Raw genomic sequence first — 57,671 nt, forward strand, 5'->3', positions numbered from 1 at the left:
GCCCCCACGCGGGGCGCCGCACCCGCCCACGCCTGGCCGCCTGATGGGCGGCCTTGGCGGCGCTCCCCGTGCCGGCCCACCGCCCCGCCGCGGTCCCCTTCCGATCGGCCAAGCGCTCCGCCGGCCAACGCCCCTTCAGTCTCAACCCGGCTGGTGCCGATCGTGTAAGCGCTGGAGGACCGCTGGTCCCCAGCCCACGTGAGCCAGGAATCGGGGTCTGAGGAACATCCATGTCAGATCGTGCGCTAAGCCTCCGTCGGCCCTGGTTGGCGGCCGGAGGGTTGTCAGCGACGGGACCGGTCTGAAGTCGTCCCCCAGATAACACCCCAATATCTGCGGTAGCTTGATCCGTCACCTGCAGTGACGTTCTCCGGCGGCTGCGCGAAGCGGCCCTGTTATCTGCGGCAAGGGGAAAACGGTGCCCACGCTCGTTCAGTTGCCGACCGGGAAGACGGTGACCGTCCGGACGGCGGCCGACCTGTTCCTCGACTCGCTCGGCAACCCGAACACCGTCCGGAACTACGGCATCGCCGTCGGGAAGACCTAAGAGCGCCTCGGCGAGGGCCGGCCGCTCGCCTCGGTTGAGGACGCCGAGACCGGTGAGGCGCTGGAGCTGCTGTGGGGCCGCTCGGCGGTGAACACGTGGAATGCCCGCCGCGGCGCCGTGCTGTCCTGGATGGGCTGGTGCTCCGAGCGCGGGTACGAGGGCCCGAAGGTCCCAGCCTGGACGAAGCGGCTGGCGGTGCCGGACTCCGAGACCCCGGCCCGCTCGAAGATGGCCGTCGACCGGCTGATCGCCCGGCGCGAGGTGCACCTCCGGGAGAACACCCTGTGGCGGATGCTCTACGAGACCTCGGGCCGGGCGGAGGAGATCCTCGGCGTGAACATCGAGGACCTGGACTTCGCCGGGCGCCGCTGCCCGGTCAAGGCAAAGGGCGCCCGGACCAAGGCCCGTCGCCGCGGGCAGGCTCGTGAGGATGACGTGCTGGAGACCGTGTACTGGGACGCTGGCACCGCCCGACTCCTGCCCCGCCTGCTGAAGGGCCGCACCCGCGGACCGGCGTTCGTCACCCACCGCCGCCCTGGTCCCGGCAAGGTCGTCAGCCCACGCGACGTCTGCCCGGACACCGGGTTCGCCCGTCTCTCGTACGGGCAAGCCTGCACCCTGCTGGACGAGCACACCGCGGTACGCGGACCTGGGACAGGCTGGGATCTGCACGAGTACCGCCACTCCTCCCTGACTCACCTCGGCGAGCAGGGCGCGTCGCTGCTGATGCTGATGGCGAAGTCTCGGCACAAAAAGCCGGAAAACGTCCGACGCTACTTCAAGCCGTCCCCGGACGCGATCGCCGAGCTCACCAGCCTGCTCGCCCCGGGCGACAGCCGCCGCTGAGTGCGCAGCGGTTGGCCGGGGCGACGACTGGCCTGCTGGTGCTACACGATGCGGCCGTGGGTTCGGACGGGAACGCCCAGCCGGTCGCCGACCTTGGTGAGGACGTTGGGGCAGAAGTAGTTCCAGCGCAGGCGCGTGATCCCACCGTCGGCCGTCTCGACGCGAAGGACGTCCTTGACCGCCTCCGTTAGAGGAGTGAAAGGCCTGGCTTTGCAGGCCTATGCGAGGGGTCCGAGGTTTCCTTCCAGGACGGTCTGAATGATCTGGGGCCGGTCCCAGAGAGCCAGAATTTCGTTGGCGATGGCCACGACGGGCAGGGGGTCTTGGTCGCCGTACGCCTTGATGGACGCAGCCGACAGGCTCCGGGGGACGGCGCCGGCATCCAGAAGGACACGCCAATCCTGCGGGCCGAGTTCCAGAAATTCCAGACTGGTGAGCTCGGCGATCTCCAGCGGGTCGGCGAGCGTACCGGCGTACGCGGCGAGGGTGCGCAGGCGGGGCAACCCGATGACCGGGGCGAGGCTGAACGGCGCGCCGTCCCACACCCCGATCGAGAGGACTTCCAGGCCGGGGTGGGCGGCTTCCCGGACGCTCTTGATGCTCGCGTGGTTGACGTGGGCCACGAGCGGTGGCTCCTCCCTGCGGTGCCGGCGCTCGTGCGTCTCTCGGTCCAGGACCCAGTCGGTGAGCGAGTCGGCCAGCAACACGGCGCCAACGCTCTCCTCGTGGCTGATCAGGATGATCTGCCCGGTGTGTCCGCGCGGGCCGGGCGTCAGGTCGACCGCCAGCTGGTCTCCTCCGCCGTTCTCGCCGAATACGATCCACCCGGGTGACCCGACGACGCCCTGTACCGCGGCGTCGGGGCTCGTGACAACCGCCTCCATGGCAGCGTGCTCCCAGCGGCAGTGGCGGGTCGAGGCTTCGGCGGTGTACAGGTCGTCCACGGAGGAGAGTTCGCAGCGCACCGCTTCGAAGACACCGTCCGCCGTCTCGTAGTCGTCGCCCCAGTCCTCCCAGCGTGCCCGGGTCACCCGGTAGAGCACCTTGAGTTCCTCGGGCAGGCAGACGCCCAGGCGTGTTTCGGCGGCGGCGATCTCCTCCTCCGTCGCGCCGATCGCGTCGGGTAGCCGGTCCCTCAGCGTCCGCTCCAGCAACTCCGGGTCCGCTGAGGAGGCCAGCCTCGCTTCGTGCGTCGGATCGGGGAGGCGGCGCCAGGGCTCGGGAAGGGAGTCTTCGATCAGGATGAGTGCACCGGGATGAGGGTTTCCGATCCCGGGTTCCACCGCTGGGCTGGGGCCGAGCAGACGAAGCACGGTCGTCCCGGTCGGTTCGATCTTCGCCGAGAACGAGACGTCGTCGACACCAACCTCCGTCATCGCGGTCTGCACCCGCTCCACCGCGTCGAGCTCGTCTTGTATGTCCTCGGTCTGGAGGGCTCGACCGGACGGTGGCACCGGGTGCGGGAGGGCCAGACTCCAACCGCTCCGTCCGATGCGACCCGCCACGCGCATGGGCTCGGCACCGGCCTTGTCCGCCTTGGCGGCCCGCAAGAGCCTCAGCACAGGCTGCCAGGTCGCGAAGTCACGTATCGATTGCCCGGGGAGTTTCTGAGTAGCCATGCGCAGACCGTACGCGGGGCGGCTGACACCCGGTGTCACATGACGCAGGGCTGCTCGCAAAGGCAACAGTCGGACTCGCAATCCATGGATCGGAGTCACCGCGTACGGCCCGGTCCGACTTTCCGCCCGATCGCCTCGCGTCGGCGCCTACTCCTCGTCGGAGGCAGCGTTCTTGTCCCGCAGGGGCCGCAGGCCGCCGGGCAGGTTTGGGAGCTGGAAGGAGTACCGGCCCAGCATGTTGACGTGGTGCCGCACGAACGGGGAGAGGCGGGCGACGTCCTCGTCCCGAACGTCGAAGCCGTCGGCGCTGAGCTGGGTGACGGCGGCGTCCATGTACCGGGTGTTGAAGAGGACCAGGGCGTTGAGGACGAGTCCGGGCGCGCCGATCTGGTCTTCCATGCCGTCCTGGTAGCGCTGGTAGAGCTGTCCGGCGCGACCGTGGAAGATCTTCCGGGCGAGTGCGTGCTGGCCTTCCTGGAGGTTGGCCTGAACCTTGATCTGACGCCGGTAGCCGGGCTCGTCGGCCAGGCGCAGGATGTGCAGGGTCTTCGCGATCCGCCTGTAGTGCGCGATCGCGTCGCCGAGCGGGGTCGGGCGCCCGTCGCGGGAGAGCATCCGGATGACGTCGTAGGCGCGGACGGCGCCGGTGTGGATGGAGCCGATGATCCGCAGGATGTCCTCCCAGTGCCGCTCGATGCGGGTGAGGTCGACCCGGCCGCGGGCCGCGTCCTGGAAGGCGCCGTAGTCGGCGGCGCGGTCGATGCGCCACATCTTCTGGTCCGGCAGGTCCGCGAGCTGCGGGGCGTACGCGAACCCGGCGAGCGTGAGCAGGCCGAAGACGATGTCGGAGTAGCTTGCGGTGTCGGTGACGATCATCTCCGGGCGGCGGCCGCCATCGCGGTCGTAGAGCACGTCGAGCACGTACAGGGAGTCGCGCGGGGTGCCGGCCACGACCTTCCCGCCGAGCCCTGCGGCTTGGTCGTTGATCATGTTGAGCCAGGTGGCGCCGCCCCGGCGGCCCAAGTACTTCGGGTTCGGCCGCGCGTACACCGAGGGGGCCGGGACGACGAACCGCATCCCGTCGACGGAGGCCACGAGCCCGCCGCCCCACGCCTGCGCGAGGCCGATGGACGCCTGGTGCTCGATCAGAGTGGCGTTCGCCGCCCGGTACGTCGCGAGGCGCAGGTAGGTCTGGTCGACGTGGGACAGCCGCCCGTACTTCAGCGCGTCGGCCCCGCCGATGACCGGGGTGTAGCCGACGTTGCAGCCGTGGGCGACCAGGAGCGCGGCGATCGTGACGTGCAGGTCCTTCAGACGGGGTCCGGCGCCGGTGACCGAGGTGAACGCCTGGTCGGCGCCGGTCCAGGAGAACACCTCCAGCAGCACCTCGGGCAGGTCCACCCGGGGCAGCATCGCGTTCACCGCCGCCCGCAGGTCCAGCAGGGAGGCCGGTTCGGGCTCCGGCTCCAGGGCGGCGAAGTGCAGTCGGCCGTCGTCGTCGAAGACGATCTGCGCGCTGTCCGGCAGCCGCCCGGCGACCTCCCGGTACGTGCCGTCCAGCAGCTTCGCCCGCGGGTCGCCCCACTTCGAGGAGTTCTTCGCGAACACCTGCTTGCTCCGCAGCATCCGGTGCAGCTGCTCCAGCACGCAGAAGGTGTACGCCTTCCAGTCCACTGTGCCCGGCTCCAGGTGCGGGGCCGAGAGCACCAGGCGCCGCCACGAGCCGGCCAGCAGGCCGTTGTCGATCTCGGCCGGACCGACCTTCTTGCGGCCCATCAGGTCCGGCAGGGACTTGAGCGCGTCCAGAACGGCCTCGCCCTCGGGGGTGGCGCCGAAGTCGACGACCTTGACCAAGAGCTTCAGGAACGGCCGGACGGTGCCGAACCGGCTGACCAGCATGGACCGCCACGCCTCGTCCGCATCGGAGTCGAGCGGCGGCGTCAGCTCGAACAGCGCGGCGATCGCGGCAGCCAGCTCGTGCCGGGGCACGACCGCCTCGATCCGCTCCCACATCGCCTCGAAGCTCTCGACCTGCGGGCCGGTCACCTCGCCGGTGTCGGTGTCGACCAGCTCGCTCGTGGTGTCGAAGACGACCTGGAACGCGGTCGCGAGCTTCGCCGAGGCCCGCTCGACCCGCGGCAGCGTCTTCATCTTCTCCTTGACCGTCTCGCGCTCCGCCTTGGCCAGCAGCTTCGTCGCGATCAGCACCTCCAGTAGGTCGAGCGCGTCGTCGACGGCCCGGGTCGTCAGATAGGCGGTGGTGGCAAGCAGCGTTGCCAGACGGCGGGAATCGCCGTGACGACGCAGCAGCGACGCCTTGCCGTCCACGCCGTACCTCGACAGCTCCGCCAGCCGCCGCGGCGGGATCGCCGAGACATCGAGGTCGCCCATGCCGAGGCCGGCGATCTCCTCGGCGCGCTGAAGCGCCCACTTCATCTGCGGCCCGGACACGCGCACCGGGCCGCGCCGCAGCCGGTCCAGTTCCGAGACCCGCTCGCCCGGCGACACCGTCAGCAGCGAGTCCAGCACCGCCCGCTGCCCGGTGTTCAGCAGCCCGTACAGCGTGTCCCACAGCCGCTGGTTCGCCGCCTCCCGCACCGTGCCCACCAGCCGGGCCAGACGGCTCACCCCCGGCAGCAGCACCCGCCCCTCGCGCAGCCAGCCCGCCGCCGCGTCGAACAACGCCTTCGGCCCGTCTCCGGTCGTCCACGCCCGCGCGTCCAGCCAGACCACCAGCTCCTCGCGGACCTCGGCGAAGTCCCGCCAGCCCCCGGACTCCTGGATCTCCCCGGCATGCGTGCGGGCCGTACCGTCCCGCTCGCCGTACAGCTTCAGGCACGAGGCGTCCGCGATCTCCAGCTGCTCGGCCAGGTACTCGGCCACCTCCGCTGGCACCTGCCGCGGGTCCGGCATGAACCGGCCCAGGAACCGCACGCTCGTGAGTTGGACCGCGAACCCGAGCCGGTTGTGAGCCCGCCGCTTGGCCTGCACCGCCTCCCGGTCCGCGTCGTCCAGGAAGAAGTACCGCTCCAGCTCCGCCCGCGAGGGCACCTCGTAAAACGTCCCGTACCGGGCCGCCTGCTCATCCGTCAGGAACTCGACCGCCACAACAGCTCTCCGAAGATCGATAACAACGACCCACGAAGGCTCCGACGCCCAGTCACCCCAGGTCAAAGGACCAATCAGCCCTGAGACGGCTTAGCGCACGATCTGACACGGATGTTCCTCAGCCCCCGAATCCCCGCCCTTCAGGACGGGGAGGATGTCAATCCCCCGGTTCGGCCAGGTGCTCACGCCGCCACTTCGGGTGCCGCTCGTAGATCTCGACCCACTGGGACCAGGCAGGGTCGGTCAGCATGATGGCGAGGGCGTCCTCGGGGCTGCACCGCCCGGGGCCGAGCACCTGGCGGGTGATGACGACGGCGACCGGCGGACCCACCTCGGCGGCCAGCCGCTTCTGCAGACCCGCCATGCCCTCGCGGTCGTGGACGCCGCGGTACTCGGCGAGCCAGGGCGCCATCCACCAGGCCCGCAGGGCGGCGCCCTGCGGGGCGGCGTCGAACGTCGGGGCCAGGGCCGTGGTCAGGCGGCGGCCGTACGCGGTCGCGTCGCCGCCGAGCCGGGGGTACTCCGCCGCGAAGTGCCGCCACTCCACCTCCGGCACCAGGTCCCCGAGCGCGTCCGCGGTGACGGGGTGCAGCGCGTACCAGCCCTCGGCGTCGAGGAAGACGTCACGCAGCACCTCCGGCCGCAGCCGGCAGGACTCGGCGAGCAGCACCGCGTCGTACAGGTCCTTGCCCTGCGGATGCCTGTCGCTGACCAGCCACATCAGCTTCCACGCCAGCGACAGTTCCGGGGAGACCCCGAGCACCGCGGCCTGCGGGCCGTCCGCCGACAGGGCGGGGAGCGGGAAGCGCTCCGGCGGCGTGGGCAGCCGCTCGTTGAAGACGACGTCGAGCTGGACGATCCCGCCGGGCAGCCCGTCCGCCGTCCAGGGCAGGACGAGCCGGCGCCCGGGCACGCGGTCGTACGTCCAGATGTCCTCCGCGACCGCGTCCGCGGCGGAGATCCGTACCGGCCCGGACGCGGAGACGTGCCCGGCCGCGCGGGCGATGCCCTCGAACAGCCCGGTCGTGCGCGGCTCCTCGATCCGCCACTCCCGCGGAACGACGACGAAGTCCAGGTCGCCGGGCTCCCGCGCGGCGTCCCCGAACCAGGCGCGCAGCAGCCTGCTGCCGCGCAGCACCAGATGCTCCGCCCACGGCGAGTCCGCGACGGCCGCGAGCACGAGGTCCGTCGCCCGGCGGCGGGCCTCAAGCCAGCGCGCCTCCACCCCGGCGTCCGGGAAGTGCGGGTCGGCCGCACGGTACGCGTTGGGGTACTGCTGCAACGCCGGGTCGAACACCGGCCGCTGCACGGCCCGCGCGTCCTGGACGGCCCGCAGTGTCAACGGCACGCCCGCCCGCAACCGTTGCCGGTGGTCGAGCGGCGCCTGCGGCACCTCCGTGGCCGTCCAGTCGAAGCGCTTCCACGAACGGTCCATGGCGCGGCCCCCTCTTCTCCGGATTCCCGTCGCCGGGTCCAAGCCTCACGAACCGCCGCGTCCCCCCGCAACTCCGTTCCGCTCCGCGGCGCCGCCGTCCGGTTGCGCGGCGCAATGATCGGTGACGTCGCGCCGCGAGCCGAGTACCGTACGCGCAATGCGGATCCTGCATCTCTCCGACACCCATCTCGATCGCTTCGGTGCGCCGAGGGCGGGTGGTGTCAACGCGAGGGAGTCGCTGCGCGGTCTGCTGAACGACCTGGAGCCGGTCGCGGACATCGACGTCATCGTCATCAGCGGCGACATCGCCGACGACGGGTCGCTGGACGCGTACATCTCCGTGCGCGACATCGTCCGGGACTTCGCCCTGCGGCGGCGGGCGCCGGTGTTCTACAGCACCGGCAACCACGACGAGCGCCGCGCCTTCGCGCGGGCGCTGGGCAGCGGGCACCTGCGCCCCGAGGGCGGCAACCACGCCCGGGCGATGCTCACCTCGCCCGCCGGGGAGCGGGCGGCCGTGAGCCTGGTCGACGGCTTCCGCTTCATCACCCTGGACTCGCTCGTGCCGGGCATGGGGTACGGCCTGCTCGGCGGGGCCCAGCTCGACTGGCTGCGCGAGGTCCTGGCCACCCCGGCCCCCATGGGCAGTGTGCTGGTGCTGCACCATCCGCCGATCGCGCTCGACGTCGAGGTGCAGCACGCGCTGGGACTGCGGAACGCCGGCGAGCTGGCCGACGCGATCCGCGGTACGGACGTGCGGCTGATCCTGTGCGGCCACTTCCACCTCCAGCTGTCCGGGCACCTGGAGTCGGTGCCGGTGTGGGTGACCCCGGGGGTCGTCGGGCGGGTCGACCTCACCGCGCCGCCCGGTACCGAGCGCGCCGTCCGGGGGGCCTCGGCCACCCTGGTCCAGATCGGCGCCCACGGGGGGCCGTTGTTCCACACCCTCCACGCACGCGACCCGAGGGCGGGCGAGACGATCTACGAGCTCGACCGGGAGCAGCTCCGTACGATCATCGACCGGCTCGGGCCGAACGCCTGGACCGCACCCGGGAACTGACTCCCGGAGGACTCGGCCTCACCGCACGTCACGGCGCGAACACCCGCCGCGGCGAACGAAAGGGAAATCCCCGGGGAATTCGGTCCTGTTCGAGGACCCGGATCACGCCAACTTTGTTCGCAACAGCAAACGCTGACCCTCGCACGCCCCAGGGCCCCGCGGCACCCCGTGCCGCCGTCCGCCCGGTGACCGCGACGGCGGACCCCCGGTGACGCCGGAGCCGGGCCGTGGCCGGAATCCACCCGCCCCGACCGGCCCGCCGATAGTTATTACCCACGGGTAGTAGCGTCGACTCCAGCGCGCAACACACAACTGGTCCGATCGACCGAACCTGCCCATGCACGGTGAAACGCCGGGAAGACCAACGGAGTTGTTGTCCGATGCCAGTCTTACAAGCACCCACGGACGAGCGCGCCACCCACCGCGGCGGCGACGCCGCGGTGACCTGGACCGCCCGCCTGCGGACGGTCGAACAGGACCCCTTCTTCTTCGACCACCCCCTCGACCACCTGCCCGCGGCCCTGCTGATCGACGGGGCCACCGAACTCGTCGAGCGCATCGCCGGGGCGGACGCGGACTCCCGTCCCGCCTGGCGGGTCCACGCACTGGAGCTGGAGTTCGGCCGCTTCACCGAGAAGCACCTCCCCGTGGAGATCACCGCACGTGCCCTGCCCGGGACGCCCGGCGGGTGGCGCGTCCACTGCCTGCAGCAGGACCGCGCGGTCTGCGACGGACGGATCCACGCGGTGGCCGTCCCGGCCCCGGGGAGCCCGGGCGCCGTGGGACTGCCCGGACCGCGGGCCGGCGAGGACCGGGGGCCGCGCCGGGACACCATGGTCGCCCCCGAACTGGTCCACCGCCACCGGCCCGAGAACGTCCTGCTCGCCGGCTACCGCAACCACGGCCCCGGCGGCTACAGCGCCGAGTTGCTCTCCCCGCCCCGCGGTCACCATCTGCGCGCCCGCTCCCGCGGAACCGGCGTGGAGCTGCGATCGCTGACCGAACTCACCGAGGCGGCACGGCAGTTCGTGACGCTGCTGGGCCACCAGTCACGCCGGGTGGACTTCGACCGCCGCTACGTCGTGGCCTCGCTGCGCGCCGCCACCGCCCGTCCCGTACGCCGCGCCGAGCGGGTCCGGCTGTGGACGGACTCCCTGCCCCCGGTCTGCGGCGGTGACGTCCGCGTCCGGTTCAGCGCGAGCGGCGGTCCGGTCGGCGAGGCCCGCTTCAGCGGGTACGCGATGTCCCCCGCCGCGTACCGCAGGCTGCGCGGCGCCTCCGCGGGAGGCACCCGATGACCCCGGATGCCGGGACGGGCACCCGCCCGGCACCCCCGCCGCGGCACGAGCGCCGCCCCCGCCTGGAGAGTCTCTTCCCGCCCGCCCTGTTCGCCGCCGGACTGGTGGCCCTGGGCTGGGCCCTGATCCGGGAGGGCGGCCACTGGTCCGAGCCCCGGCACCGCGCCCAGGCCGTGGTGATCGGCCTCTACCTGCTGTGGACCCTCCTCGAACTGCGCGTCACCTTCCGTGCCGCCCCGCGGGCCGGCGGCGGCGACGACCGCGGCACCATGCAGTGGTACGGGGCGGCCCGCGGCGCAGTGGTGGCCGCCGCCCTCTTCGTGGCGCCCTGGTGGCAGGGCTGGGGGCCCGGCCAGTGGTTCGCGACGGCCGTGTTCGTCTGCGGTGCCGCGCTGCGCCTGGCCGCGATCCGCCGGCTCGGCCGCTTCTACTCGCACAAGGTGCGCACCCTCGGCGACCACGAGGTCGTGACCGACGGCCCCTACCGGGTGGTGCGCCACCCCGCCTACAGCGGCATGGTGCTGGCGCACGCGGGCTTCGTCGGGGTCCTGGCCAACCCGCTGAGCGTGGCCGCGTTCCTCGCGCTGCTGCTGCCCGCCGTCGTGCTGCGCATCCGCGCCGAGGAGCGGGCCTTGGCCGACCTGCGCGGGTACGCCGCGTACGCCCGGCACCGCAAGCGGCTGATCCCGGCGGTGTGGTGACCGTGACCGTGACCGACGACAGGGGCCGGCGCGCCCGCCGGCGTCCCAACGCCCTCGTCCCGCTGCTGGACGGGAAACGGATGACCGCCGACGACTGCGGGCACAAGTTCGCGCGGCTCGCCCGGATGCGCGAGGCCGGACTGACCGTGCCCGCCTTCTTCGTCCTGCCCGCGGACTGGCACCGCGCCCTCACCCGGCCGCTGCGCCCGCGCATCGACGCCCTGCTGCGGTCGACGGACTTCGCCGACCCCGCCTCCGTCCGGGCCGCGGCCGCCGGGATCCGCGAGCTGTACGCCGGCGCGCCCCTGCCGCCGGAGGCCGAACGGCGGCTGCTCGCCGCCTTCGACGAGGTGATCGGCCCCGGCGCGCCGGCCGCCGTACGGGCCTGCACCGTGGGAGTCCACGGGGAGGACTCCGCCGAGGACCCCTTCGCGGGGCTCAGCGACAGCTTCCTGCAGGTGCGCCGCGCCGCGCTCGTCGACCGGGTCCGGGCCTGCTGGGCCTCCGGGCACAACGCGGAGGCCCTGCTCTACCGGCACGCCCGCGGCCTGCCGGTGGACTCCGGCGGCACCGGCGGCGTCGCGGTCGCCGTCGGCGTCCAGCGGATGGTGCCGGCGGAACGCTCCTTCGTGATGTTTACCTGCGATCCGGGGACGGGCGCCGCCGACACCCTGATCGCCGCGGGCCTGGGCCTGGGCGAAGGCGTGGTGCAGGAGAAGGTCGGCGTCGACCACTACTTCCTGCGCGGCCCGGAGCAGCGGCTGGAGCGCGTCGTCGCCACCAAGCCCGAACGCCTCGTCCCCGACCCGCGGCGCCCCGACGCCGGACCGGTGCCGCAGCCCGTGCCGCCGGAACTGCGCGACGCCCCCGTCCTCGACGACCCGCTCGTACGGGAACTGGCGGCCCTCGGCCGCACCGTGCAGAAGCTCTTCGGCGGGCGGCCGCAGGACGTCGAGGGCGCCGTCACCGCCGACGGACGGGTGCACCTCGTCCAGTCCCGCCCGGTCGCGGTCGACCTGCGGCTTCGCCGGCTGTGGAGCAGCGCCAACGTCACCGAGAGCTTCCCCGGACCCACCACCGCGCTGACCTACTCCTTCGCGCAGCGGTTCTACCGCACGATCTTCCACGACCTGTACCGCAGGCTGGGCGTGCCGGCCCGGACCCTCCACGACGACGAGCCGTACCTCGAGCGCATGATCGGCCTGCACCGCAACCGGATCCACTACGACCTGGAGTCCTGGTACCGGCTGCACGGCCGGCTCGCCGTCTTCCCGTGGTTCCGCGCCTCGTGGGAGTCGATGATGGGCCTGGCCGAGGGCAGCGGCCCCGCCCCGGCGCCCGCCCCCTCCCCCGTGCGGCTGGTCCGTCCAGTGGCCCGGGTCGTCCGGCTGATCGCCGGTCACCACCGGTCCATGACGGCCTTCGAGAAGTGGTGGGAGGCGCTGATCGCCGATCGCCGGGGCGCCGACTGGTCGGCCGTCGATCCGCTCGCCCGCATCCAGGACCACCGCGAGGTGTGGCGGCAGGCCGGCAACCACTGGGGCGTCACCCTCCTCAACGACTCCGTGCTCGGCGCCACCGCCGGCATCACCGGCCGGCTGCTCGCGCGCTGGGCGCCGCACGAGGGCCCCGGCCTCCTCAGCGACCTGCTCTGCGGCGACGAGTCCAACCGCAGCAGCGAGGCGGTGATGTCGCTGCTGCGGCTGGCCGGAGCCGTACGCCGGGACCCGCGGCTGTCCGCCGCCCTGCGCTCCGGCCCGGAGCCGGGCCCGGAGCTCTGGCGTGCCGTACGGGACGGCGCGTTCGGGCGGGAAACACGGGCGGCCGCCCTGGAGCACCTCGACCGCTACGGCGACCGCGGCCTGCACGAACTGAAGATGGAACGGCCCAACCTCCGCAGCACCCCCTGGACGCTGCTGCGGATGGCCGGGGAGCACGCCGCCGGCGGCCTCGACGGGCCCGCCCTGCGCGCGGCCGAACTACGGGTGCGCGCCGCGGCCGAGGAACGGCTGGCCGCCGCGCTCGGCGCCCGCTCGCCCCGGCTGCGGCTGGTGCGCGCGCTGCTGACGGCCCTGCGCCGGGCCATCACCCACCGGGAGAACTCCCGTTACTTCCGCAGCGAGCTCTTCGGCTACAGCAAGGCGGTCTTCGCCTCGCTGGGCGAGGACCTGCACGCGCGCGGGGTGCTGCGCGACCCCGGCGACGTCGTCCACCTCACCCAGGACGAACTGTTCGGCTGGTACGACGGCAGCGGGGTCAGCGGCAACCTCCAGGCGCTCGCCGACGTCCGCCGCGCCGAGTACGAGGCCCCCGGGCCGGACCTGCCGCCGGGCTTCACCACCCTTGGCCCGGTCCGCGACCGGCTCCCCGGCGGCCCGGCGGCGACGACCGCCTCCGCCTCCGGCGGGCACGGCGACGGCGACGGCGACGGCGAACTCTCGGGGCTGGGCTCCAGCGGCGGGGTCGTCCGCGGCACCGCCCGCGTCGTCCTCGACCCGTTGCGGCCCGTCGAACCGTGCCCGGACATGATCCTGGTGGCCCGGGAGACCGACCCCGGCTGGCTCTTCCTCATGCTGGGCGCGCGCGGGCTGGTCGTGGAACGCGGCACGCTGCTCTCGCACACCGCCATCACCGGCCGCAAGTTCGCCATCCCCACGGTCGTCGCCGTCTCCGGTGCCACCACCGTCATCCCCAATGGCGCGCTCATCGAGATGGACGGCTCCACGGGGCGCGTCAAGATCCTCGCGCCCCCGCCGGACCGGGAGGGGGACCGATGAGGACGGCGACCGCGCTCTTCCGTTTCACCGTCCAGGTCTTCACCCCGTACGTGTACGTCCCCTACGCCACGCTGTGGGTGCTGTCGCTGGAGGCCGCCGCCGCGGCGGCGACCCGCACGCCCTGGCACCCCGGCGCCGGCACGGCGGTGCGCTGCGCCTCGGCCGTCCTGGTGCTCTTCTGGCTGCGGGTGGTCGACGAGCAGAAGGACCTCGACTACGACCGTGCGCACAACCCGGACCGCCCCCTGGTGCGGGGCACGGTCACCGTCGCCCAACTGCGGTCCGCGATGGGCGCCGTGGCGCTGCTCCTCGTCACGCTGAACGCGGCGCTGTCCCCGGTGTCGCTGCTCCCGCTCACCGCCTGCCTCGCGTACTCCTGGCTGCTGGTGGTGCTGGAGCGGTGGTCCCCCCGGCTCCGGGACGGCGTCCTGCTCAACCTCGCCGTCACCCACCCGGTGCAACTGCTGCTCAGCGTGTACGTCTACGTCTCCCTGACCGCCTCCACGCCCGTGCCGGCCCGCTGGCACGCGCTGCCGCTGCTGCTCGTCCCCGCCTGCGTCTTCCTGCACTTCGAGTTCGCCCGCAAGACCCGCTGGCGGTCCGAGCCCGGCTCCCGGACGTACTCGGGCGTCATCGGCCCGGTGCCCAGCGCCCTGACGGCGCTGGGCTGGGCGGTGCTCGCCACCGTGCTGGCCGCGGCCCTGCTGCGCGACCCCCGGGCACTGCTCCCCTGCGCCCTGCTCGCCCTGCCGGTCATGGCGGCGCTGCGCTTCCTGCGCCACCGCACGGCGGCCTGGCCGGTGCCCGCGGCGATGGCCTTCGTCGTCGGCTTCCTGTCCGCCCTGCTCACCTCGGCGTTGCTCATCCAGTCCGCGGCGCCCGGAGGCCCCCGATGACGACCCTTGGCGACCGGCAACTCCGCCGCCACCGGGCGGAGTTGCCCTGCGTCCCGTCGGCCCTCCGGGGCTCGGCAGCGCCCGGCTGCCCCCGCCATCACACCGCCGCCCGGCCGGCGTGCTTCCCCGCCGCCCCCGGAGGCCCGCGATGACGACCGCCGCCAACCACCAACCCTGCGGCCCGCGACCGGACTTACGGCCACCGGGACACCGCCGCCCATCCACGGCCCCGCCCTGCGCCCTGCAGGTCATGGCGGCCCTGGGCTTCCCACGCCACCGCAACGCCGCCCAGCCGATGCCCGCGGCGAGGGCCTGCGCCGTCGGCTTCCCGTCCGCCCCCGGAGGCACCCGATGAGGACCGTCCTGCTCACCGGCGCCGCCGGCTTCACCGGCCGTGCCGTCCACCGCCTACTCCGCCGCCAGCCGGTGGAGTTGCGGCTGCTGACGCACCGCCGCCCGCCCGTCGCCGACCCCGCGGCCCGCCTCGTCCACGCCGACCTCGCCCGCCGCGGCACCCTGCACGGCGTCTGCGACGGCGTGGACACCCTGCTCCACCTGGCCTGCACCGTGGACGAGGAAGATCCCCGGGCCTGCGGCCTCGTCAACGACCGGGGCACCGCCGCCCTGGTCGCCGAGGCGCGGCGTGCGGGGGTGCGGCGGATCGTCCACCTCAGCACCGCCGCCGTCTACGGCGACGGACCGCACCGCGGCGCCGCCGAGGGCGACCTCGTCCCCGCGCCGGTCTCTGCCGTCAGCCGCTCGCGGCTCGCGGGGGAGCGCGCGGTCCGGGCCGCCGGGGGCGTCGTACTGCGGCCGATGTTCGTGTACGGGCCGGGCGACCGATGGCTGGTCCCACAGCTCGTGCGCACCCTCACCGCGCTCCCGGTCTCCGTCGACGGGGGCCGGGCCCTGCTCTCCCTGGTCGCCGTCGAGGACCTGGCGGCGGCGATCGCCGCGCTGGCCGTGGCCGACTGGGGTCCGGTGCCCGGCGGGGAGGTCCACCACGTCGGCCACCCGGAGCCGGTCGCCGTGCGCGACCTGACCGCGGCGCTCACCGAGCACCTGGGCGTGCCCGCCCCCGCGGCCGACCTCACGTACGACGAGGTCCGCGAGCTCCTCGCCGGGCGGCCCCGTGACCTGCGCCACCTCACGCTGTTCGGCCAGGACCACCACTACGACAGCGGCCGCGTCTGGCGGCGCACCGGACACACCCCGGGAGCCTTCGCCACCCGCTTCGCCGCCGCCGCGCCCTGGTACCGCGCCCACCTCGCCCCGCTCACCCATCTCACCCATCTCGCCCCTCTGGCCCCGCCGGCGGCAGCGACCGCCGGCCCGACGGAAGACGGGACGCCGTGACCCCCATCCCCACCACCGCGACCGCCGGCGCGCCCTCCACCGTGCGGCGCGCTCCCGAGGCCCCCGGTGCGCTGCCCCTGCTCGGCCACGGCCCGGCACTGCTGCGCCGGCCCCTGCAGTTCCTCGGCTCGCTCCCCGCCGTCGGCCCGGTGGTCCGCATCCGCCTGGGCGGCCTGCCCGCGTACGTCGTCAACGACGCCGAACTGGTCCGCGCCGTGCTGGTCGGCGAAGCGGGCCGGTTCGACCAGGGCGTGCTCATCGAGAAGGTGCGCCCTCTGCTCGGCTCCGGCGTCGGCACCGCCGACGGCGCCGAGCACCGCAGGCTGCGCCGGCTGATGCAGCCCGCCTTCCACCGGGCCCGCATCGCCCGTTACGCGGCCACCATGACCGCCGTCGCCGCCGAGCGCACCGCTGCTTGGCGGCCGGGCGGGATCCTGCGCGTGGACGAGGAGATGAACGCGCTCGCCCTCACCACCGTGGCCAGGGCGCTGTTCTCCTCGGACCTCGGCGCGGAGGCCGTCGCCGAGGTGCAGCGCTCGCTGCCCGTCGTCCTGGACGAGATCCCGCGCCGCTCCATGCTCCCCGACGCCCTGCTGCGGCTGCCCACCCCCGCCAACCGGCGCTTCGACCGGGCCGTACGGCGTCTGCGCTCGGCGACCCGGCACGTGGTGGAGGCCGCCCGCGCCGACGGCACCGACCACGGCGACCTGCTCTCCGTCCTGCTGCTCACCGCGGACGAGGGGACCGGGGAGCGGCTGACCGACGACCAGGTCCACGACCAGCTGGTCAACATGCTCGTCGCAGGCACCGAGACCACCGGCGCCACCCTGGCCTGGGTCTTCCACGAACTCGCCCGCGAGCCCACGGTGGAGCGCCGGCTCCACGAGGAGACGGACCGGGTCCTCGGCGGGCGCCCGGCCGTCTTCGAGGACCTGCCCCACCTCCCCCACACCCGGCGCGTCGTCCAGGAGGCCCTGCGCCGGTACGCGCCGTGGATCATCCTGCGGCTCTCCCCGGAGGAGGTGCTCCTCGGCGACGTCGCCGTCCCGGCGGGCGCGACGGTGCTGTTCAGCCCGTACGTCCTGCACCACCTGCCGCAACTCCACCCCGACCCCCTCTCCTTCGACCCCGACCGCTGGCTGCCCGAACGCGCCGCGCGCCTGCCCAGGGCCGCGTCCATCCCCTTCGGCGCGGGCGGCCGCCAGTGCCCGGGCAACGTCTTCGCCCTCACGCAGGCCGTCATCCAGGTCGCCACCGTCGCCGCCCGGTGGCGCCTGTGCCCGGCGGACGCCGGCCCGCACGTGCGCGAACTCGCCCGCGGCGCGGTCGTCCACCCCACCGCGATGCCGATGCGGTGCGTGCCCCGCGAGGACGCCCAGGTGGAGACCCTCCCGCTTCCGTAAAGACATCCCCATGCAATGGTCCGTTTTCCCGACGTACGGGAGATGGGTGAACCGGAGCGTGGGGCGAGCCGTACAGGCTTGTCGGTGGCCCAAGCTCCTCCAGCGGGGGTCGCCCCCATCACTGTGGCTCGCTTGGAAGGAACTTCGGGTTGTCGCTCTCCAGCGCTCATCAGCGACCGGTAACGGACCAGGCGGACACGACGGAGCAACCACCCCCGGGCGACGCTCCGGAGGAGGAGGCGGCGGCGGAGACCGAGCCCGAAGCGAAGCAGGAGCCCGAGCCCGAGCCCGAGCCCGAAACGGAGGCGGCTCCCGCCCCCGACCTCGGGGCGGACGACGAGCAGGCCCACGAGGAGGCCCCCGGCGAACCGGCTCCCGCCGCGGGCAGCGCCCTCGCCCGATGGCGGGAGCGGCACCCGGACGTCACCCGCGCCGTGTCGTGGAGCCTCACGATCCTCGCCGCCGCCCTGGTGCTCTTCGCCTTCCTGATGCCCGACCGGCTCCCCTACCTGACCGCCTCCCGCTTCGTCCGCGTCCCGGCGGAGCCGATCCTGCTGGCCGCCCTGCTGCTCGTGCTGCCGCCCAGGCCCCGGCGCGTGGTGGCGGTCCTCAGCGGGGTCCTGCTCGGCCTGCTGGTCGTCCTCAATTGCGTGGACATGGGCTTCTACCAGACGCTGCAACGCCCGTTCTACCTGCTGTTCGACTGGCCCCTGTTCTCCGACGGGCTGTCGTTCCTGAAGGACTCGGCCGGGGCGACGACCGCGTACGGCGCCCTGGCCGGGGCCCTGCTCGCCGTCCTCGCGCTCCTCGTGCTCATGCCGCTGGCGATCGTGCGGCTGTGCAAGGTGATGGTGCGGCACCCCTCGGTGGCACGCCGCGGCACCCTGGTGGCCGGCGTGGTCTGGATGACGTGCGCGACGCTCGGCCTCCAGGTCTCCGGGCTGAACTTCGCCGCCAAGGACGCCAGCCTGCGGGTGCGGGGCCAGGTGGACATGGTGCAGCAGGGCCTGGCCGACCAGAAGGTGTTCGCCAAGAAGGTGGCCAACGACCCGTTCGCGAAGATCCCGTCCGACCGGCTGCTGTCCGGGCTGCGCGGCAAGGACGTCATCTTCACGTTCATCGAGAGCTACGGCCGGGACGCGGTCGAGAACCCGGCGATGGCGCCGGACGTCGACGCGGTGCTGCGGGGCGGCACCAAGCAGCTCGCCGACGCGGGCTTCTCCGCCCGCAGCGGGTGGCTGACCTCCCCCGTCACCGGCGCGGGCAGCTGGCTCGCCCACACCACCTTCCTGTCCGGGCTGTGGGTCCCGGACCAGCAGCGCTACCGCTACGTCAGCTCCAGTGACCGGATGACCCTCACCAGTGCCTTCAAGCGCACCGGCGACTTCCGGACGGTCGGCATGATGCCCGGCGTCACCCGGGCCTGGCCGGAGGGCAAGTTCTTCGGCCTGGACCACATCCACGACTCGCGCACCATGGGGTACCAGGGGCCCAAGTTCAGCTGGTCGCCGGTGCCCGACCAGTACACCCTGTCGGCGTTCGAGCGCCTGGAGCACGGGAAGGCGTCGAACCAGCCGATGATGTCGGAGATCATCCTGGCCTCCAGTCACAACCCCTGGGCGCCGATCCCCCACATGATCGACTGGGACCAGGTAGGCGACGGCTCGGTCTACGACGCCATCAAGAAGGAGGGCAAGGACCCCAAGGAGGTCTGGAAGGACCCCAAGCAGGTGCGCCAGGAGTACAGCAAGGCCATCCAGTACTCGCTGACCAGCCTCATCGACTTCGTGACGAAGTACGGCAACAAGAACACCGTGCTGGTCTTCCTCGGCGACCACCAGCCGGTGTCGACGGTCGTCGGCGTCAACGCCAGCCGGGACGTGCCGGTCGCGATCGTCGCCCACGACCCCAAGGTGCTGGACCAGGTCTCCGACTGGGGCTGGAGCGACGGGCTGCAGCCCGAACACGACGCGCCGGTCTGGCGGATGGACGCCTTCCGCGACCGCTTCCTGACCGCGTTCACCTCCCGACAGCCTTAGCGCTTCTCCCCGTCGCCCCCCGTACCGCCGGGGGGCGACGGGACCGCCGGGAAGGGGCCGGGAAGGGGCCGGGAAAACCGGCTGCCCCACGATCACGGGCCTGATAGCGTCACCGTGCAGTGACGACCGAGGAGGTGAGACCCATCAACGCTGTAACAGGCCGGGTGCTCCCCTCCCGCACGGCTGCGCGGACCCTCTGACGCAGGTGTCCCCGGGAGTGCCCGAAGGCATCCCGAAAGGCATCGAGCCATGCGCTTCCTCTCGGAGACGACCGCGAACGGCGTCTCGGAACACCTCTTCGTCCTCGGCGACATCACCGGCGTGCTCTGGTCCCCCGCCGACGCCCCCGCCGACGCGGCGGGCGACCGCCCGCTGATCCTGCTGGCCCACGGCGGCGGCCGGGACAAAAAGGCCCCGGGCCTCCTGGCCCGCGCCCACCACCATGTGACGACCGGCGGCTTCGCGGTCGCCGCCATCGACGCACCCGGGCACGGCGACCGCCCGCGGACCGCCGCCGACGAGGCCGCCGCGGTACGCATCAGGGAGGCGGTGGCCTCGGGCGGGCCCGTCGCCCCGCTCATCGCGGCCCACAACGCGGCGCTGGCCACCCGCGCCGTCCCGGAGTGGCGGGCCACCCTGGACGCCCTGCAGGCCCACGGCCGTGTCGGCCCGGACGCCCCGGTCGGGTTCTGGGGCGTGTCGCTGGGCACCGCCGTCGGCGTACCGCTCGTGGCCGCCGAACCCCGGATCACCGCCGCCGTGTTCGGGCTGCTCGGTCACCAGTCCCTGGCCGGGACGGCGGCCCGGATCACCGTCCCGGTCCGCTTCCTCCTGCAGTGGGACGACGAGCTGGTGCCGCGGTCGTCGTCCCTCGCCCTCTTCGACGCCTTCGCCTCCCGCGACAAGACGCTCCGCGCCAACCCGGGCCGGCACATGGAGCTGCCCACGTCCGAGGTGGAGAGCGAACAGCGCTTCTTCGCCCGCCGTCTGGTCCGGGACCACCCCGGCGCGCGACAGGCACAGCACTGACCCTCCGGGCCCCCCGGTACCGCGCTTCCCCCAGCACCGCCGAAAGGAACTCCGCCATGCCCGTTTTCCCCTCGTACGACGGCACCGAGCTCGCCTACCACGTCCTCGGCTCGGGCCGCCCGCTGCTCTGCCTGCCCGGCGGGCCGCAGGACTCCGTGTACCTCGGTGACCTCGGCGGCCTGTCCGCGCACCAGCAGCTGATCAGGCTGGACCTCCGGGGCACCGGCCGGTCCGCGATGCCGCGGGACATCGCCTCCTGCCGCTGCGACCGGCTCGTCGACGACGTCGAGGCCCTGCGCGAGCACCTCGGCCTCGACCGGATGGACGTGCTCGCGCACAGCGCGGGGGCCAACCTCGCCGCGCAGTACGCGGGCCGCCATCCGCACCGGGTCGGCAGCCTCGTCCTCGTCACGCCGAGCGTCCGGGCCGTCGGCCTCCCCATCACGGGCGGCCTCCGGCGCGAGACGGCCCTGCTGCGCCGGGACGAACCGTGGTTCCCGGAGGCGTTCGCGGCCCTGGAGGCGATCGTGGCGGGCGAGGCCACCGCCGAGCGGTGGCAGGCCGTAGCGCCGTTCTCCTACGGCCGCTGGGACGAGGTGGCGCGGGCCCACCAGGCGGCGGAACGGGAGCAGATGAGCGACGAGGTCGTATCCGCCTTCGGTGCCGAGGGCGCCTTCGACCCGGACGGCACCCGTGCCGCGCTCGCCGGGCTGGCGTCACCGGTCCTCCTGCTCGCCGGGCAGGTCGACCTCGGGGCGCCCCCGGCCACGGTCGCCGAGTTCGCCGCGCTGTTCCCGGACGCCGGGCTCGTCGTCCAGCCCGGGGCCGGGCACTTCCCCTGGCTCGACGACGCCGGCCGCTTCGTGACGTCCGTCGCGGCGTTCCTGAAGGGTGAGGACGGGCTCAGCACCTCATGACGTCCGGCGCCGGCGGCACGCCGACCGCACGGCGCGGGCCAGGACCGGAGGGACGAGGTCCTTGGCCAGGCGGCGGGCGGCGGAGGCCCGTTCCCCGAACGGGGACGGGTACCCGTTGACCGGCTCGTGGCGGGAGACCGGCAGAGCCGGGGACTTCGCCTTCGTGCCCCTGATGCGGATCAGGGGCACTCCCGCCACCTGGTCCACGGCGTGCCACAGGTCCTGGCGCGTCCTCAGCCACCGCAGCAGCTCCTCGCGGACCTGCTCCGGATCCCCCCAGGTGCCGTAGAGCTTGGTGCTCGTGACCACGACGGGCTTGAGTCCGACCGTCGCCACCGCCGCCCACACGGCGGCGGCGACTCCCGGGCAGTGCTCGCTCCGGAAGTCGTCGAAGGCCGCGATGCCTTCCGGGACGAGCAGCTCGCGGGCGGCCGCGATGTCGCCGGAGACGTGCTCGTACAGATGCGACGCGTCGACGTGCACGAAGCGGCAGCTCCCGGCGCCGACGTGCGAGGTGATCACCGATGTGGGGGCCTGCACCATCGTGGGGAGCCGGTCGTGGAACGACAGGTAATTGGCCTCGAACGCGCGCCGGGTGAGCGTCGCGTACGCCGAATTCATCTCGGCGCTGTTGGGGTCGTCCACGGCCGGGGAATCCCACAGGTCGCACACCGTGAACCGCTCCCCCTGACGGAGGTAGCCGCCCATGAAGATGGCGCTCTTCCCCATGTAGGCACCGAGTTCCAGCAGGTCACCCTGGTGTTCGAGGTTGCTCTGCCGGCGCAGGAACCAGTCGAAGAGCAATTGGTCGACCGGCCAGAACCAGCCTTCGACGTCGGCGAACCGCTGCGGCCGGGGAATCGCGTCCGCGGTCTCTCCCGAATGTGGCATGAGCTTCTCCCTGGAGAAGGTGGTCCGCCGAACTGGACGCGAGGATATCGATCTCCGGCCGGAATCCCGGGGAGGCCGTGAGGCGAGGGCGGGCGCACTCGGACCGGAGGGCGGTGCGTCACCACCAGATGACGACGTATCCGTCGCCGCCCGCCGAACCCGGAGCGTCGGTGTCGCTGCCGCCGTCGCCGCCCTCGCCCGCACCGGGCGGAGCGGGCTGGACGACGCCGTCCACCGCGGGGCGGCCGCCCTGACCCGGGGCGCCGGGTGGCGGGTTGCCCATCCCGCCGTCCGCGCCCATGCGGACGGTGCCCTGCCCGGGACAGAAGCCCGTGCCACCGCTGCCGCCGAGGAGCAGCGACGCGCCCCCGCCCCCACCGGCCGACACGACGCCGCCCAGGTTGTTGTCCACTTCGGTCGGCGTCCCTGGAGCACCGTTGGCCGCGCCGGCGCCACCGGCGCCGCCGGCGCCGACGTCCACCGCGACCGGTGTGGTCACCGCGGCGGGGGGCACGAACACACCGTCGTCGTCGAAGTCCACCAGGCCGTGGGCGGCTGCGGTTCCGGGCGGCCCCTGAGGCCCGGCGGGCCCCTGGGGACCTCCCGGTCCGGCGGGCCCGGCGGGTCCCTGCGGACCGGTCCCGCCCTGCGGACCCTGAAGCCCGGCGGGGCCGGCGGGGCCGGCGGGTCCCTGCGGACCGGGAGGGCCGGAGGGACCGGAGGGTCCCGGCGGACCAGGGGGCCCCGGTGGACCGGGGCGGCCGGGCCGGCCCGGGCAGTGCCAGGGCAGGTACGGGAAGAATGAGCACGGCTGGGCCGCACGCTTCCCGGCTTGGGGTCCGCCGGCCTCGGGCGCGGGGCCACCGTCCGCGCCGACCGCGTAGGCCGCACCCGCCATCGAACCGGCCGCCAGGACCACGCTCGTGACCACCGCCCGCACCACGCGGGGCATGACTGTTCGAGACACCACGTCACCTCCAGGAACGGCCCACGACGGGCGGCAGGTACCGCCATTGGGGAGAGTGAGCGGTCGTGGACAGCGGCGGGCCCGCATCAAGCCTCGCCTCGGGCACCTCGTCATGCACATCCAGTAGCCGGACCGGGTGATCCCCGGGCCCCGGAACCTCTACATGAGGCGTTTTGTCATCTTGTCGACTTGGCGGAGTGGCCCGCATTCTCGTTGTCTGTCGACGGATCGGGGGATGCGGTGGCGGTGTTGCAGTGCAAGCGATGCGGGTCGACTCAGGTGCAGAGCCTGGAGCTGTACGTGGCGACGATGGATCCGGGCTCGGCGCTGAAGAAGGATTTCGCGCAACCGGCGGAGGAGAAGGCAGCGCTGATCGGGCCGCTGCTGGTGGCCGGGTTCGGGGTGGCGCTGCTGGTGTCGGGGGTGATCCTGCTGGGGCTGCTGGTGACGGTCGGCGGGGCGGTGTGGGGTACGCGGGAGCGAGGCAAGGAGCAGACCTCTCAGCGCAAGCGTGCGGAGTGGCTGAAGCAGATGATCTGCATGCACTGCAAGAAGCCGTTCCTGCCCGTGACGTAGCCCGGGACGACGAAGCGGCCCGCCCACGGTGCCGGGCGGGCCGCGTCGGCGCCCAGGGGAGGGCGGCGGCGTGGCGAAGCCGGGGGCCACGGCTGGGAGGAGCCCGCGGAGCCGGAGCCGACCGTCGAGCCCGTAGCCGCCCCTCGAGGCGAGCATCGCCTCGGGCACGTCGTCATGCACATCCAGTAACCGGACCGGGTGCGGGCACCCCGGATCCGGCGCATTCGCGGGGTCGCTTGACCTCAAGGTCGGTCGAGGTTCTACGGTCACTGCATGAGCATGGAGACCACGGCCTGGACCCAGCTGCACAGCGTCATGAACGCCACGCAGGACCGACGCCCCCTGGCCCGCGACACCCTGCGCCGCGTCGGCGCCTTCGCCCGGCCCCACCGGCGCCGCATCACCCAGTTCGTCCTGCTGAGCACCGTGACCGCGCTGCTCGCCGTGGCGACCCCGGTCCTCGCCGGCTGGATCGTCGACGCCATCGTCTCCGGCGGCGACCCAGGCCGGGTCACCACGCTGGCCGTGCTGATCGCCGTGATCGCCGTGGCCGAGGCGGGCCTCGGGCTGCTGAACCGCTGGCTGTCCGCGAACCTCGGCGAGGGCCTCATCCTCGACCTGCGCACCGCCGTGTTCGACCACGTCCAGCGCATGCCGGTCGCCTTCTTCACGCGGACCCGCACCGGCGCCCTCGTCAGCCGTCTCAACAACGACGTGATCGGCGCCCAGCGCGCGTTCAGCAACACGCTCTCCGGCGTCGTGGGCAACCTCGTCACCCTCCTGCTGACCCTGGGCGTCATGCTCACCCTGTCCTGGCAGATCACCCTGCTCGCCCTCGTCCTCCTCCCGGTCTTCGTCGTCCCGGCGCGCCGCATGGGCACCCGCATGGCCCGCCTCCAGCGCGAGGCCGCGGCCCACAACGCCGCCATGGGCACCCAGATGACCGAGCGCTTCTCGGCACCCGGCGCCACCCTGGTGAAGCTCTTCGGCCGGCCCGCCGACGAGTCGGCCCGCTTCGCCGAACGTGCCCGGCGGGTACGGGACATCGGCGTGCGGACCGCCATGGCACAGTCGGCGTTCATCACGGCCCTCACCCTCGTCTCCGCCCTCGCGCTGGCGCTGGTCTACGGACTGGGCGGCCACTTCGCGCTCACCGGCGCCCTCGACGCCGGCTCCGTGGTCACCCTCGCCCTCCTCCTGACCCGCCTCTACGCGCCGCTGACCGCACTTGCGGGCGCGCGCGTCGACATCATGAGCGCCCTGGTCAGCTTCGAGCGGGTCTTCGAGGTACTCGACCTGCGGCCCCTCATCGCCGACCGCCCCGACGCCCGCCCGGTGCCGGACGGGCCCGTCGCCGTCGAGTTCGAGGACGTCCGCTTCGGCTACCCGTCCGCCGACAAGGTGTCGCTGGCCTCACTGGAGGAGGTCGCGACGCTGGACACCCGCGCCGGCGGCGAGGTCCTCCACGGGATCTCCTTCCGGGCCGAACCCGGCCACACCGTCGCGCTCGTCGGCTCGTCCGGCGCGGGGAAGTCGACCATCGCGCAGTTGCTGCCCCGCCTCTACGACGCAGACGGGGGCGCCGTCCGCGTCGGCGGCACCGACGTCCGCGACCTGACGGCCGCCTCGCTGCGGGCCACGGTCGGCATGGTCACCCAGGACGGCCACCTCTTCCACGACACCATCCGCGCCAATCTCCTGCTCGCCCGGCCGGAGGCCACCGACGAGGAACTGCGCGACGTGCTGCGCCGCGCGCGTCTGGACCGTCTGGTCGCCGAACTCCCCGACGGCCTCGACACCGTCGTCGGCGAACGCGGCTACCGCCTCTCCGGCGGGGAGCGCCAGCGCATGACCATCGCCCGGCTGCTCCTGGCCGGCCAGCGCGTGGTCATCCTCGACGAGGCCACGGCCCACCTCGACAGCACCTCCGAGGCCGCCGTCCAGGAAGCCCTCGCCGAGGCCCTCGCCGACCGCACCGCCGTCGTCATCGCCCACCGCCTCTCCACGGTGCGCGCCGCCGACCTCATCCTCGTCGTCGAGGACGGCCGCATCGTGGAGCGCGGCACGCACCCGGAACTCCTGGCGGCGGACGGCCGGTACGCGGAGCTGTACCGCACGCAGTTCCGCGAGGAGGGCGTCCTACCAGGCACTCTGCGCCGACCTGCAGCGGTAGAACCCGCTTGATAGCGAACTATCGCTTCCTACCCCGTTCCCTCCCGCTCTCGTGTGGCCGCGGCCACACCGCCTTTGACCTCGACACTCGCGGCGCCACCTTGGCTTCGGCGAGCAGCAGGCCTCGACGTACCTTCGCAGACCTGCGGTCACTGCTCGACTTCGTGTTCATAGGGGTGTGCCGGGCCCGCGCCTCGGACGGGCCCGGCACGACTGGGGCGGGCAGGGATCAGACTGCGGGGCAGGTCAGGAGCTGCTGACCGCCGGTGGTGCCCGAGGGGCAGACCGAGACGGTGACGTACCGCGTGTCGACGGAGCGGTCGATGAGCGCGATGCACTCCTCCGCGAACAGCGCTGTGTAGTCGTTCGTGGAGAACTTCGTGCTGTCGTGGATGACGCCGAGGTTGACCTCTTCGCCGCGGCACAGCTGGAGCTGGCCGGCCGGGTAGATCAGGAACGAGACCTCGTCCGGCCAGGCCGTGGCGGGGGTGGCGCCGCCGATGTCGGTCGGCACGGCCGGGGTGAGGTTGCGGGCCCACTGGATGCGGACGCCGAGCGGGCTGAACACGTCCTGCACGTCGGCGTTGGAGACCTCGTCGATGCTGACGCCGTTACGGCGGGCGATGTCGGCGAGGAACAGGTTCCGCGACCACCACGGGAAGACCACTTCGCGGCTGATCGAGTCACAGAACCTGTGGCGCTCGATCATGTCGGCGGCCTGCAGTGCCACAGCGGCGAAGATCGCCGACACGGCGCCGAAGGTGGCGGGGATGGCGACCGGCGTGGCGAGGGCGACGGCCTGCGTCCACAGCTCGGAGCGGATACGGATCTCGTGGGCCACCATCGTGTTCCGCAGGTACCAGGAGACCAGCTCCGGGAAGTGACGCTGCGTCAAGATGCTGGCCTCGAGGCAGACACCGACCGCGTCACAGCGGACCTCGACCGGGTCCGGGCACGGCACCTTGAAGCAGGGCTTCGTGGCGCCGGAGATGTCGTCGACCTCGGTGTGGACCCAGGTCAGCGCGCCGACGTCCAGCGACGGGGTCTTGTAGTAGCGCAGGCCACCCCGGGCGACCTGCACCTCGGGCAGGTCCCACAGCATGTCCGGGCAGGAGACGTCGGTGATCTCGTACAGCGTCTCCGACGGGGCGCACCAGCCGCCGGACGCGACCAAGTTGCTCTGCGGCAGGCGCCGCTGGTCGGCCGCGCGCATCGCAACCTCGGTGCCCTCCGGGGCCGACGAGGAGTCGGTGACGATCAGCTCCTGCGGGTACGGGTGCCGGTAGGAGATGACCTGGCCGACCCCGCCGCCCGCGATCTTGAGGGCGTTCGCGCGGGAGATGATCCCGGCGGTGATCTGGCCGAACTCCAGGGCCGAGCCCGGGGTGTAGCCGGAGACGTCGACCGCCGCGGTGATGCTGGTGGTCGGCGTCGGGGGCTCCGGCAGGACGCGGGGCTGACGCTGCCGGACGTGCGACAGGTTCAGGGAGCGGCGGGCCATCGACGCGGTCTGCGCCTGCGGGGGCGACTCAGGCTCCACGGGCGCCGGGGGCTCCACGGCAGCGGCGGTGGCCGGCTCGACCACCGGCTCCGGCTCGACCTCGGGGGCCGCGTCGCCGCCCTCGTCGCCGCGGACCTGCGCGGCCAGGGCCTCGATCTCAGCGCGGCCTCTTCGGCGGCCGTGACCCGGGCGGCCTGCTCGGTGCGGATCGCTTCGACACCGGCCGCCGGCTCGCGCATGCGGACCAGGCCATCGGGGGTGACGTTGTCGGCGGCGGACAGCTGAGCGAAAGCGCCGCGGGCCCCATCCCGCCAGCGCATGGTCGTCGAGGGAAGTGATGTCCTCGGGAAGCTCGAACTCCGGCATGGGACGGATCTCCAGTGAACGATCACGATCCGTCCGGCCCATAACCAGCGACGCTGTCCGCCTAGCATAGCCAGACCGTCATGCGAACGATGCGGGAAGCCGAGCTAGGCCAGGGGCCCCGCGGGACTCACCCGGTCGGCCACTCAGTGTGCACACCTCGACACACAGAGCGATTCTTGCTTTGGGCTCGCGGCTGTTGATGACCGCCCCTCTCTGCCAGTAGCGGCAGCTGCCGCCCGCCGCGGGCCCCTTCCTGGAGGTGACGTGTTGTCTCGAATAGCCATACCTCGGGCGTTTTGGGCGGGGGCCGTGAGCGTGGCCCTGGCGTCCAGTGCTCTGACGGGCGCCGCGTACGCCGACGGTGGCGAGGCCGCCGCCGTGAAGCCCGACGCTCAAGCCGGGCTCGCCGACCCGTGCTTCCTCTTCCCCTACTTCCCCGGTTACTGCCCCAGCCGCCCGGGCCATGGTCACCCGGGCCGCCCCGGCATTCCCGGACCTCCCGGCCCGCCTGGACCTCCCGGCCCTGCTGGCCCTGCTGGCCCTGCTGGACCTGCTGGACCCGCCGGGCCGCAGGGACTTCCGGGCGAGACCGGCCAGCAGGGACCTGCCGGGCCCGCCGGACCGGCCGGACCGGCCGGACCTGCCGGACCCCAGGGCCTGCCCGGTGTCGCCCCGGCTCACGGCCTGATGGACTTCCAGAGCGACGGTCAATTCATGCCGCCCGCCGACGTCACCACGGTCTTCGTGCAGGCATGGGGCGCCGGCGGGGGCGGAGCCGTAGGGGGCGGCGCGATCACCGGCGCCGGAGGCGGTGGCGGCGGCTTCGCCTGGTGCGTCCTCACCGTCCAGCCGGGCACACCGGTCGCGGTAGACGTCGGCGCCGGTGGTGCCGGTGGCGCCGGCCCGGCCAACGGTTCTCCGGGCACGCCGACCGTTGTGGACAACAACCTGGGCGGCGTCGTGTCGGCCAGCGGCGGCGGGGGCGCGTCGCTGCTCATCGGGGGCAGCGGTGGCACGGGCGTCTGTCCTGGGCAGGGCACCGTCCGCACGGGCGCAGACGGCCAGGAGGGCAACCCGCTACCGGGCGCCCCGGGCCAGGGCGGTCGTCCCGCGGTGGACGGTGTGGTCCAGCCGGCGCCGACCGGTGCGGGCGAGGGCGGCGACGGCGGCAGCGACACCGATGCTCCGGGTGCGGCGGGCGGCGACGGATACGTCGTCATCTGGTGGTAGAGCGCAGGCGGCCCGGCGCGCCACCTGGCGCGCCGGGCGCCGCGTCTTCAGGGGCTGTCCTGGGGGGGGTCACTCGGTCGGCTACTGAAAGTGCACGTCGAATTATGCAGGGCGATTCTTGCGGGTGGCTCGCTGCCGTCGATGACAGGTAGCGGCGGCTGCCGTTCGCGGCGGGGCCCCTTCCTGGAGGTGACATGTTGTCTCGAATAGCCATACCTCGGGCGTGGTTGACGGCGGCCGTGAGCGTGGCCTTGGCGTCCAGTGCTCTGACGGGCGCCGCGTACGCCGACGGTGGCGAGGCCGCCGCCGTGAAGCTCAACGCTCAAGCCGGGCTCGCCGACCCGTGCTTCCTCTTCCCCTACTTCCCCGGTTACTGCCCCAGCCGCCCGGGCCATGGTCACCCGGGCCGCCCCGGCATTCCCGGACCTCCCGGCCCGCCTGGGCCTCCCGGCCCGCAGGGGCCTGCTGGACCTGCTGGACCCGCCGGGCCGCAGGGACTTCCGGGCGAGACCGGCCAGCAGGGACCTGCCGGGCCCGCCGGACCGGCCGGACCTGCCGGACCTGCCGGACCCCAGGGCCTGCCCGGTGTCGCCCCGGCTCACGGCCTGATGGACTTCCAGAGCGACGGTCAATTCATGCCGCCCGCCGACGTCACCACGGTCTTCGTGCAGGCATGGGGGGCCGGCGGGGGCGGTGGAGGAGGCGACCTCGCTCACACCGGAGGCGGTGGCGGCGCCGGGGGCTTCGCCTGGTGCGTCCTCACCGTCCAGCCGGGCACACCGGTCGCGGTAGACGTCGGCACAGGAGGAGCGGGCGGGCCCGCAAGCGGCTTCCCTGGCACACCCAGCACGGTGGACAACGGTCTCGGCGAGGTCGTAACCGCCGGTGGCGGCGCGCTCGGGGGATTTACAGCCGGTGGCGTCGGTGGCACGGCCGACTGTCCTGGCCAGGGCACGGTCCGCCAAGGCAACAACGGCGCAAACGGCACCCTCACCGGTCCGATCGGTGAGCCGGGTGGCCAGGGAGGCCGTCCTGCGGTGGACGGCATCATCCAGCCAGCACCCCAGGGCGCAGGCATCGGCGGATCAGGCGGCGCACGCACCATCGGCCTCCCCGCCTTCGGCGAGAACGGCGGCCCCGGATACGTCGTCATCTGGTGGTAAACCGCCGGCGGCCCGGCGCACCATCCGGTGCGCCGGGCGCGGTCAGCCAGGCGTCAGATGCCTTCCTGGCTGTCGTCCGCCATCTCCCGAGCGCCGACCCGAGTTGAGACGCCTTCTTCCGCGACGGCCAGCCGTCCGGCATGAGCCAGTCGCTTGGATGGCCGGATATCCGCATCTCCTTCTCCGCCGGGTCGCGCAGCTCCAAGCCCTCCAGCGGCCGGTCGTCCGGGTGATGGAAGATCGCCCTGTGGGCGTTGATCGCCACGTGCTGGTTGACCGTTCTGGCCAAGGCGGCCGTCGGTTGCGTGAGGTTGTCGCCCTCGTTGCTCTCGTTGTCGATGATCAACGCCACGCGCCGGTCGAGAGGGACGAGGATCTGTAGGGCCGTGACCAGTCCAACGCCGTCGTGCGGCGACGCCTTCGGGTTCCGCAGGAGAACCACCGGGTCGTCAGTCGTCGTGAGCGCCTTCCGCTCGAAGCGGACCAAACCCCAGGGGCGGCTGTGGAAGTGGGCTGCTGCCCGCGGCATCAGCCCAGCCATGGACCTCAGGTGCCGGTTCCGGTGCTCGGTCAGGTTGTAGGAGTCGAAGTCGGTCATCGTCTCCCACTGCTCATCAATTTCCTCGTCGGTAACCTGGCGCTCGTAAGCACGCTCCATCATCGTCCGGAGTTGCTTCTTGCCTCCCACGGCGACCTGCATCTTGAAGACGAAGTCCGCGACCTCGTTGGCCTGCTGCCGGAAACCGGGCACGCGGACAAACTGAGCGGCTGCCCAATGGCGATGGCTATACGGTGTTCGGGCGCGGGCGGCCACTGGTGCTCGTCGACGACCTTGCGGAAGGCCTCGGCCGCGGCACCCTCGATCTCGCCGAGCGCGTCCTCGATGGCGTCCGAGTAGACGCCCTTCTCGGTCTCCATCAGGTAGAAGTCCTTGACCACGGAGGCGTCGTTGATGGAGACCCTGCTCCGGGTGGTGCCCGGCAGGGGCACGCGGATGATCTGGCCGGACTCGTTCGCGAACCGAGCAAGGTAGTGGACGAGGGCCGTGCCGTAGCTGACGGCGGCGGGCACGACCCTGTACAGGAGACCGCCGATGGCGGCCCTCGTGCCCGCGATGGCCAGCACCGTCACGCCGACCGCGACGCCGGTCACGCCCCGCACGAAGATGTCGTCTCAGTCGCGCGGCGGCACCGGCTCCCAGGTGTCGTACGGCACGTCTCGCGTCTCGGACACGCCATCGATCACCGTCGTCTCCGGGCGGAACCGCCTCACGAGGCGGTACTTCACGCCAGGCACGTGCGGCTGCCGCTGGTCGGGCGTCTCGGTCACGGGTCTCGCTTCTCAACTCGGCGGGGAACGTCAAAGGGGCCGGGCCCGCAGGGAAGTCGGGCCCGGCCCAGCCGGACGGGGATGGTCAGCCTCGGCAGCGCCGCCAGCGGCCGACCCGCTCGTGGGCGCGGTCGTCGTCCTCCCACCGCTGGCCCTCGGCGGCGGCCCGGTCGGCGCCGCCGTTGCGGTGGCCCTCACGGTTCTTCTTCGAGCTCTTGCTGGGTTTCTCGCCCGGCGTGCCGCGCGGCGCGTTCGGCTGGTGTGCCGTAGTCGGCAGCGGCCTGGCGGTGGAGTTCGGCGACCCGCTCGGCGGAGGTCTGCGCCATCAGGCAGCCACCCCTGCCGACTCGGGGGTCCCTGCCGGCCTGGGCTGGCGGGGACCACTCGTGTGTGGTTCAGGTTGCGGAGATGCCTTGCTTTGCGGCGTGGACGATGTGGTGGCGTGTGACGCGGGCGACCTCGTCCCAGAAGGGCTTGGCGGTGAGGTAGGCGCCGAGCGCGGAGAGGAAGCCTAGGGAGACGTCGATGCTGAGGCGTCCCTGTTTGGACCAGTAGACGTCGCTGAGGTCCAGGAGCAGGGCGAACTCGTCGGTGATGAGTGCGGTGCCTGCGCCGTAGGCGGCTGCGATGGCGGGGTGTCCGATGGCGCGTTGGTCGCCGCGGACTGCGATGAGTCCGATGCCTGCGAGCGTGGCGATGCCGATGTTGTAGTGGTGCAGGTGTTGGCCGCCAGCGGAGATGTTTCCCCAGGGCAGCCATCCGCCGCGGATGCCGTGGGTGATCACTCGGACGGTGCCCCAGGTGGTGCTGAAGGACAGCCACGTGACGACAAGCGCTTTCTTGGTGGGGGTGAGGTGCTGGTCTGCTGATTGGCGCCATCGGTCGACGAGCCTCGGTCGGCGTCCGCGCTGTCGCGAGGTTTCAGTGCGCATCGAGGACGCCTCCGGCCGGGGAGGTGGCTTGGGTCTTGCGTGTGCGGCTGGCCACTGCGGCGCCGACGGCGTGCATGCAGGTGGTGCATTAGTCCTCGCGGGTGCCGCCTGGCGTGTGAGGCCTCTTGTCGCTCAGGGTCTGTCCGCACAGAGCGTTGCCGTTGTCGTCGACGGCGTGCCACAGCTGCCAGGTTCCGATCGCGGTTGCTATGTGTTCGGGGCGCATGTGGTACATCGGCCACCTCCCACTCGAACGCGGATGCGGTCAAGGCAATGAAACGGCGGCGACGCCGGGGCGGCGACTCCTTTCGGCCGAACAGGTGAATTTGCGGGAGCCGTGTTTGTCAGTGGCTGGGGCTACTGTGCGCGACATGGCCACTCCCGCCCCTCCGAGGATCGCGAACTGCAGTTGCCGGAAGTGCTTCGAGCCCTGCGTCCGTTACGGCGTCGGGGCAGTCCGCTGTGTGACTCGTGCCTCCAGAAGCAGATGCAACTGTGGGGCGAGGGCGAAGTTGGCGGGGCGCGGGCGCGTGGCGTCGGTGGAGGGTCCCAGGTAGTAGGGCGGCCCCGCCGAGGAGGGAAGGACGTGCCAGCGGGGCCGCGTTTTGGGCCCGCCCGGCCGCAGCACCAGACCCCGCGCAGCCGGGCGGGCGGCTGGGGGCTCTACGGGCTGCGCTCCACGCGGGCGGGGATCATGAGGTTCCAGCCGATGCCAGAGCAGTTTTCCGGAACTGGCGGGAAGGTGTGGCCCTGCACGTTGGTGCTCGTGATGCACATGCCGCCGCGGGCCTACGCCTGTGATCGCACCGCACCGCAACGTGTGGTGGCTCTGTCAGGAGGTGAGGATGGAGATGCCGTCTCCGAGCAGTTTCAGTCCGAGAACGAAGAACAGGACCGCCATCACGGCAACATTGTGCTGAGCTGCCCAGTCCTTCCAGCCACCGAGTGTGGTCTTCGCCCGGTCTCCCCCGAGTAGGAAGACTCCCAGCGGGACCAACAGGCCGAGGGTGGCGATCACGACGAAGATCGCCAGCGATGCGATCTGCTGCCCGAGCGGCAGCCCGGCCGAGCCGATGGCGGCGCTCGCGGCGATGGTCAACGGGGCGTTCTTGGCGTTGAGCGCTGCCAGGGCCAGTCCGAGTCCCAGGACCTTTACCGGCGTAAGCCGGTCTATCGCGCCCATCCATTTCGGCAACTGTGCTTGCGAGGGATCCCTCGGGCGTCGGTGCCACAGCCGGGCTCCGAACAGGACGAGGAACACGCCCAGGGCGAGCTTGAGAGCTCCCACCCAGGGGGCCGGGTGACCGTGGGCGGAAGCACCCGCGGGGGAAGCGATCGCCAGCATCAGCGCACCCAGTGCGGAGAGCCCCAGGATCCAGCCGAGGGCGAAGAGGACCCCGTTGAGACGTCCCCGCGGCGTGGCGAGGATGAGGATGATGGCGATGATCGGGAGCGGGCTGATTGCGACCGCGGCCGCGAAACCCAGTACGTCACCCAAGACTGCGCCCATGGTTGCCTCCGTGCCGTGGAACCGGGCTTGGCGGCCCGCCGGGCCGCTTCCGCGACTGGTGGGCGTCGCCGGCGGCCTCACCAGGGTCAAGGAAACCTTCGAGGCCACGACGACTGAGGAGTACATCGCCACCATGCCTTGACCCCGGTCCAGCACTGATGCGCCGCTGGAGTGGCCTCACCGAGCGGCTGAACACCCGGGGTGTTACAGCCCCTCGGTGAGGGAACTTAGCCCGCGACCGTCGAACGAGGGGCAAACGATCACGGTGGCTCGGCGGTTCGCATGCGGTCAGCGTGCCCTCCAGGCCATGGAGGCGCATTCTGAGAAGTAAAGACCGGGACGGCAATCCAGTGCCGGCGGGGCGAACGTGTCGGCTTACCCGGGGTGCTTCGGCTGTGGGATGTGTTCCGGCGTCTTCTTGCCGAGCGGCTGATTGAAAATGACGGGACCCTCAGGATGGCAATTCCGGCAGAGGCATCCTCGGACCCCGGTGGTGCGGGTCTGCCAGAGCGCCTGTGGCCGCACAACGAGGACCTGGCCATCCTGGACGCGCTGTTCGCCCAGTCACCGATCGGCGTGGCCGTGTTCGACACCGAGCTGCGCCTCGTGCGGGCGAACCCCGCGCTGGAACGCATCCATGGGATTCCCAATGTCCAGCTCCTCGGTCACCGGATCAGTGAGGTCCTGCCCGAACTCGACACGGACGGGATCGAGAGCCGGCTCGCGCGGGTATTGGAGACGGGTCTGCCCGTCGTCGGCACCGAGCACCGCGGTCGTACGCCTGCCGACCCGGGCAGAGACCACTTTTGGCTGACGTCGTCGTTCGCGCTGACCGGACCGGACGGCCGCCGCCTGGGCGTCACCGATCTGGTCTTCGACGTCACCGACCGCCACCGTACCCGCGAGCGCCTGGCCCTCCTCGACGAAGCCAGCGCCAGCATCGGAACGACACTCGACGTCACGCGCACGGCCCAGGAGCTTGCCGACGTGCTCGTACCGCGCCTGGCCGACCTCACTTCGATCGACCTCCTGGACGGCGTGGTGGAGGGCGAGGAAGCCCCGCCCTCCGACGCCGGCAGGATCGCGCTGCGCCTCGTAGCCCGCAAGGCCTCGCATCCGGCGATCACCGAAGGGCTCCGGCTGGTCGGAGAGGTCCAGGAGTTCGCCGCCGACTCGCCCCATGCCCAGACCCTCGCTGACGGGCGACCCCGGCTGCTGCCTGTCGTCGACCCCGACGTTGACTGGGTCCGGAACTCTCCCGACCGCAGGGCCCTGGCGCTGCGGTCGCACGGGACCCACTCGCTGATGGTGGTGCCCCTGCGAGCCAGGGACATCGTCCTGGGCGTGGCCCATCTGTACCGCACGGCGGCCCGCCCGGAGGCCTTCGAGCCCGACGACCTGGTCTTCGTACAGGAACTGGTCGCCCGCGCCGCCGTCTGCGTGGACAACGCCCGCCGCTACACCGGCGAGCGGGCGGCCGCCGTGACCCTCCAGCAGAGCATGCTCCCGCGCAGCGCTCCGGACCAGAGCGCCGTCGAGGTCGCGCACCACTACCGTCCGGCACGCGGGCACGCCGGGGTGAGCGGCTGCTGGTTCGACGTGATCCCCCTCTCCGGCGCCCGCGTGGCCCTCACCATCGGCGACATACCCGCCACGGGCGTAGAGGCCGCCGCCTGCATGGGCCAGATCTGCTCCGCCGTACGCACGCTCACACAGCTTGATCTCGCCCCCGACGAGGTACTGGCCCGGCTCGACGACATGGTGCCGCGCCTGGTCGAACGCGAACACACCGCAGGATCCGCACCCATCATGGAGAAGCTCGTCGGCGCCACCTGCCTGTACGCGGTCTACGACCCGGTCTCCCGCCGCTGCGTCATGGCCAGCGCCGGACACCCCCCACCCGCCATCGCCGATCCGGCCGACCGGGTCCACTTCGCCGACCTGCCGTCCAACCAGCCCCTGGGCCACGGCGACCCCGTCTTCGAGCCCCACCAAATGGAGCTCGCCGAGGGCAGCACTCTCGCGCTGTACACCCAGAGCCTCCTCCGCGCCGGCGATGCGGACCGGTCACTGAACGAGGGGCTCTGCGCGATCATCGCGCAGTCCCGCCGTTCGCCGGACGAGATCTGCCAGGCCGTTGCCGACGCCGTCACCCCCCATCTGGCGCCTCAGGACGACCTGGCACTGCTCCTCGCCCGCACCCGCTCGCTCGACGCCGCGCAGGTCGCCACATGGGACCTGCCGGCCGATCCCGCCGCCGTCGCCGATACGCGTTCGCTCGCCCGGCGTCAGCTCGACCAGTGGGGCCTGGAGGACCTGGCCTTCACCGCCGAACTTGTCATCAGCGAACTGGTCACCAACGCCATCCGCTACGGCACCCCACCGATCCGGCTCCGGCTCATCCGCGACCGGATGCTGATCTGCGAGGTCAGCGACGCCAGCAGCACTTCACCGCATATCCGCCGGGCCGCCACCACCGACGAGGGCGGCCGCGGACTTTTCCTCGTGCCCAGTGCTCCCACCGCTGGGGAACCCGCTACCACGCCACCGGCAAGACCATCTGGGCAGAACAGCCACTCAACGACGTCCCGTAGCCCCGAGAAGCAAGCAGAAGGCCCAGGTCAGCCGGTACGATTTCGGAATCCTGGGCCCGGAACCTTCGTCTCGGTGAGGGGCGCGGTGCCACTTACGCGCCAGATGGCCCAGCGTCGGCCGCTTGACCTGCCTGATCTGATCGTTCGCGTGGGCACGGCTACATTCCGAGACCCATCGGTCCGGGTCAGCTCGGTTCGGGGACGGCGATCTCCCGCTTGAGGATTTTGCCGGTGGGTCCCTTGGGCAGGGCGTCCACGAGCCAGACCTCGCGTGGGTACTTGTACGGCGCCAAGCGGTCGCGGACGAACTCCCGCAGTTCCTCCGCGCCCGTCGCCGTGCCGGGCCGCAGGGCAACCACGGCGGCGACCTCCTCGCCGAGAGTGGGGTGCGGGATGCCGATGACGGCGGCCTCGGCCACGGCGGGGTGCTTGTACAGGACCTCCTCGATCTCGCGCGGGTAGACGTTGAAGCCGCCGCGGATGACGAGGTCCTTCTTGCGGTCGACGATGTAGAAGTAGCCGTCGTCGTCGACCCTGGCCAGGTCGCCGGTGCGCAGCCAGCCGTCCACGACGGTCTCCGCGGTCGCTTCCGGGCGTCCCCAGTAGCCGGCCATCACGTTGTGGCCGCGCACGCACAGTTCGCCGACACCGTCCTGCGGGTCGAGGAGACGCATCTCCACGCCCTCGATCGGGGTGCCGATGGAGCCCGGCTTGCGAGGCCGGTCCAGGTGGTTGAAGGAGGCAACGGGGGAGGTCTCGGACATGCCGAAGCCCTCCAGGACGGCGCAGCTGAAGGCGGTCTCGAAGGTGTGTAGGACCTCCACCGGGAGAGGGGCGCCGCCGGACGCACACAGCCGCAGCGAGCTCGTGTCGTGTCGCGCGGGGTCGTTCAGTCGCTCGGCGAGCATCGCGGCGTACATGGTGGGAACGCCCTCGAAGATCGTGACCTGTCGTTCCGCGATGGTGCGCAGGGCCTGGGCGGGGTCGAAGCGGGCCAGCAAGGTGAGCCGGGCGCCGGCGCTGACGGCGGCGTTCATGGCGCAGGCCTGGCCGAAGGCGTGGAACAGCGGCAGGCAACCCATGACGACGTCGTCCGGGGTTAGCCGCATCAGGGTGCGCGCGGCGATCTCGGCGTTGCGCGCCAGGTTGGCATGCGTGAGCATGGCGCCCTTGGGCGCTCCGGTGGTACCGGAGGTGTAGAGGATGACGGCGAGATCGTCGCCGTCGAGGGGCTCCGGCTGAGCCGGGTTCGGATGGTTGGCCAGCAGGTCCTCCAGCGCTCCGGGGGCGACGGGAACGATGGTGGTCGCGGTGCCCTCGGCGCCGGCCCGGGCCTGGTCGGCCACCCGATTCCAGGTCAGGAGGAACTCCATGCCGGAGTCGCGTACGTAGTGCGCGATCTCGCGCGGCTTGAGCAACGGGTTCATCGGTACGACGACGGCCCCAGCGCGGAGGATGCCGTAGTACAGGACCGGGAACTCCGTCAGATTCGGCAGCATCAGCCCCACTCGGTCGCCGGGACGCACGGCCTGGGCAGCTAGGAAGGCCGCGGTGCGGCCGGCGATGGCGTCCAACTCGGCATAGGTGAGGGCGTGGTCGCCGAGCTCGACGGCGACACGGTCGCCGTGGGCGTGCGCGGAGGCGGCGAGGAAGTCGGTGAGATGCATGGGGGCCGTTTCTGGTCAGCCGCGGAGCGCGGAGGCGAAGAGAGCGGGCAACTGGGCGACGCCGGGTGCGGCGGTGAAGCGGGTGAGTCGTTCGAGGGTGGTTCGGCCGGTACGGCTAGTGACGAAATACGGCGGGCGCGGAGAGAGCGAGGGGGAGCCGGTGAACAGGCCGCGTGGGGCGGGCGCGAACGGCGCGCGCAGCACCGTCTTCTCGACGCCGGTGAGCATGAAGGCGTTGTGGACGAAGTCGGTTCCGCTGCCGATGGCCTGGCGAGTGTGCCCGGGGTGGGCGCCCCAAGGGGTGTAGCCGAGCAAGAACCCGACACCAGACCAGCAGTTGACGCCCAAGGTTCCGTAGCGTAGCGCGGCGACGGCCTCGTGCACCGCGGCCGCGGCGGCCTTCTCGGTCCGCGGGTGGACGATCAGGGTGGCGCCGAGCGTGCCGGGCAGAGCGTGGTTGGCGAAGTCGACGGCGTGGCGCAGGAATTCCCCGGGGGTGCCGCCGGGGAGCCGTACGACGCCGAGGGCGCTGGCGAAGACCTCGCCGGTCAGGAAGGGGTCGTCGTGGCCGGCGATGTCCGGGATCAGGATCCGGCTGTTGTCGCCGAGCACTTCGGCGGCCGGGTGGGCGTCGCGGACCGCGGTCAGGCGCTCTCCGGCGCCGGGGTAGTAGTCGGTGCGCGGCGGGAGTCGGCGCAGCACGGTCCGGATCTCGTCCAGCAGCCGCTCGCCGCCGGCCCAGCCGCGCGGCAATACGAGGACCTGGGTGGCGATGCAGTTGTGGCCGGAGTTGTTCATCTTGCTGGTCACGATGTGCTCGGCCTGGAAGCGGAAGTCCGCATCGCTCCACGGCCCCGGCACCACGATGCAGGGGCTGACTCCGCCCAGCTCGCTGGTGAAGGGCTTGGTCACCAGTGGCGCGTCGTCACGGCGCCGCTGCTCGGCCTGCTCGTCGGTGCCCCACACGATGGCGTCGTGGGTGCGGTCGCTGCCGGTCACGTGGATGGAGTCCACTTCGTCGTGGGTCGTGAGGTAGGCGCCCTCGGCGGCTCCGCCGTCGACGAACCGCAGCCAGCCACGGCCGGTGAACTCGGCGAAGATCCGCTCGAAGTGGGGCCGCAGGTAGGCGTTGACCGGGTTCATCTTGGCGACGACGACCTGGCCCTCGGCGTATAGCTTGTGCAGGATGTCGAGCGCGGTGATGGAGGCGACGTTCCCGGCGCCGAGGACGAGGGCCACACCCGGACGCGCCGGCGAGCCCCGGTACTCCCCCGCCGCCTCGGCCATGACCTGCGCAGGCGTGGTCCCGGGCCGCATCCACACCTGGGCGGAGTAACCGCTGAGCAGGACGCGGTCCCAGCCGGTGGCGGGGAAGACGTCGACGTGTACGCGGTCCCCGTGCAGGCGGACGGCCGTCGCGTCGAGGGGGGCCTTGCCGACGGCGATGCGGCGCAGCACGTGGAGGAGGGCGGCGGTGTTCTGGGCGAGGGCCCAAGGGCCGCCGGCCCAGTCCTCGGCGGCCCAGGGGGAATCGGGGCCGTATCCCTTGGCGCGGGCGCCGGCCGCGGCCAGATCGGCGGCATTGTCGCGGATTCGCGGCATGAGCCGTTCCAGCAGGCCGATGCGCTCGGCGAGCGAGGTGACGGTCCAGGACTCGGCATGCAGACGCAGTTCGCTCAGCGCACGATCCAGGGACGGGATATCGAGGGTGGTGCGGTTCACGTCTCTCCTTGGCGGGGCGGACGGATGGGACGCGGGACGGTCATGCGGCCAGGCGGCGTGCGTCGCGGGCGGGGTCGATGAGGGTGACGGCCGCGATGCCTCCGGCGAGGAGCAGTACGCCCGCCACGAGCACGGCGTGCTGGTAGCCGGCGGCGCCCTGGGTGTCGACCAAGCGGCCGGTCAGGGTGGGCGCGATCAGTCCCGCCATGGTCACCACGGCATTCATCAGGCCCAGTGCGCCTCCGCGGCGGCCCTCCGGGGCGAGTTCGGCGACCGTGGTGACCGCGATGCTGGTCATCACCCCGCAGATCCCGAATCCGAGGAGGAGCAGCAGCACGGTGAGGGGGCCGCGCGGAGCTCCGGGCAGGGCGAGGCAGCCCAGAGCGGAGACGATCAGCGTGATGCCGCCGACGCGCGCCCGGGCCCACCGGCTGCTCACGCCGCGCCGCAGCAACCAGCCGGTCAGTCCTGCCTGTCCGACGATGGCCACTGCGCCGACCGTCCAGAACACGGCGATCAGGTTCGCCGCGGTGGTCGTGGTGTAGCCCAGGCCGTCGTGCAGGTAGGAGGGCAGCCACACGAGCAGCAGGGCGACGCACCAGTAGGTGCTGAAGTAAGCGACCGTGGCGCCGATCCAGGTACGGGTGCCGAGGAGGCGGCGGTAGGGGACGCCGGCCCGCGCCCGGCCGGCGGCGGTGGGCCCGGTCGTTCCCGGGGTGGTGCCCGCGTACCGGCCCTCGCGGCCGGCGAAGAGCCACACCGCCGCCCACAGCACGCCCACCGCGGCGACCACACCGAAGGCCGAACGCCAGCCGTGGTGATGGATCACCCAGGTCAGCCCGGGGGCCGCGGTCACCACCCCCAGTGCGGTGCCGACGGTGATCAGCGCGCCGGAGAGGTTCCGGCGCTCGTTGGGAAACCACGACAGGGCACTGTGCTGGGCGACGGGGAAGGCCGGACCCTCCGCCGCCCCCAGCACAATCCGCGAGGCCATCAACGCGGCCATCCCGGCGCCCAATGCCATCGGCAGCTGCGCCACCGACCACAGCAGAGCCATGACCAGCAGCAGCCACCTCGGCCGTACACGGTCGGCCAGCAGGCCCACCGCGGCTCCGCTCAGGGAGAACAGGAGGAAGAAGGCGCTGTTCGCAAGCCCGAACTCGGTCGCGGACAGTCCGAGGTCGTGGCGGATCGGGTCGGCCGCCAACCCGAGGACGGCCTTGTCGGCGAAGTTGACCATCATGAAGACCACGAGCAGCGTTGTGACGGTCCACGCGCGGCGTACGGACGTGCGGTCGGTCGCCGAGGGGGCGACGGGCGTGGCGGGGGCGACGTCGGTGTCGGTCACGGGGGCTCCGCGGGGTTCAAAGGGGCTGGGTACGGATCTCAGGCGAGCGGGACGCCGGCGATCGCAATGCGCTCCATCACGCGCCGCGCCGGGTAGTAGTCGTTGATCGCGTAGTGCTGGGTGGCGATGTTGTCCCAGATTGCGACCGAGTCGGCTTGCCAGCGGAAGCGGACCTGGTACTCGGGAACGCGGGCCTGCAGCACCAGCTCATCAAGCAGCTCGCGGCTCTCCTCGTCGGACAGACCGACAATGCGCACGGTGAACGGCTCGTTGACGTACAGGAGTCGGCGGCCCGTGCGCGGATGGCGGACGACCACCGGGTGCTCGACCGGCGGCAGCGTGGCACGCAGCGCCTCGAGTTGCTTCGGCGTCATCAGCGCGCCCCAGCTGGGTACCCAGTCGTGCACTGCGGTCAGGCCCTCGATCCGGGCCTTCATCTCCTCGGTGAGGTTGTCATAGGCGGCACCCATGTCCGCCCACATCGTGTCGCCGCCAGCGGGCGGGATCTCCACCCCTCGCAGGATGGAGCCGAGCGCCGGAGCGGCCATGAAGGAGTGGTCGCTGTGCCAGATGTTCTCGCCGCCGGCAGTCATGGCGTCCTTGGCCAGGCGAGAGACACCGACCGTGTCGCCCTTCGGGAAGAAGGGGTTCGGCTCCGGCTCGCCCCAGATTGCGGCGAGCGCCTGGTGGGTCTCGGCGTCGAAACGCTGCTGGTCGCGAAAGAAGATCACCTTCCACTCAAGCAGGGCCTGCTTGAGCTCATCGGCGAGCTCCTCGCCGATCGGCTGCGACAGGTCGACACCACCGATCTCCGCACCGATGTGCGGGGTGAGCGGCGAGATCTGCAGCTGCTGGTACGCGAACTCGGGCATCCCCGGCGCGGTGCGCTCCAACGCGCGGGGGCCGTAGTGCATCAGCGGCTTGTCGACGGCAGGTCGGGGGGTGGCAAGGGCAGACATGTGGGCCTCCACGGTCGCTCTCGAAAATCGTTACGGGAAGTATCGATATTCGGGTGCGAGACGGCAAGGGCCGATCGCAAGATTTTCCAAGCGGTGCGGCAGAGGCGCCGCGCGGCTCAGGCGGAGTGACAGACCGCGCGAGCCACCAGGTCGACGAGGTCCTCCGCGAGGCGCGCGTCGGGCAGCTCGCGTTCCGCCAGTAGGCGGAAGATCAGTGGCGCCGCCACCAGTGTTGCCGCGGACCGGACGTCAACGTCGGGCCTGACCTCGCCACGAGCGATCCCACGCTCAAGGATGCTGCGGGTCTCCCCCATCATTCGCCCGACGAACTCGGCATACGCGCCGCGCGCCCCGGGGTCGTCCGCGGCCGCTCCGATCATCTCTGCCATGAGCCGGTCCATACCGGGCTGCCGGTAGGCCGCCAGCCGAGCGGTGAGCACCTCGCGCAACTCCGCACGGAAATCGCCCAGGTCCGGTACGGACAGCTCGCCAATGTGCCGCTCGGCAGCTGCGATGATCATGGCCTGCTTGGTGGGCCAGCGTCGGTAGATGGCCGGCTTGCTCACCCCGGCACGCGCCGCGACGGCGTCCATGGTGACGGCGCCGATCCCCTGCTCCGTCACCAGCTCGATGACGGCAGTCAGGGCAGCACTCGCCACCCGCTCGTCCCGCGGGCGCCCCGGCCCGCGATCCGCCTTTCGCGCCTGTATACCGACCACGGATCGAGCATACGAGCTCGGCCGGCCTCACCGGCCGAAGGTCCGCGCCACGGTTCACCCAGTGGCTGGCATTGTGATTGTGATCACGCGTGCTGAAAGCAGTACGGCCCCTGCATGCGGCCGCCACGCCCGCATACAACCGGGACGCCTCGTAGCTGCTGACTCGCGAACTAACCGCGCCTGACCGCGTGTGCCCGACGCTTCCGAGTAAGTAGCGAGTGCGACGCGCGGCCCGCCCCAGGATGCCAGGCGTTCGCGCAGTTCAGGGGCACAATCCCACACTTTCGGCGCCTGCCCTCCGAAGCCGTGTGCGCAGGTTCGAATCTTGCGGGTCGATTCGTGCAGTTGTTCATTGTGTGCGACGAAGAGGCTGTCCACGATGGCCCACGGGTGCAGCGAGTTCACCCGCACCGGCGCCAGTTCGACGCTCAGTGTGCGCACCTGTCCAACGCCGAGCTCGCCCGCGCGACCTTCGTCACCCGGCAGTCCGGAAACGTCGTCCTGCGGAGCCTGCAGGACACCGGACTGATCACCCGTCCCGCCACCGCCGATCACGGCCGGGCCCGGCCCGCCCACCTCACCGAGAAGGGCCGCCAGCGGCTGGCCGCGGTCCAGACCTCCGTCGCCGCCATCGAGGAGCGCATGGTCAAGGAGATCCCGCCGCGACGCATGGCGGAACTCCTCATCGACCTCGACCGCATAGCGGCAGCCCTGGAGGGCTGACACAGAGCAGGTATAGGTCACCCGGTCGGCTACTGAATGTGCACGAAACGCTACGCAGGCGACTCTTTCTATGGGCTCGCCGCTGTCTCCGACAGCTCTTCTCTCCTGGTGGGCGGCGTGTGCCGCGCGTTGCGGGCCCCCTTGCGGAGGTGACGTGTTGTCCGGAACAGCCGTGTCTCAGGCGCTCATTCGGCGCCGAGGTGGTCTGCGTCTGTGGACGATGGCCGCGTGCGTGGCCCTGGCGTCCAGTGCACTGACGGGTCCCGCGTGCGGGGGGAGTTCCGACGGCGGCCAGGCTGACGCTGTGAAACCCGGCGCTGAGGCCGGTCTCGCCGACCCCTGCTTCCTCTTCCCTTACTTCCCTGGGTACTGCCCGAGCCGCCCCGGCTACCACGGGCACCCGGGCCGCCCCGGCATTCCCGGTCCTCCCGGGCCGCCTGGACTTCCCGGGCCACAGGGCCCTGCCGGGCCCGCCGGACCTCAGGGGCCGCAGGGGCCGCAGGGGCCGCAGGGCGAGACCGGTCACCAGGGACCTGCCGGACCCGCCGGACCTCAGGGGCCGCAGGGACCGGCCGGTGTCACCCCGGCCCACGGCCTGGTGGACTTCCAGAACGACGGCCAATTCGCGCCGCGCGAGGGGTCACCACGGTCTTCGTCCAGGCATGGGGTTCCGGCGGGGGCGGTTCGGGAGGTGACGGCAGCATCGTCAATGGATCGGGCGGCGGCGCCGGGGGCTTCGCCTGGTGCGTCCTTCCCGTCCAGTCGGGCACACCGGTCATGGTGGACATCGGCGCGGGAGGAGCAGGCGGACCCGAGCTTGCGAACGGCCAGCTGGGCACACCCAGCACGGTGGACAACGGTTTCGGCAGCGTCGCGGTCGCAAATGGCGGCGGCGGCGGGCGGTTCGCCTCGTCCGGTGGCGCGGGCGGCACCGCCTCCTGTCCTGGCCAGGGCACGGTCCGCCAAGGCGCCGTCGGCGGGGCCGGCGGGGCCGGCGGGACCAACGTTCCGCCGGCCTGGGAGGCCGTCCGGCAGTGGACGGGGTCATCCAGCCGGCACCGGCGCGTGCAGGCATCGGCGGCACAGGTGGCACCACCTCGTTCGTCAACCCCGGCATCGGCGAGACCGGCGGCCCCGGATACGTCGTCATCTGGTGGTAGCCCGCATGCCGTGAGGGCATCGGGCGGCCGGAGGGGTCGGCCCGTACGCAAGGCGGGCCACGTCGAGGCCGCCTCAGCGGAGGACGGGTGCCGGCCCGGCGGTCTCCACCGCCGGGCCGGCACCCGCGTGTCTTCGGGCAGCCGTGGATCAGTAGTAAACCCAGTACCCGTCGTAGTAGTCGTAGGAATCCGTGTAGTCCCAGTACTCCGTGTACTCCCAGTATTCGTAGTCGGACTCCCAGCAATCGCTGTCGCCGCCGTAGCCGGTGGTCTTCGTCTGCTGCTGGGGTGCCTGGGTGGACACGGCGCTTGTCTGCGCCGACGCGGGAGCGGCGAACGCCGTGGTGGGGATCAGGGCGCCCCCTGCCGCCAGGGCCGCGGAGGCCGTGAAGATCGCCAGACGCCGGGAACGAGGTGTGCGGGCCATGAGAATTCTCCTTGCTGAGGGATGACAGGAAACCCGGATGGTTCCGGGAGGGCCACCCGTTCTGCGTGAACCGATGCCTCCATTGAGCCCGGCCCGGTGCGTCGCGTCACGCCCCTGGAATTCGGGGCTTGACAAAAGCGACGTCCACCGGGGTCGGGACCCCGGAGCGCCTGCCGTGCCTCGCCGACGTGGCCAACGGTCACGTCAAGGCCACAGATTTCCGGTGATCCGGTCCCCCGCGCAGGTCCCGGTGGTAACTTCCACCGGCTACTTGACCTTGCCTTTACGAGATCCAGGGGGAACCGCGATGAGCACTCCGCCACCGCCGCCCGGCACCAACCCGTACAACCAGCAGCCGCCCGCGCCGTACGGTGCCCCGGCCGGCAACCCGTACAGCGTGCCCGGCCCGCCGGCGCCCGCGCCCCGGCGCCGCATAGGCGTCAAGGGCATCGTCAGGGGGGTCGTCAGCCTCGTCGTGATCGGCTTCGTGGTCTACGGCGGCTACACCACCTGGTTCGGGGGCGCCGCGACCGCCGACGCGGGCGACTGCCTGCACGCCGGGAACGCGGCGGCCACGGGCGTGATCTCCGTCGGGGACCCTGAGTTCGAGATCGTGGACTGCGGTGACGCGAAAGCCCAGTTCAAGGTCGTCGACCGGCAGTCCGGGACAGACGGGACCTGCGAGGACCAGTACCAGCGGTACACCCAGGGCGGCTCCGGCCGAGACTTCACGCTCTGCCTGGAGCCCCTGAAGTGAGCACCCGCCGACACGCTTGAGGCCCGCGCCCGGCCCCGGTGACGCCGCGTCAGACAGTGGGTACCGTGGTCGGGATGCGGATCCTTCACCTGTCCGACATCCACATCGGCCCCGTCGACGGGCCCAACTCCCGCGGGATCGACGCACGGGAGTCCCTGCGCCGGATGCTGGCCGCCCTCGACTCCGTCCCGGACGTCGGCGCCGTCGTCGTCAGCGGCGACGTCGCCGACGACGGCTCCCCGGAGGCGTACGCCGCGGCACGCGAGATGGTGCGGGAGTTCGCCGCGCGCAGGCGGGCGCCCGTGGTGTTCTGCACCGGCAACCACGACGAGCGCGGCGCCTTCGCCAAGGTGCTGGGCAGCGGCCACCTGGGAGCCGACGGAGACGACCTGGCGACCGCGGTCGTCGACTCCCCGGAGGGCGAGCGGGCCGCCGTGAGCGTGATCGGCGGCCACCGCTTCATCACGCTCGACTCGCTCGTCCCCGGCAAGGTGTACGGCCGGGTCGGCCCGCGCCAGCTCGGCTGGCTCCGCGAGGTGCTGGCCGAGCCCGCGCCGCACGGATCCGTGGTGGTCCTCCACCACCCGCCCGTCACCCTCGACGTCGCGACCCAGAAGGCCCTCGGGCTGCAGGACGGGGCCCAACTGGCGGACGCCGTACGCGGCACGGACGTACGGCTCGTCCTGTGCGGCCACTTCCATCTGCAGCTCTTCGGCCACCTCGGGTCGGTCCCGGTGTGGGTGACCCCGGGGGTCCTCAGCCGCATCGACCTCTCCGGCCCGCAGGGCACCGAGCGGGCGGTACGCGGGGCCTCGGCGACCCTCGTCGACCTCGGCGGACCGTACGCCCCGCTGTTCCACGTGCTCCACGCACGCGACCCACGGGCAGGCGAGACCGTCTACGAGCTCGACCGCGACCAGCTCCGCTCGGTCGTCGAACGGCTGGGCCCCGGCTCCTGATCAGGGCGTGACCAGGACCTTGCTGATCAGCGGCAGGTGGTCGGAGGCCGTCGGGTCGGCCTGCACCACGCGCGTGACGAGCGGCTTGACCTCGTCGGTGGTGTAGATGGCGTCGATGCGCTCGGTCGGGGCCTCGGCGGGGTAGGTCGCGCCGTCACCACGGCCGTGCAGCGAACGGGCCCACGCGTCGGTGTAGCGGGACTGCAGCGGCTGCGACTCGGGGGCGTCCGGCAGGGCGTTGAAGTCGCCGACGAGGACGGCGGGCTCCTTGTCGCCGATCAGGTCCACGATCTGCGGGGTCTGCTGGAGGCGGTCGGTCTGCGAACTGGCGGCCAGGTGGGTGCAGTAGAAGTGGACGGCCTTGCCGCGCACGTTCAAGGTGGCGTGCAGCAGTCCGCGCTGCTCCTGGCCGGGCGACTTGTACAGCCAGGTGTTCTCCGACGCGGTGATCGGGTAGCGGGACAGGATCGCGGTGCCGTACTGGATCCGGTGGTCGCTGCCGGCCGGGGGCGCGTTGTCGATGTTGGCGCCGAAGACGACGTGGTAGCCGAGCAGCTTCGCCAGGTCGGCGGCCTGGTCGGCCCAGTCGCTGCGCGCGGAGTAGTGGTTGTCGACCTCCTGCAGCCCGACCACGTCGGCGCCGCTCCTGCGGACGACGTCCGCGATCCGCGGGACGTCGAGCACGTCGTCGGTGCCCTGGGCGTGGTGGATGTTGAACGTCATCACGTCCAGCACGCGCGCGCCGCGGCCCTCGGCGGCCGGGGCCTTGCCCGTAGTGGCGGCGGCGGTGCCGGTGGTGGCGGAGAGCGCGAAGACGACGGCGAGTGCGGACAGGGTCCGGCGCAGCATGACGGGGGTCCTCCTGGGAACGGCTTTCGGGAACGATCACGATCGTGGTCGGGCCCGCTGGCCGGCGCGTGACGGGCGGGTGAAGAACCACGTCCCTTCCCCGGTGCCGGACGTCACGCCCCGTTCAACCCGCCGACCTGCCGGTCTGGTGGGGGGCCTGGCGCGGCCCCTCCGGGCAGGCGGGTTGACCCTCGACCTGGTGGAGGGGGCAGAGTCCCGGGTGTGGAGAACGACATGCGCAGTATCGGTGAGCTGGCCCGGGACAGTGGCCTGGGCGTGAGCGCGCTGCGGTTCTACGACGGCGCCGGGGTCCTGGTCCCAACCCGGGTGGAACCGTCGAGCGGCTACCGCTGGTACGGCCCCGAGCAGCTCGAAGAGGCCCGGTTGCTGGCACGGCTGCGCCGGACCGGCATGCCCTTGGCGGACATCCGCCTGGTGCTGGCCGGCTGGTCCAGTGCCGATACCGACCTGGTCAGGAAACTGCTGCAGGCGCAACTGCGCCGTCTCGAACGGGGTCTGTCCGACGCCCGCGTCGAGTTCTCCGCGATCCGCGCCCTACTCGACCGCAAGGAGAACCCCATGTCCTCATCCCTCGCCTCCGCCACCGTCCGCCTGGCCGTCCCCGTCCCGGGCCTGGCCGCCGCACTCGACGCGGTCCGCTTCGCCGCCGGGACCGACCCCGAACTGCCGGTGCTCGGCGGTGTCCTGTTCGACATCGACGGCGGGACGCTCCATGTCGTGGCCACCGACCGGTACCGGATGGCCGTCGCGCAGACCGCTGCCACCGGGCACGACGGGCCCCGCCGCCAGGTCGTCGTGCCGTCCCCGCTCGCCGACGCCATGCGGGCGCTCCTGGCCGGCGGCGAGGCGTCCGTCGAGCTCACGGTGGACGGTGACCGTGTCGCCCTGGCGGCAGGCGACCGTCAGGCGGCCGGCCGCTGTCTCGACCACGACTTCCCCGACTACCGCCGCATCGTGCGCCTGCCGGAGGGCCGGCGCGTCCTCGTCGAGGTCCCGGCGCTCCGCGCCGCGTTGGAGACCGGGCCCGTCCGCCCCGGTGAGGCGCGGGAGCAGGACGGGAAGTCCCCCGACATCAGCGTGCTCACGGTGGCGGGCGACGGCACGGTGAGCGTGTGCGAGGACGGCGATGAGGGCCCGGACGACGTCGCCGTCAACCGCGAGTACCTCCTCCAGGCCCTCGCCGCCGGGGCCCGAGACCAGCTGGTGCTGGAGTTCGGCGCCCCCACGGCGCCCCTGACGATCCGCCGGGCGGAGGACGACGGCGCCTTCTCGGTCCTGATGCCCGTCCGCCTGGAGGCCTGACCGCTTCCGGGCAACCGACCCGGCGGCCGCACCCCGTCACGCCTGCACGGCCACCCGCTCGCAGAACCAGTACACGCTCACGACCACGATCGGAGCCGTCATCGCGGGCAGCGCCCAGCGGTGGGCGGGGGTGCGGCGCAGCAGGGCCAGCAGAGGGAACGTGACCGCGATGATGCCGAGCTGCACGGCCTCGATGCCGACGTTGAAGCTGAGCAGCGACAGCAGCAGTTCCCAGGACCAGCTCTCTTCGATGCCGAGGGCGCCCGCGAAGCCCAGGCCGTGGACGAGGCCGAAGAGGAAGACGACCGGGAGCCGCCAGCGGCCGGTGGCCTCGCGGTCGCGCAGGAGGAGCCCCGCGAGGGCCACGGCGGCGATGGAGGCGGCGATGACCGGCTCGACGACCGATCCGGGCACATGGACGAGGCCCATGGCCGCCAGCAGGAAGGTGACGCTGTGCGCGGCGGTGAAGGCGGTCGCCGCGAGGACGACGTCGCGCAGGCCGCGGGCGCCGATGAGCAGGGAGAGCAGGAAGAGGATGTGGTCGAGGCCGAACAGCAGGTGCTCCATGCCGAGCAGGAAGAAGTCGGTGATCTGCCGGGTTTCGTGGTGCCCGGTGGTCTCCAGGGTGGGCTCGGCGGCCGTCAGCACCTGGGAGCCCCGCCGGCCGTCGATGTCGTAGTGGACGATCGTCTGCGTGCTGTGCACGAAGCTCTCGGCGTCGGGGAAGAGGGCGCTGGAGACGGTGTACGTGCCGCCGGCGCCGCCCGGGCAGTCGTAGACCAGGGTGAGGACGGCGTACGGGCGGGTGCCGCGGGTGTGGACGTCCGCGTCGCGGGCGGGGCGGGGTGAGCAGGCGGCGTCCTCGTGGCCGACGGCGAAGCGCCCGGTGACGTACTCGTGCACCGCGTCGGCGTTGGTCTTGAGCTGGTGCAGCTGCTCGGTGCGGCCCTTCGCGCCGTAGGCCTCCTCGTACAGCCAGGCCGACTTCATGAGCAGGTCGTACTCGAGGTCGAGGGTTGCCTCCACGTGGCTTCCGGTGCCCTTCACCTCGACGTACGCCTTCGAGGTCGCGTCGTGCGCGGCGGCCGGTGCGGCGGAGGCGAGGGCCGCGGCGAGCACGGCGACGAGGGCCGCGAGGAGCACGGCGAAGGGCCGGGGCGCGGGGGTGGAACGCATGAGGTCGGTCCTCTGGGTGGGGGGGGTGAACGGCGGCGGCCCGCCGTCCCGGACCGGTCGGGTCCGGGACGGCGGGCGTGGGCGGGCCTGCGGTCCTACCGGCGTGTCAGCCGGTCACCGCCGGCCGGTGGACGGCGCGAACCACGGGTACGCGGGCGCGTCCGGTCCCCACGTGCCGGGGCGGCCGTGGGCGTCCTTGGTCACGAAGACGCTCGGCTCGGAGGCGCTGACACCGCCGCCGGTGGAGCGCACCGTGACGAACCAGGCGTGGGTCGTGCCCGGCTTGAGCCCCCGCCAGGTCACCGAGGCGACCTCGCCGGAACGGGCCTTGGCCTTGCCGATGACGCTCACGGGGTCGTAGAGCGCCAGCGAGTCGGTCGTGAAGGCCGTCTTGCGGCTGGTGAGGTCGACCGGCAGCACCATGTTGTCCTCGGTGCCGTCGTAGCGGTGGTCGGTGTCGTACTCAGTGGCGCCGAACTCGTCGAGCAGCGGCGAGTAGGTGTCCACCGTCACCTCGGACCGCTTCACGTTGAACTGCAGCATCCGGAAGAAGCTCGCGCCGAACTGGAGCTGGTCGTCCGGCTGGTAGCCGCCGATCTCGGTGAGCCCGAGCCGGTCCGCGGAGACCGTGTAGAACTGGTAGTCCGCGAGCAGCTCGACGACGTCGTGCTCGACCTCGCCGACCTTGGGCTTCACGTTGGTGCCGACGCCGTGCTCGTGACCGGCGAGGATCAGGAACACGTTCGGGTTGTCCTGGACCACCGTCTTGTAGAGCATCGAACCGTCGGGCGCGGAGAACGGGGCGCCACGTCCGTCCGGGTTGCCGCTCGGCGCGAGGTAGTCGTGCGAGAGCAGGATGCCGTTGCGGCCGGGGAAGCGCTTGAAGACGGAGTCGGCCCATTCGGCCTCCTCGCGGGTCACCCCGTAGGACAGGCCGACCACGACGAAGTCGAGGCCGCCGGCGGAGAACAGGTCGTAGTGGTTCTGGTTGTCGCCGGGCCGCCAGGGGCCGCCGTACTCGGCGTGCTTCCAGCCCTTGGACAGGGCCTGGTAGCGGTCGGGGCCGTAGTACTTGTTGTAGATCGCGCCGGGGCCGTTCTCTGTGCCCGACTGGTTGTCGTGGTTGCCCGCGATCACGCCGTTGGGGATCCCCGCGTCGTCGAGGATCTTCTGCTGCTTGGAGGAGAGCTCCAGCTCGCCGGTGATCTGGCGCTGCGTGGCCTCGTCGGCGGGCTTGCGGATGTTGTTCTCGATGATGTCGCCGGTGTGGGCGACGTAGGCGATCTTGCGCTGTTCCTTGTTGGCGGCGATCCAGCGGGAGACGTCGCCGTAGGCCTTCTCCCACACCGCGCGCTCCTCGGGCGTCTCCTGCTCCACCGCGCCCTCGGAGAGGTACTGGGTGTCGGTGTAGTGGACGATGGAGAAGTCGTACGAGCCGGGGTCGGCGAAGCGGTTCGGGTCACCGGCGTCGATGTCGTCGGCGAACGGGTCCTCGCCGGTCACCATGACGTGGACCTGCTGCCGGTCGACGTACTTCCGGTCGACGACGGCGGTCAGGACGGTGTTGCCCTCGACGGCGCCGCGGGCGCTGGTCAGGACGTCCCAGGCGTCGGTCCTGGTGTTCCACACGCGCAGCGCGGCGAGCCGTTCGGGGTCGATGACGCCCTCCCAGCGCAGAACCGGCGCGTCCACGTGGCCCTTGACCTTGACGTCGTACCGCTGGAAGGTGACGTCCGGGCCGGCCGGCGCGGGCAGCGTCCTGCCGTCGGCGGGCGCGAGGCCGGCGGCCTTGACCTTCTTCTCGCCCTTGACCTCGAGCGTGGTGGGGACGGACGTCGCCGTGCCCTGGTACACCTGGTCCGGGGTGATGATCTCGGTCTCGGAGAACGTGGCGGTCACGTCACCGCCATCGGGCTCGGCCACCTGGGCCGACAGCTTCACGCTGCCGCCCGCGTCGGTCGTGCCGGACTTCGGGGTGAGGTCGGCGGGGGCGTCGGGGATGCCGGCGGAGGTGAACGTCACCTCGCGGGTGCCGGTGTTGCCGAGGCCGTCGGTGCCGGAGACCTTCAGCGTGTGCTCGCCTGCGGACAGGCCGGGGCCCACCGCGGCGCCGGGCTCGACCGGCTTGCCGTCGAGCGTGACGTCCGGGCCCTTCACGACGCCGGACAGGTCCTGGAGCCGCACGTCGAGGACGACCGAGGCGGTGATCCGCTGCCCGGCGGCGGGGACGCTGGACGCCACCGTGGGAGCGGAGTTGTCGGTGACCAGGAAACGGGTCGCGGTCTTGCCGCTCTTCGACGTCGCGGCCAGGGTGTGCTTGCCGTCGGCGGTCTTCGCGGTGTCGAGGTCGGCGTACAGGCCCTGGGCGGGGCCGTCGACGAAGAACTCCAGGTCGATCTCGGTGAGCGGGTTGACGTTGTCGCCGCAGTTGCCGTCGCCGAGGCCGTACGAGCCCTTGAGCATCCGGCCGGCGGCGGTGCCATTCGCCGGGGTCAGGGTGATGTCGGAGACGGCGAAGTCGTCACGGTTGTCGCCGCAGGAGGTCGGGAAGGTGCCTGTGACGAAGTCGATCGTGTTCCAGCCGGGCACGAGCCACTCGTTGGGGAACGTCAGGCCGACGTGCTGACCGACGAAGTCGGCGTCGAGCACCTGCTTCTGGCCGTTGACCACGATGTGGTTCTGATAGCGGGCCTCGATCGAGTTGGTGCCCACGGTGAAGCCGAGGGTCGCGTTGCCGGAGCCCAGGGTCGGCGAGACGTGCACGGCCGGGGCGTCGATCGTCCAGTGCAGGTCGGCCTCGCGCAGGCGGGTGTCGCTGTTGCCGCAGCTGCCGTCGCCCATGGCGTACGAGTCGGCGATGCCGTGACCGGTGACGGTGCCGCCGTCGAGGGCGAGCGTGAGCCCCGAGATGTCGAAGTCGTCGCGGTTGTTGCCGCAGCTCTCCTTGTAGGCGCTGGTCACGACCGTGATCGTGTTGTCACCGGGGACCAGGAAGCGCGCGGGGACGGCGATGTCGACGCGCTGGCTGACCCAGGTGCCGCCCAGGTCGATGCGCTTGCCGTTGACCAGGAGGTGGTTGTCGTACTTGTCGTCGATCGAGTTCGACCCGACGTCGAAGGAGAAGGTGGCCGCGCCGTTGCCGAGACTGGCGGCGGTGGCGGGCTCCTTGCCGTCGACGGTGAGCGTCGTCGGCTCGCCCTCGGTGCCCGCGGGGAAGTTCGCGAAGACCGGCTGGCGGCCCTTCACCAGCGTGCCGTCCTTGGGCAGCAGCCGGGGGGCGCCCGCGGGGGCGTTGTTCACCGTCACGGTGTTCTTGACGGTCTTGCCCGAGGTCGTCGTCGCCGTGAGGGCGTGCGTGCCGTTGGCGAGCCCGGCGGTGTCCAGGTCGGCGCGCAGGCCGGTGGTGCGCTGCGGGTCGCCCAGGACGAAGAAGGTCAGCGTGGCCTTGGTGAGCAGCGTGGTGTTGGTGCCGCAGCTGCCGTCGCCGAAGGAGTACGTGTACTCGTTCTCCTCGCCGTCCGCTACCTCGCCGAGCAGGTCCAGGCTGATGTCGGAGAGCACGAAGTCGTCGAAGTTGGTGCCGCAGGAGCTGTCGACGGTACCGGCGAGGATCTCGACCGTGTTCTCGCCCTTGACCAGCTCGTCGTTGGGGATCTCGATCGTGCCGCGCTGGTTGACGAGGTCGCCGATGTCGGCGCGGTAGTCGCCGTTGACCAGGACGTAGTTGTGGTACCGGGCCTCCGTCGAGTTGGACCCGACGTCGAAGCTGAGCCGGGAGGTCCCGACCGTCCGCTCCGCGTCGACGGCCTTGCCGTCGACCGCGAGCCGTGTGACGGAGTCACCGGCCAGCGTGGGCGTGGCCGCGACCTTCTCCGTGCCCTCCAGGTACGCGCCGTCCCCGGGGGTGAGCGCCGGCAGGCTCGTGGCGTCCGCCGACCCGCCGTGCCCCGGTGTGCGCTCCTGCGTCGCCGTCTCGGCGTACGCCCCGGTGAGGTTCCCGCTCAGCAGGAGCAGCGCGGCGAGCGCCACTCCCACGAGCCGTTGCCCCGCCGATCCGCCACCGGGCCGTCTGAGCCGCTGTGTTGGCCGTATCACCAGCTGTCCTTCCGATCGCCACAAGGTGAGGGGAACGCCGGTGCCGAGAGGTGGCATGCCCCTGGCGGATCTTGGCCAGCGGAGGTGAACGCAGTTAAAGCAAACGCAAACAACCAGCGGAAGGTGTCCCCCTTGGCCCCGCGGGGGCCGGGCACCTGATCCCGACATATGGCTGCACGGCGTACGCGTATGCGGAATTGCAATCGTTGATCCGGCCGCCTGTGCAACCCACCCGCGGCGCGGTGGAGTAGTGAGGGGTGAGCGGATCACCGGCTGTGGGGCACGGCGGGGTGCGCATGAGGTTCATCGACCGAGGAGGAGCGTCACGTTGTCCGGATTCAGAGGTGTCTCAATGGCGGCCGCACTGCTGGGCGGGATCCTGTTGCTGACGGGGTGCAGCGACTCCTCCGGGTCCGACTCCGCCGCCGGTCCGGCCACTTCGCCCTCGCCGGACGCGTCGGTCACGGCACAGGCATCGGCGTCCGGCTCTCCCTCGGCCCAGCCGTCCGATTCCGCCACGTCCCCCTCGGCCACCACGCCGTCGCCCCGCTCCACCGCCCCCGCGACCTCCCCCAGCACCCGGCAGGCGCCCGCCTCCGTCCCCGGCTGCCGCAACCTGACCGTCAGCGGTGAGGTCAAGGCCGCGGTGACGCGGGCGTACCAGCGCGGTTTCCCGCGCTTCGTGCACATCGAGCCGGAGCCGCAGCGGTTCTTCTTCGGCCAGTGCGGCACCGTCCGCTACGCCGCCACCCGGTTCCAGCCCACCCAGGGTGCGACCGAGGGCGAGCTGGTGAACCTGCAGGACGAGGGCAGCGCCATGAAGTACTTCCGCGCCACCTCGGGAACCAACTGGGCGTACGTCGCCACCGACGGCTTCCCCGCGAGCGAGAGCGGCTGCCGCGCGATCCCGCAGATCCCCCGGGCCCTGGCCACGGTCTGGCGGAACTGCGCCGTCGCGCGCTGACGCGTACCGCTGCGCGCGGCAACGGGTGCGTCACCGGGACGGCGCAGCGCGGCAGCGGCGTTCCTCACCTGGCGGAGCCCCCGGCGCGCAGGGGAATCGCAGGTCAAAGCCGTCGCATCCCGCCCCATGGACGGCGCTCCTTTCATCGCACCATATGTCCGAGTTCGGTAGATTCCCATGGAACCGCCCTGAGGTGAGGGACGACAGGACCTTCAGCCCGTGAAGGCCGCCGAGGAACGGGGAAACCGACGATGGCCACCGACTCACCCGTGCAACTCGGCATGATCGGCCTCGGACGCATGGGCGCCAATCTCGTGCGCCGGCTGATGCGCGACGGCCATCCATGCGTCGTCCACGACCTCAACCGCGACGCCATGCTGGAACTGGAGAAGGAGGGGGCGACGGCCGCCGCCTCGCTCCAGGAGTTCGTGGAGAAGCTCGCGCCGCCCCGCAACGTGTGGCTGATGCTCCCGGCGGGGGTCGTGCAGTCGACGCTCGACGAGCTCACCGCGCTGCTGGACCCCGACGACACCGTCATCGACGGCGGCAACTCGTACTACCGCGACGACATGGCCCGCGCCCGGCAGCTCGCCCCGCATCGGATCCACTACGTCGACTGCGGCACGTCCGGCGGCGTCTGGGGGCTCGAGCGCGGATACTGCCTGATGATCGGCGGTGAGGACGAGCCGGTCGCGCGGCTGGACCCGATCTTCCGCACCATCGCGCCCGGCCGCGGGAACGCCGAGCCCACGCCCGGCAGGACCAGGTCCGACGGGACCGCGCCGGAGGGCTACCTCCACTGCGGGCCGAGCGGGGCCGGCCACTTCGTGAAGATGGTCCACAACGGGGTGGAGTACGGGATGATGGCCGCCATCGCCGAGGGCCTCAGTATCATCCGGCACGCGGACGCGGGGCTCGGCCGCAGGGCCGTCGACGCCGAGACGGCGCCGCTGCGCGAGCCCGAGGCGTACCAGTACGAGATCGACGTGGCCGAGGTCGCCGAGGTGTGGCGGCGCGGCTCGGTGATCGGCTCCTGGCTGGTCGACCTCGTCGCCGACGCGCTGGCCCGCTCGCCGCAGCTGGACCAGTTCACCGGCCGGGTCTCGGACTCCGGAGAGGGCCGCTGGACGGTCCAGGCGGCGATCGACGAGAGCGTGCCCGCCCCCGTCATCAGCGCCTCGCTGGCCGAGCGGTACGCCTCGCGCGGGCTCGGCGAGTTCGGCGACAAGGTGCTGTCCGCGATGCGCGGCGAGTTCGGCGGCCACGCCGAGAAGAGCGGGTGAAGGCGCCGTGTCCCATCGTTCCCCCTCACCCGGTCACGGTCCGGTCCCCGAGGACCACGTGGTGGTGCTGTTCGGCGCGACCGGCGACCTCGCCCGCCGCAAGCTGCTGCCCGGTCTTTTCCACCTCGCCAAGGCGGGGCTGCTGCCGGCCCGCTACCGGATCGTCGGCTCGGCGCCCGCCAAGAGCACGCTGAGCGACGAGGACTTCCGCAAGCACGCCCGTGACGCGGTCGCCGAGTTCGGCCGCTCCAAGCCCCAGGGCCGCGCGTGGGAGGAGTTCGAGGCCGCCCTGTCGTTCGGTGCGTGCGATCCCGGCGCCGCCGGGCCGCTGCTCGCGGCCGTACGGGAGGCCGAGCAGGCGATCGGGGGCAGCCCGCGGCGCCTGTTCCACCTCGCGGTGCCGCCGAGCGCCTTCACCTCCGTGATCGAGACGCTCGGGGCGAGCGGACTCTCCGACAACGCCCGGGTGATCGTGGAGAAGCCCTTCGGCACGGACCTCGCCTCGGCCCGCGCGCTCAACGCGGCCATCCACGCCGTCTTCGACGAGTCCCGGGTCTTCCGCATCGACCACTTCCTCGGCAAGGAGTCCGTCGACAACATCCTCGCCCTGCGTTTCGCCAACGGCCTCTTCGAGCCGGTCTGGAACCGCGACCACATCAGCCACGTGCAGATCGACGTGCCGGAGAGCATCAGTATCGAGGGCCGCGCGCAGTTCTTCGAGGGCACCGGCACGTTCCGGGACATGATCGTCACCCACCTCTTCCAGCTCCTGGGATTCGTGGCCATGGAGCCGCCCACGGCACTGCAGGCACAGTCCCTGCGGGACGAGAAGGAGAAAGTCTTCGAGTCGCTGCAGCCCGTCGACCCGGCCCATGTCGTGCGAGGGCAGTACGAAGGGTACCGGGCCGAGCCGGGCGTGGATCCCCAGTCGGACACCGAGACCTTCGTCGCCCTGCGCGCGACGATCGACAACTGGCGCTGGGCCGGGGTGCCCTTCTACCTGCGCTCGGGCAAGTCCCTCGGCGAGGCACGGCACGTCGTGACGCTCGGCTTCCGGGAACCGGCCCTGCGCATGTTCCCGCTGGCCGCGCGGGGCGGCTCCGAGACCCGGAGCAACGCGCTGGTGATCGACTTCGACGACCCGGGCCGCATCACCACCTCCTTCCTGGTGAAGGAACCCGGCCCCGCCATGCGCCTGAGCACCGCGGAGATGGTCTTCGGCTACGCCGACTCCTTCAACACCATGCACGCGCTCGAGGGCTACGAACGCCTCCTCCT

The 57,671-nt window shown here is 72.1% G+C and carries 42 protein-coding genes and 4 pseudogenes (1 of these 46 running past the window's edge); 26 read left to right on the plus strand and 20 right to left on the minus strand.

What is annotated here, in order from left to right:
• Window positions 1-418 precede the first annotated feature (418 nt).
• A pseudogene (locus ABZ312_RS34730) lies at window positions 419-1,393 on the plus strand (site-specific integrase).
• A gap of 218 nt (window positions 1,394-1,611) precedes the next feature.
• Here ABZ312_RS34730 and ABZ312_RS34735 read toward each other — a convergent pair.
• From ABZ312_RS34735 to ABZ312_RS34745, 3 genes are all read right to left on the minus strand, one after another.
• Window positions 1,612-3,012: an SMI1/KNR4 family protein gene (locus ABZ312_RS34735; protein WP_500439481.1), complete on the minus strand. Its 1,401-nt coding sequence runs from the start codon at window positions 3,010-3,012 to the stop codon at window positions 1,612-1,614.
• A 147-nt stretch (window positions 3,013-3,159) separates the two neighbouring features.
• Entirely contained in the window at window positions 3,160-6,120 is a 2,961-nt protein-coding gene (locus tag ABZ312_RS34740; protein ID WP_500439455.1) for a Tn3 family transposase, read from the minus strand.
• A 157-nt stretch (window positions 6,121-6,277) separates the two neighbouring features.
• Complete coding sequence (locus ABZ312_RS34745; RefSeq protein ID WP_500439456.1) at window positions 6,278-7,555, minus strand: nucleotidyl transferase AbiEii/AbiGii toxin family protein; 1,278 nt, start codon at window positions 7,553-7,555, stop codon at window positions 6,278-6,280.
• Between the two features lie 157 nt (window positions 7,556-7,712).
• On the opposite strand from ABZ312_RS34745, the gene ABZ312_RS34750 reads away from it, so the two are divergent.
• The 10 genes from ABZ312_RS34750 (at window position 7,713) to ABZ312_RS34795 (ending at window position 21,031) form a co-directional block, all read left to right on the plus strand.
• Complete coding sequence (locus tag ABZ312_RS34750) at window positions 7,713-8,615, plus strand: metallophosphoesterase family protein (protein WP_500323753.1); 903 nt, start codon at window positions 7,713-7,715, stop codon at window positions 8,613-8,615.
• A gap of 380 nt (window positions 8,616-8,995) precedes the next feature.
• Window positions 8,996-9,913, plus strand: coding sequence for an AfsA-related hotdog domain-containing protein (locus ABZ312_RS34755; RefSeq protein WP_500323752.1), 918 nt, complete (start codon window positions 8,996-8,998; stop codon window positions 9,911-9,913).
• Window positions 9,910-10,614, plus strand: coding sequence for a methyltransferase family protein (locus ABZ312_RS34760; RefSeq protein ID WP_500323751.1), 705 nt, complete (start codon window positions 9,910-9,912; stop codon window positions 10,612-10,614). Before ABZ312_RS34755 ends, ABZ312_RS34760 begins: the two co-directional genes overlap by 4 nt.
• Window positions 10,615-10,622: 8 nt before the next feature.
• Complete coding sequence (locus ABZ312_RS34765; RefSeq protein ID WP_500439457.1) at window positions 10,623-13,391, plus strand: PEP/pyruvate-binding domain-containing protein; 2,769 nt, start codon at window positions 10,623-10,625, stop codon at window positions 13,389-13,391.
• Complete coding sequence (locus ABZ312_RS34770; protein ID WP_500439458.1) at window positions 13,388-14,287, plus strand: UbiA prenyltransferase family protein; 900 nt, start codon at window positions 13,388-13,390, stop codon at window positions 14,285-14,287. The genes ABZ312_RS34765 and ABZ312_RS34770 overlap by 4 nt, the downstream gene beginning before the upstream one ends.
• A gap of 351 nt (window positions 14,288-14,638) precedes the next feature.
• Window positions 14,639-15,643 carry an NAD-dependent epimerase/dehydratase family protein gene (locus tag ABZ312_RS34775; protein WP_500439460.1) on the plus strand — a complete coding sequence of 335 codons (1,005 nt, stop codon included), beginning with the start codon at window positions 14,639-14,641 and terminating at the stop codon, window positions 15,641-15,643.
• Complete coding sequence (locus tag ABZ312_RS34780) at window positions 15,640-17,046, plus strand: cytochrome P450 (protein WP_500439461.1); 1,407 nt, start codon at window positions 15,640-15,642, stop codon at window positions 17,044-17,046. The genes ABZ312_RS34775 and ABZ312_RS34780 overlap by 4 nt, the downstream gene beginning before the upstream one ends.
• Before the next feature lie 149 nt (window positions 17,047-17,195).
• Window positions 17,196-19,085 carry an alkaline phosphatase family protein gene (locus ABZ312_RS34785; protein ID WP_500439462.1) on the plus strand — a complete coding sequence of 630 codons (1,890 nt, stop codon included), beginning with the start codon at window positions 17,196-17,198 and terminating at the stop codon, window positions 19,083-19,085.
• 249 nt (window positions 19,086-19,334) lie between these two features.
• Window positions 19,335-20,114: a dienelactone hydrolase family protein gene (locus ABZ312_RS34790; RefSeq protein ID WP_500359834.1), complete on the plus strand. Its 780-nt coding sequence runs from the start codon at window positions 19,335-19,337 to the stop codon at window positions 20,112-20,114.
• Between the two features lie 56 nt (window positions 20,115-20,170).
• A complete protein-coding gene (locus ABZ312_RS34795; protein WP_500323744.1) occupies window positions 20,171-21,031 on the plus strand; it encodes an alpha/beta fold hydrolase in 861 nt (286 codons plus the stop codon).
• On the opposite strand, the gene ABZ312_RS34800 is transcribed toward ABZ312_RS34795, so the two are convergent.
• Both ABZ312_RS34800 and ABZ312_RS34805 read right to left on the minus strand, forming a co-directional pair.
• A complete protein-coding gene (locus ABZ312_RS34800; RefSeq protein WP_500323743.1) occupies window positions 21,026-21,922 on the minus strand; it encodes a class I SAM-dependent methyltransferase in 897 nt (298 codons plus the stop codon). The two genes, ABZ312_RS34795 and ABZ312_RS34800, sit on opposite strands and share 6 nt — an antisense overlap.
• A gap of 118 nt (window positions 21,923-22,040) precedes the next feature.
• Entirely contained in the window at window positions 22,041-22,463 is a 423-nt protein-coding gene (locus tag ABZ312_RS34805) for a hypothetical protein (RefSeq protein WP_500439463.1), read from the minus strand.
• Between the two features lie 615 nt (window positions 22,464-23,078).
• Between ABZ312_RS34805 and ABZ312_RS34810 the strand changes: the two genes are divergently transcribed.
• Together ABZ312_RS34810 and ABZ312_RS34815 are read left to right on the plus strand one after the other, a co-directional pair.
• A complete protein-coding gene (locus ABZ312_RS34810) occupies window positions 23,079-23,465 on the plus strand; it encodes a hypothetical protein (RefSeq protein WP_500439464.1) in 387 nt (128 codons plus the stop codon).
• Window positions 23,466-23,738: 273 nt separating this feature from the next.
• Window positions 23,739-25,649, plus strand: coding sequence for an ABC transporter ATP-binding protein (locus tag ABZ312_RS34815; protein WP_500439465.1), 1,911 nt, complete (start codon window positions 23,739-23,741; stop codon window positions 25,647-25,649).
• 217 nt (window positions 25,650-25,866) lie between these two features.
• Here the strand turns inward: ABZ312_RS34815 and ABZ312_RS34820 are convergent, their stop codons facing one another.
• Window positions 25,867-27,546, minus strand: coding sequence for a major capsid protein (locus ABZ312_RS34820; RefSeq protein ID WP_500439466.1), 1,680 nt, complete (start codon window positions 27,544-27,546; stop codon window positions 25,867-25,869).
• Between the two features lie 421 nt (window positions 27,547-27,967).
• Between ABZ312_RS34820 and ABZ312_RS34825 the strand changes: the two genes are divergently transcribed.
• The 4 genes from ABZ312_RS34825 to ABZ312_RS34840 all read left to right on the plus strand — a co-directional run bounded on the left by ABZ312_RS34825 (window position 27,968) and on the right by ABZ312_RS34840 (window position 29,897).
• Window positions 27,968-28,192: a hypothetical protein gene (locus tag ABZ312_RS34825; RefSeq protein WP_500439467.1), complete on the plus strand. Its 225-nt coding sequence runs from the start codon at window positions 27,968-27,970 to the stop codon at window positions 28,190-28,192.
• A 26-nt stretch (window positions 28,193-28,218) separates the two neighbouring features.
• Window positions 28,219-28,734, plus strand: a complete 516-nt coding sequence (locus tag ABZ312_RS34830) for a glycine-rich domain-containing protein (RefSeq protein WP_500439468.1) — start codon at window positions 28,219-28,221, stop codon at window positions 28,732-28,734.
• A gap of 393 nt (window positions 28,735-29,127) precedes the next feature.
• Complete coding sequence (locus tag ABZ312_RS34835; protein WP_500439469.1) at window positions 29,128-29,343, plus strand: hypothetical protein; 216 nt, start codon at window positions 29,128-29,130, stop codon at window positions 29,341-29,343.
• A gap of 26 nt (window positions 29,344-29,369) precedes the next feature.
• A complete protein-coding gene (locus tag ABZ312_RS34840) occupies window positions 29,370-29,897 on the plus strand; it encodes a glycine-rich domain-containing protein (RefSeq protein WP_500439470.1) in 528 nt (175 codons plus the stop codon).
• On the opposite strand, the pseudogene ABZ312_RS34845 reads toward ABZ312_RS34840, so the two are convergent.
• From ABZ312_RS34845 to ABZ312_RS34865, 5 genes and pseudogenes are all read right to left on the minus strand, one after another.
• Window positions 29,884-31,058: pseudogene (locus tag ABZ312_RS34845) on the minus strand (DUF4238 domain-containing protein). The gene ABZ312_RS34840 and the pseudogene ABZ312_RS34845 overlap by 14 nt on opposite strands.
• Before the next feature lie 12 nt (window positions 31,059-31,070).
• Window positions 31,071-31,226 carry a hypothetical protein gene (locus tag ABZ312_RS34850; RefSeq protein WP_500439471.1) on the minus strand — a complete coding sequence of 52 codons (156 nt, stop codon included), beginning with the start codon at window positions 31,224-31,226 and terminating at the stop codon, window positions 31,071-31,073.
• A 194-nt stretch (window positions 31,227-31,420) separates the two neighbouring features.
• Window positions 31,421-31,552 (minus strand): hypothetical protein, encoded by a 132-nt coding sequence (locus tag ABZ312_RS34855; RefSeq protein ID WP_500439472.1) that lies wholly within the window; start codon window positions 31,550-31,552, stop codon window positions 31,421-31,423.
• 69 nt (window positions 31,553-31,621) lie between these two features.
• On the minus strand, window positions 31,622-32,158 hold the full coding sequence (locus ABZ312_RS34860) for a hypothetical protein (RefSeq protein WP_500439473.1): 537 nt from the start codon (window positions 32,156-32,158) through the stop codon (window positions 31,622-31,624).
• A gap of 832 nt (window positions 32,159-32,990) precedes the next feature.
• Complete coding sequence (locus tag ABZ312_RS34865; RefSeq protein ID WP_500439474.1) at window positions 32,991-33,668, minus strand: GAP family protein; 678 nt, start codon at window positions 33,666-33,668, stop codon at window positions 32,991-32,993.
• A 456-nt stretch (window positions 33,669-34,124) separates the two neighbouring features.
• On the opposite strand from ABZ312_RS34865, the gene ABZ312_RS34870 reads away from it, so the two are divergent.
• Complete coding sequence (locus tag ABZ312_RS34870) at window positions 34,125-36,482, plus strand: SpoIIE family protein phosphatase (RefSeq protein ID WP_500439475.1); 2,358 nt, start codon at window positions 34,125-34,127, stop codon at window positions 36,480-36,482.
• On the opposite strand, the gene ABZ312_RS34875 is transcribed toward ABZ312_RS34870, so the two are convergent.
• The 5 genes from ABZ312_RS34875 to ABZ312_RS34895 all read right to left on the minus strand — a co-directional run bounded on the left by ABZ312_RS34875 (window position 36,448) and on the right by ABZ312_RS34895 (window position 42,677).
• Window positions 36,448-37,929: a long-chain-fatty-acid--CoA ligase gene (locus ABZ312_RS34875; RefSeq protein ID WP_500439476.1), complete on the minus strand. Its 1,482-nt coding sequence runs from the start codon at window positions 37,927-37,929 to the stop codon at window positions 36,448-36,450. The genes ABZ312_RS34870 and ABZ312_RS34875 overlap by 35 nt on opposite strands.
• Before the next feature lie 15 nt (window positions 37,930-37,944).
• Entirely contained in the window at window positions 37,945-39,651 is a 1,707-nt protein-coding gene (locus ABZ312_RS34880) for an aldehyde dehydrogenase family protein (protein WP_500439477.1), read from the minus strand.
• 40 nt (window positions 39,652-39,691) lie between these two features.
• Window positions 39,692-40,999, minus strand: a complete 1,308-nt coding sequence (locus ABZ312_RS34885; protein ID WP_500359655.1) for an MFS transporter — start codon at window positions 40,997-40,999, stop codon at window positions 39,692-39,694.
• A 38-nt stretch (window positions 41,000-41,037) separates the two neighbouring features.
• A complete protein-coding gene (locus tag ABZ312_RS34890) occupies window positions 41,038-41,958 on the minus strand; it encodes a TauD/TfdA dioxygenase family protein (RefSeq protein WP_500439478.1) in 921 nt (306 codons plus the stop codon).
• Between the two features lie 116 nt (window positions 41,959-42,074).
• On the minus strand, window positions 42,075-42,677 hold the full coding sequence (locus ABZ312_RS34895; protein WP_500359653.1) for a TetR/AcrR family transcriptional regulator: 603 nt from the start codon (window positions 42,675-42,677) through the stop codon (window positions 42,075-42,077).
• Window positions 42,678-43,118: 441 nt separating this feature from the next.
• Between ABZ312_RS34895 and ABZ312_RS34900 the strand changes: the two are divergent.
• Window positions 43,119-43,400 (plus strand): annotated as a pseudogene (locus tag ABZ312_RS34900) (MarR family winged helix-turn-helix transcriptional regulator); the annotation flags it as partial.
• Window positions 43,401-44,021: 621 nt separating this feature from the next.
• Window positions 44,022-44,654 (plus strand): annotated as a pseudogene (locus ABZ312_RS34905) (glycine-rich domain-containing protein); the annotation flags it as partial.
• A 54-nt stretch (window positions 44,655-44,708) separates the two neighbouring features.
• Here the strand turns inward: ABZ312_RS34905 and ABZ312_RS34910 are convergent.
• Window positions 44,709-44,987, minus strand: a complete 279-nt coding sequence (locus ABZ312_RS34910) for a hypothetical protein (protein ID WP_499515071.1) — start codon at window positions 44,985-44,987, stop codon at window positions 44,709-44,711.
• Between the two features lie 307 nt (window positions 44,988-45,294).
• On the opposite strand from ABZ312_RS34910, the gene ABZ312_RS34915 reads away from it, so the two are divergent.
• Complete coding sequence (locus ABZ312_RS34915; RefSeq protein WP_500359649.1) at window positions 45,295-45,744, plus strand: LppU/SCO3897 family protein; 450 nt, start codon at window positions 45,295-45,297, stop codon at window positions 45,742-45,744.
• A 74-nt stretch (window positions 45,745-45,818) separates the two neighbouring features.
• Window positions 45,819-46,703 carry a metallophosphoesterase family protein gene (locus ABZ312_RS34920; RefSeq protein WP_500323736.1) on the plus strand — a complete coding sequence of 295 codons (885 nt, stop codon included), beginning with the start codon at window positions 45,819-45,821 and terminating at the stop codon, window positions 46,701-46,703.
• Here the strand turns inward: ABZ312_RS34920 and ABZ312_RS34925 are convergent, their stop codons facing one another.
• Complete coding sequence (locus ABZ312_RS34925; RefSeq protein ID WP_500439479.1) at window positions 46,704-47,552, minus strand: endonuclease/exonuclease/phosphatase family protein; 849 nt, start codon at window positions 47,550-47,552, stop codon at window positions 46,704-46,706.
• Window positions 47,553-47,786: 234 nt separating this feature from the next.
• On the opposite strand from ABZ312_RS34925, the gene ABZ312_RS34930 reads away from it, so the two are divergent.
• Complete coding sequence (locus ABZ312_RS34930; RefSeq protein ID WP_500323734.1) at window positions 47,787-48,875, plus strand: DNA polymerase III subunit beta family protein; 1,089 nt, start codon at window positions 47,787-47,789, stop codon at window positions 48,873-48,875.
• A 36-nt stretch (window positions 48,876-48,911) separates the two neighbouring features.
• Here the strand turns inward: ABZ312_RS34930 and ABZ312_RS34935 are convergent, their stop codons facing one another.
• Window positions 48,912-50,051, minus strand: a complete 1,140-nt coding sequence (locus tag ABZ312_RS34935; protein WP_500359647.1) for a HupE/UreJ family protein — start codon at window positions 50,049-50,051, stop codon at window positions 48,912-48,914.
• 114 nt (window positions 50,052-50,165) lie between these two features.
• Window positions 50,166-54,086 carry a metallophosphoesterase gene (locus ABZ312_RS34940; protein WP_500323732.1) on the minus strand — a complete coding sequence of 1,307 codons (3,921 nt, stop codon included), beginning with the start codon at window positions 54,084-54,086 and terminating at the stop codon, window positions 50,166-50,168.
• 412 nt (window positions 54,087-54,498) lie between these two features.
• Here ABZ312_RS34940 and ABZ312_RS34945 point away from each other — a divergent pair, with 412 nt between their 5' ends.
• The 3 genes from ABZ312_RS34945 to zwf form a co-directional block, all read left to right on the plus strand.
• Window positions 54,499-55,110, plus strand: coding sequence for a hypothetical protein (locus ABZ312_RS34945; protein ID WP_500323731.1), 612 nt, complete (start codon window positions 54,499-54,501; stop codon window positions 55,108-55,110).
• Window positions 55,111-55,361: 251 nt separating this feature from the next.
• Window positions 55,362-56,393 (plus strand): phosphogluconate dehydrogenase (NAD(+)-dependent, decarboxylating), encoded by a 1,032-nt coding sequence (gene gnd / locus ABZ312_RS34950; protein ID WP_500323730.1) that lies wholly within the window; start codon window positions 55,362-55,364, stop codon window positions 56,391-56,393.
• A 7-nt stretch (window positions 56,394-56,400) separates the two neighbouring features.
• Window positions 56,401-57,671, plus strand: the 5' portion of a protein-coding gene (zwf, locus tag ABZ312_RS34955) for a glucose-6-phosphate dehydrogenase (RefSeq protein WP_500439480.1). 187 nt of this gene lie beyond the right edge of the window; only the first 1,271 of its 1,458 coding nucleotides appear in the window; it begins with the start codon at window positions 56,401-56,403; its stop codon lies off the right edge, out of view.

Source organism: Streptomyces sp. NPDC006207 (assembly GCF_040613835.1).
Classification (GTDB): domain Bacteria; phylum Actinomycetota; class Actinomycetes; order Streptomycetales; family Streptomycetaceae; genus Actinacidiphila.

Excerpts from the sequence above, each read along its gene's own strand:
- ABZ312_RS34795 (WP_500323744.1), top strand. The coding sequence starts at position 20,171 with ATGCCCGTTTTCCCCTCGTACGACGGCACCGAGCTCGCCTACCACGTC.
- ABZ312_RS34755 (WP_500323752.1), top strand. The coding sequence starts at position 8,996 with ATGCCAGTCTTACAAGCACCCACGGACGAGCGCGCCACCCACCGCGGC.
- ABZ312_RS34770 (WP_500439458.1), top strand. The coding sequence starts at position 13,388 with ATGAGGACGGCGACCGCGCTCTTCCGTTTCACCGTCCAGGTCTTCACC.
- ABZ312_RS34760 (WP_500323751.1), top strand. The coding sequence starts at position 9,910 with ATGACCCCGGATGCCGGGACGGGCACCCGCCCGGCACCCCCGCCGCGG.
- ABZ312_RS34865 (WP_500439474.1), bottom strand. The coding sequence starts at position 33,668 with ATGGGCGCAGTCTTGGGTGACGTACTGGGTTTCGCGGCCGCGGTCGCA.
- ABZ312_RS34890 (WP_500439478.1), bottom strand. The coding sequence starts at position 41,958 with ATGTCTGCCCTTGCCACCCCCCGACCTGCCGTCGACAAGCCGCTGATG.
- ABZ312_RS34800 (WP_500323743.1), bottom strand. The coding sequence starts at position 21,922 with ATGCCACATTCGGGAGAGACCGCGGACGCGATTCCCCGGCCGCAGCGG.
- gnd (WP_500323730.1), top strand. The coding sequence starts at position 55,362 with ATGGCCACCGACTCACCCGTGCAACTCGGCATGATCGGCCTCGGACGC.
- ABZ312_RS34820 (WP_500439466.1), bottom strand. The coding sequence starts at position 27,546 with ATGGGCCGGACGGATCGTGATCGTTCACTGGAGATCCGTCCCATGCCG.
- ABZ312_RS34860 (WP_500439473.1), bottom strand. The coding sequence starts at position 32,158 with ATGCGCACTGAAACCTCGCGACAGCGCGGACGCCGACCGAGGCTCGTC.
- ABZ312_RS34835 (WP_500439469.1), top strand. The coding sequence starts at position 29,128 with ATGGTCACCCGGGCCGCCCCGGCATTCCCGGACCTCCCGGCCCGCCTG.
- ABZ312_RS34745 (WP_500439456.1), bottom strand. The coding sequence starts at position 7,555 with ATGGACCGTTCGTGGAAGCGCTTCGACTGGACGGCCACGGAGGTGCCG.
- ABZ312_RS34915 (WP_500359649.1), top strand. The coding sequence starts at position 45,295 with ATGAGCACTCCGCCACCGCCGCCCGGCACCAACCCGTACAACCAGCAG.
- ABZ312_RS34790 (WP_500359834.1), top strand. The coding sequence starts at position 19,335 with ATGCGCTTCCTCTCGGAGACGACCGCGAACGGCGTCTCGGAACACCTC.
- ABZ312_RS34830 (WP_500439468.1), top strand. The coding sequence starts at position 28,219 with ATGCCGCCCGCCGACGTCACCACGGTCTTCGTGCAGGCATGGGGCGCC.
- ABZ312_RS34775 (WP_500439460.1), top strand. The coding sequence starts at position 14,639 with ATGAGGACCGTCCTGCTCACCGGCGCCGCCGGCTTCACCGGCCGTGCC.
- ABZ312_RS34815 (WP_500439465.1), top strand. The coding sequence starts at position 23,739 with ATGAGCATGGAGACCACGGCCTGGACCCAGCTGCACAGCGTCATGAAC.
- ABZ312_RS34840 (WP_500439470.1), top strand. The coding sequence starts at position 29,370 with ATGCCGCCCGCCGACGTCACCACGGTCTTCGTGCAGGCATGGGGGGCC.
- ABZ312_RS34920 (WP_500323736.1), top strand. The coding sequence starts at position 45,819 with ATGCGGATCCTTCACCTGTCCGACATCCACATCGGCCCCGTCGACGGG.
- ABZ312_RS34750 (WP_500323753.1), top strand. The coding sequence starts at position 7,713 with ATGCGGATCCTGCATCTCTCCGACACCCATCTCGATCGCTTCGGTGCG.
- ABZ312_RS34855 (WP_500439472.1), bottom strand. The coding sequence starts at position 31,552 with ATGGCGCAGACCTCCGCCGAGCGGGTCGCCGAACTCCACCGCCAGGCC.
- ABZ312_RS34870 (WP_500439475.1), top strand. The coding sequence starts at position 34,125 with ATGGCAATTCCGGCAGAGGCATCCTCGGACCCCGGTGGTGCGGGTCTG.
- ABZ312_RS34945 (WP_500323731.1), top strand. The coding sequence starts at position 54,499 with ATGGCGGCCGCACTGCTGGGCGGGATCCTGTTGCTGACGGGGTGCAGC.
- ABZ312_RS34930 (WP_500323734.1), top strand. The coding sequence starts at position 47,787 with ATGCGCAGTATCGGTGAGCTGGCCCGGGACAGTGGCCTGGGCGTGAGC.
- ABZ312_RS34935 (WP_500359647.1), bottom strand. The coding sequence starts at position 50,051 with ATGCGTTCCACCCCCGCGCCCCGGCCCTTCGCCGTGCTCCTCGCGGCC.
- ABZ312_RS34910 (WP_499515071.1), bottom strand. The coding sequence starts at position 44,987 with ATGGCCCGCACACCTCGTTCCCGGCGTCTGGCGATCTTCACGGCCTCC.
- ABZ312_RS34825 (WP_500439467.1), top strand. The coding sequence starts at position 27,968 with ATGGTCACCCGGGCCGCCCCGGCATTCCCGGACCTCCCGGCCCGCCTG.
- ABZ312_RS34735 (WP_500439481.1), bottom strand. The coding sequence starts at position 3,012 with ATGGCTACTCAGAAACTCCCCGGGCAATCGATACGTGACTTCGCGACC.
- ABZ312_RS34875 (WP_500439476.1), bottom strand. The coding sequence starts at position 37,929 with ATGCATCTCACCGACTTCCTCGCCGCCTCCGCGCACGCCCACGGCGAC.
- ABZ312_RS34925 (WP_500439479.1), bottom strand. The coding sequence starts at position 47,552 with ATGCTGCGCCGGACCCTGTCCGCACTCGCCGTCGTCTTCGCGCTCTCC.